Below are 57106 nucleotides of genomic sequence, written 5' to 3'. Positions count from 1 at the left end.
TCGTGGCGTTCTCCGAACGCGAAGCCGTCGAAGCCCAGTTCCTCGGCCACGACCGCGCTCCGCACGATCTCGCGGAAGCGCTGGTCGACCGGGATGCCGGGGTCGGTGTGGAAGCCCAGCGTGAGGGCGAGGAACTTCACGACACCCTCGCATACCGGCTGGCCGGACGGCCGAGCCCGAGACGTCCACGCAGGTCGGGGGTCTCGTACGCGGTCCGGAACGCCCCCCGCGACTGGAGTTCGGGCACCAGGCCACGGGTGATGGCGGTCAGGTCGTGCGGCAGGACCCCCGGGCGGAGCCGGTAGCCCGGGAAGCCCCAGTCCTGGAGCAGGTCGGCGAGTTCGGCGGGGGTGCCCTCGAAGATGTGAGCGTCCGACTCCAGCGGCGCGCCGTCGAGGTCGTCGAGGCGGGCCTTGTGGTCGCCGAGGAAGACGACCAGGTCGGCGAACACCTTCAGGTCGGGGTTGAGCTCCCTGACCTCCTCGACGATCCGGCGCGCGTCGTCGCGGTCGGTCGGGGTCACGTACAGGACGTCGGCGTTCTTGGCGGCGAACTCGTAGGGGGCGGTGGCGTGGCCCAGCGCGGTGATGAGCGGCTGGCCCTGCGGCGGGCGCGGGGTGATCGACGGGCCCTTGACCGAGAAGAACTCGCCCTGGAAGTCGATGTAGTGCAGCCGGTCGCGGTCGATGAACCGGCCGGTCGTGGCGTCGCGGATCTCGGCGTCGTCCTCCCAGCTGTCCCAGAGGCGGCGCACCACCTCGACGGCGTCGGACGCCTCGCGGAACAGCGCGTCCACGAACTCCTCATTGCCGGGGTCGAACGGCGGGAACTCGCGGCGGCCGAAGTGGGCGGCCTCGTCGGGACGCCCCGAGACCCGCGGCCGCCAGCCCGCGCGGCCCTTGCTGGCGTAGTCGAGCGAGGCGATGCCGATCGCCACGTGGAACGGCTCGGTGTGGGTGACGCTGGTCGTCGGGATCAGGCCGATCTTCGAGGTCAGCGGGGCGACCGCGGCGGCCAGCAGGACGGCGTCGAGCTTGCCGCGCACCTGGTCGAGGCGGTCGTCGGGGCCGTCGTACCGCGACGACTGGAGGCTGAGGGAGTCTTCGAAGGTGACCCAGTCGAGCAGGCCGCGTTCGGCCTCGATGACCAGGTCGGCCCAGTATCCGGCGGTGAACAGCCGGTCGGGCCGGGCGCCTTCGGCCCGCCAGGCGGCCGGATGCCAACCGGCTCCGTCGAGGGCGACGGCGAGATGCAGGCTCATGGGAGCTCCTTCAGTCCGAGGTGGTGGCGCAGGGTCGGGCCGGTGTAGTCGGCCCGGAAGACGCCCTTCTCCTGGAGCAGCGGCACGACCTTGTCCACGAGGTCGTCGAGGCCACCCGGGGTGAGGTGGGGCACGAAGATGAAGCCGTCGGCGGCGTCGGTCTGCACGAACAGGTCGATCTCCTCGGCGACCGAGCGGGCGGTGCCGACGAAGGTCTGCGGCGCGGCCGTCTCGATGACGAGTTCGCGGATGGAGAGGTTCTTCTCCTCCGCCAGCGCCCGCCACTTGGCCGCCGTCTCGGCGCGGTCGCGGCGGAACTGGGCCCGGCCCTTCGAGACGTCGGTCTCCAGATCGGGCTCGATGTCGGGGAGGGGCCCGTCGGGGTCGTAGCCGGACAGGTCGCGGCCCCAGATCGCCTCCAGGAACAGGATCGCGGTCTGCGGGCCGACCTGGGCGCGGCGGATCTCGGCCGCGCGCTCCTCGGCCTCCTCCTGGGTGTCGCCCAGGACGTAGGTGACGGCCGGGAGGATCTTCAGGTCGTCGGCGGTGCGGCCGTACTTCTCCAGGCGGCGCTTGACGTCGCGGTAGAACGTGCGGCCCTCCTCCAGCTTGCTGTGCCGGCTGAAGATGACGTCGGCGGAGGAGGCGGCGAACTCGCGGCCCTCCTCGGAGTCGCCGGCCTGGATGATCACCGGGTTGCCCTGCGGCGGCCGGGGCACGTCGAAGCGTCCCCGGATGTCGAAGTGCTGCCCCGTGTGCTCGAAGAAGCCGATGCCCCCGGGCCGGACGAACCGCCCCTCCGACCTCGGCAGCGCGTCGGAGGCCCAGGAGTCCCACAGTTCGCGGGCGGTCTGGAGGAACTCCCTGGCGCGGGTGTAGCGGTCGGCCTCGGCCAGGTAGCCGCCGCGCCGGAAGTTCTCGCCGGTGAAGGCGTCCCAGCTGGTCACGACGTTCCAGGCGGCCCGGCCGCCCGACAGGTGGTCGAGGGAGGCCAGCCTGCGGGCCACCTCGTAGGGCTCGTTGAAGGTGGAGTTGACGGTCGCGGCCAGGCCGAGGTGGGTGGTCACGGCCGACAGGGCCGACAGCACGGTCAGCGACTCGGGCCGCCCGACGACGTCGAGGTCGTGGATGCGGCCCTTCATCTCGCGGAGCCGCAGCCCCTCGGCGAGGAAGAAGAAGTCGAACTTGCCACGCTCGGCGGTCTGCGCGAGGTGCTTGAAGGAGTCGAAGTCGATCTGGCTACCCGACCTGGGGTCGGACCAGACGGTGGTGTTGTTCACGCCCGGGAAGTGCGCGGCGAGATGGATCTGCTTGGTCATAGTGCCCTCCTGGCACGGCTGCGAGCAGTTCTTGGGTGTACGGGTCGGCCGGCGCCGTGAAGATCTGGTGTGCGTCGCCCGACTCGACGGCCCGGCCGTCCTTCAGCACCAGCACGTGGTCGCTGACGTGGTGCACCACCCCCAGGTGGTGCGAGATGAACAGGTAGGCGACCCCGAGTTCGGCCTGCAGCCCGGTGAGCAGGTCGAGCACCTGCGCCTGGATCGACACGTCGAGCGCGGACACCGGCTCGTCGCAGACGATCACGCGCGGGCGCGGGGCCAGCGCGCGGGCGATCGCCACCCGCTGCCGCTGCCCGCCGGACAGCTTCAACGGCCGCCGGTCGAGGACGCCGTCGTCGAGCCCCACCTGTTCGAGCAGCTCGATCGAGCGCTTCACCCGCTCGCGACGGGGCGTCCCGCCGACCTCCAGGGCTTCGTCGAGGATGCGGCGTACCGAGAACCGGGGGTCGAAGGAGCTGAGCGGGTCCTGGTAGATGACCTGCGTCTGCCGCCGGTCGACCTCGACGGTCCCCCGGTCGGGCCGGAGCAGCCCGAGCACCAGCCGGGCCGTGGTCGTCTTGCCCGACCCCGACTCGCCGACGACGCCGAGCGTCTGCCCGGCCCGCAGCTCGAAGGAGACGCCGTCGACGGCGGTCCTTCCCTTGAACGTCTTGACCAGGCCCTCGGCCCGGATCACCACGTCACCGGGGACGGTGTTCCGGAAGCCAGGTCCCGGGATGGCGGCGAGCAGGCTTTTCGTGTACGGATGTTCGGGCGCCCCCAGCACCTGCACGGCCGTGCCGTCCTCGACGACGACGCCGTCCTTCATGACCAGGATCCGGTCGGCCAGCTCGGCCACCACCGCGAGGTCGTGGCTGATCAGCAGCAGCGCCTGACCGGCCCGTTTGCGTTCGGCCAGCAGCCGGAGGATCTGCGCCTGCACGGTGACGTCGAGCGCGGTGGTCGGCTCGTCGGCGATGAGCAGCCGGGGCCCGCAGGCGATGGCCGAGGCGATCAGGGCCCGCTGCCGCAGGCCGCCGGACAGCTCGTGCGGATACTGCTTCGCCCGGACCTCCGGTTCCGGCACGCCGACCTCGGTCAGCAGGTCGAGCACCTTGCCGGGGATCTCGTGCCGGGGCGCCGCGCGGTGCAGCTTCAGCGTCTCGGCGACCTCCTTGCCGACCGGTCGGAGCGAGTCGAGCGAGACCAGCGCGTCCTGGAGGACGTAGCCGATCTTCCGCCCCCGGATCGACCGCCACTGGCGTTCGCTGAAGCGGGACGCGTCCACCCCGTCGATCGCCAGCCGTCCCGCGGTGACGGTCGCCTCCTCCCCGGACAGCCCGAGGAGGGTGCGCGCGGTGACGCTCTTGCCCGACCCCGACTCGCCCACGATGGCCACGCACTCGCCCGGGTGGACGGCGAGCGAGACGCCCCGGACGGCGTCCACGGCCGGGAAGCTGACGTGCAGGTCGGTCACCTCGACGACGGGTGTGCTCACGCGATCCTCCGCTGCAGACGGCGTCCGACGACGGTGATGGACAGGACGGTCAGCGTGATCGCCACACCCGGGAAGACGGCGATCCACCAGGCGACCGAGAAGTAGTCGCGCCCGGCCGAGAGCATCGCCCCCCATTCGGGCGCCGGCGGTTGCGGCCCGAGCCCGAGGTAGCTGAGCGAGGCGGCGGCCACCAGGGCGGTGCCGACCTCGATGGTGGCCAGCACCACCAGCGGCTCGAACGCGTTGGGCAGCACGTGCCGGGTGACGATCCGGCCCCGGCTGAGCCCGAGCGAGACGGCCGCCTCGACGAAGCCCGCCTTGCGGATGACCATGGTCTGGGCCCGCACCAGCCGGGCGTAGCTGGGCGCGGTGTAGAGGGCGATCGCGAAGATCACGTTGACCGTGCCCGGCCCGGTGACCGTGATGACCAGCAGCGCCAGCAGCAGCGTGGGCAGCGACAGCACGATCTCGACCAGGCGCATCACGATCTCGTCGACCACCCGGCCGCCGAGCGCGGCCAGCAGGCCGAGCGCGGTGCCGACGACCACCGCCAGCGCCGTGGCGCCGAGACCGGCCAGCAGGGAGGGCGCGGCGCCGTACACGATGCGGGTGAAGACGTCGCGGCCGTTGGCGTCGGTGCCGAGCAGGTGGTCGGCGCTCGGCCCCTGGAGGGCGGCGAGCGCGTCGGCGGCGTCGGGGGTGCTGCCCGTGAGCAGGCCGGGCGCGATCGCGGCCAGCGTGATCAGGGCCAGGAACGCGACGGCGAAGATCCTCACGTGGCACCCCGCAGCCGGGGGTCGATGAGGAGGTAGAGCAGGTCGATGACGATGTTGACGACGACGTACAGGACCGCCGTGAGCAGCACCACGCCCATCACGACCGGCAGGTCCTTGCCGCCGACGGCGGTCAGGGTGAGCTGGCCGATGCCCTGGCGGGAGAAGATCTGCTCGACCGCGACCATCGCGCCGACCGTCAGGCCGACCAGCCAGCCGATCAGCGTGACCGTCGGGACCAGCACGTGCCGGAGCGCGTGCCGCAGGCGTACCCCCAGGTCGGACATGCCGCGGGTGCGGGCGGTCAGCACGAAGGGCTGCTCCAGGGTGAGCTCCAGGCCCTCGCGCATCATCTGGGTGAGCATGGTCGTGATCGGCAGCGCGACCGCGATGACCGGCAGCACCAGCGCGGCGAAGCCGTCGGCGCCGACCGCGGGGAACCAGCCGAGCTGGAACGAGAAGATCGTCAGCAGCAGGATCGCGGTCCAGAACGTCGGAATCGACACCCCGATGAGCTCCAGGCCCGACGACAGCCCCCTGATCCACGGCCTGCGCCGCGCGGTCAGGATCGCCAGCGTCGTCGACACCACGATGGCGACCAGCAGCGAGGCCCCCGCGAGCTGCAGCGACGGCCCGAGCTGCGCGCCGATCGCCGAGGCGACCGGCTCGTGCAGCTGGTACGACCGCCCGAGGTCGCCCCGCAGCACGCGCCCCAGGTAGGTGGCGTACTGGACGAACAGCGGCTCGTCGAGCCCGTAGTCGGCGATGATCTGGGCCCGCACCTCGGGGGTGACGATGTTGCTGCCGATCAGCACGTCGACCACGTTGCCGGGCGTCAGGTGGAGGGCGGTGAAGGAGACCGTCACCGCCCCCCAGAGCACCAGGATCGACGTGCTGAGCCGGGTGAGGATGCGGCGGATCATGCCTTCGACACCCAGGCGTCGTAGAAGGTCGGGAAGGCCTGCGGCTCGAAGGTGATGTCCTGGACGTTCTTCGACGCGCCCAGCAGGTAGGTGAAGACGTAGACCGGGACGATCGAGGCGTCGGCGTTGGCCTTCTGCTGGACCTTGGCGTAGAGCGCGGCCCGCTCGGCCAGGTCGGTGGTGCGCAGCGCGTCGGTCAGCCAGCCGTCGACCTCGGGGTCGTTCCAGCGGGCCAGGTTCTGCCCGAAGAAGTTCGGGTTGGGGATGTTGGAGATCGCGAACAGGTTGCGCAGCGCGTCACCGTCGGCCCGCTGCCAGCTGAAGTCGATCAGGTCGTAGTCGCCGGCCAGCGCCTTCGGGGTGAAGTCGTTGGGCGTGACGTCGACGAACTGGATGTCGAACCCGGCCTTCTTGGCCTCGGCCTGCACCTGCTCGGCCAGCGTGCCGCGCTGCTCCCGGGCCAGCGCCTTGAGGAACGGCCACCTGACCGTCAGCCGCTGACCGTCCTTGGTGCGGTAGCCCTCGGCGTCCTTGGCCGACCAGTCGGCCTCGTCGAGCAGGCGGGCGGCCCCTTCGGGGTCGTACTTCCACTGCGTCTCGGTGGCCTTGTCGTATCCGGCGGTCGCCGGGGAGATCGCGCTGAACGCCGGGTCGAAGGCGCCGAAGTAGAGCTTGTCGACGACGGTGGCGAAGTCGATCCCGTCGCGGAAGGCCTGCCGGACCTTCTGGTCGGTGAAGACCCCCTTCTCGTTGTTCGGGTAGTAGTTGTAGTTCCCGCCCGGGGCCTGCTTGCGGATGATGGTCAGCTTGGGGTTGGCCTCGACCTGCTTGACGTTGACCGGCGGCACGCCGGCGATGGCGTCGATCTGCCCGCTGGTCAGCGCCCCGAGCCTGACGGCGTCCTCGACGATGACCTTGAACTCCAGGCGTTCGAGGTAGGCCGGCCCGGTGTGCTTGGCGATCGCGGGCGCCCAGTCGTAGTCGGGGTTGCGGTGGTAGGTGATGCCCTGGTGCGGCACGAACGCGTCGATGACGAACGGCCCCGTCCCGACGACCTTCTTCGCCAGCGCCTCGGGCCCGAGCGCCAGCTGCTTGGGCGACTGGATGCCGAAGTAGGCGGTGGCCAGCGCCGCCAGGAAGGGCGAGTAGGCCTCCTTGAACTTCACCTCGATCGTCTGCGGGTCGACGACGGTGCTCTTCTCGTACGGCCCGAACGCCGCCGCCGCCAGCTGCGACTTGGTCGCCGGGTCGACGATGTGGTCGAGGTTGGTCTTCACGGCGGCGGCGTCGAAGGGCGTGCCGTCGCTGAACTTCACCCCGGTGCGGAGCTTGAAGGTGTAGGTGAGCCCGTCGTCGGAGATCTCCCACGAGCTGGCCAGCCACGGATGGATGTCGCCCTTGTCGTCGAGCGCGACCAGGGAGTCGAGGACGGGCCGGGTGAAGAGGCCGGTCACGTCCTGCGGGCTGGCGTGGGGGTCGAGGTTGAGCGGCTCGGTGTTGACGCCGAAGACGAGCGAGCCACCTTTGGCGGGCGAACCGGCGGGCTCTTCCTGGGGGGCGCTGGTGCCGCCACAGGCGGCGAGCAGCGGAAGTAGCAGTAATGCGGCAAGGGGGGCGCGGAACCGGCGCACGGAGATCACCTCTCAGTTTCCTACTTTTAATGTAGGAAATGGGGGAAACTCCGTCAAGCGGCTGTGGTCAGTGCCACCCTCCGTCGACCCGCAGCGTCGCGCCGGTGACGTAGCTCGCCCGGGGGCTGGCCAGGAAGGTCACCATGTCGGCGTACTCGGCCGGCGATCCGATCCGCCCGAGGTCGATCATCGTGGTCGACCGGCGGACGATCGTCTCGGCCATCTCCTCCCAGGTCTCCCCGAGGCCCGCCGCACGGCCGACGCCGACGAGACGCTCCTTCGCCGACGGCGTGAGGATGCCGCCCGCCGCCACCGCGTTCGAGGTGACCCCCGAGTCCTTCAGCTCACGGGAGAGCGAGGCGGCCAGGTTGTTGCGGGCGGCGTTGGTCGCGGCGTAGTGGGGCTGGGTGTCCATCGGATAGTCGGAGAGGGCGCTGCTGATCTGGATGACCCGCCCCCAGCCCCGCTTCCGCATGGCCGGGACGAACCGCTGGATCATGCGCACCGAGGCCACGACGTTGATGTTGTAGATCTCGTTCCAGGCGTCGGCCGACAGGTCGTCCCAGGTCAGGGTGGGGTCGAAGATCCCCATGTTGTTGACGAGGATGTCGATCTCCCCGGCGACCCGGGCCACGGCGTCGGCCCCCTCGTCGGTGGCGAGGTCGCCGATCGCGACGGCCCCGCCGATCTCCTTGGCCACCGCGTCGGCCCGGCCCCGGTCCCTTCCGTGGACGACGACCGTCGCCCCCTCGGCGGCGAGGGTGCGGGCGATCTCCTCGCCGAGGCCGCTGGTCGATCCGGTCACCAGGGCGCGCTTGCCCGTGAGCTGCAGGTCCATCTGAGGTCCCTTCATGGATTGGACTGTGCGGTCCAAACTGCCACCTCAAAAATGGACTGTCAAGTTCACTTTTTGCTAGAGTACCCAGGTGAGAGCACTGACTCCGAAGGGCGCGGCCACCCGGCAGCGAATCGTCGAGGGCGCCGCCAAGCTCATCCGCGACCACGGCCCCGCCAACGTGGGCCTCGACGACATCCGGGCCGCGACCGCCACGAGCAAGAGCCAGCTCTTCCACTACTTCCCCGACGGCAAAGCCGACATGCTGCTCGCCGTGGCCGCCCACGAGGCCGAACTCGTCCTCGACGAACAGCAGCCCTACCTGGGCGACCTGACCTCATGGGCCCAGTGGGAGGCCTGGCGCGACCGGGTGATCGCCCGCTACGCGGCCCAGCGACGCCGATGCCCGCTGTCGGCGCTGACGGCCCAGCTCGGGCTGGCCGACCCGGCGGTCGAAGGCATCATCACGGGCATGTACTCCCGCTGGCAGGCGCAGATCGCGGCCGGCGTGCGGGCGGTCCGCCCCGACGCCGACGCCGAACGGGTGGCGACCCAGCTCATCGGGGCGATCACGGGCGGGGCGACGATGCTGGTCGCCACCGACGACATCCGCTATCTGGAGATCGGCCTCACGGAGGCGATCGAGAACCTGCGCCGGGGAGCGCCCGGCGCAGGCTCATCACTCAGGTGATCAGGGGTTGTCGTAGCCGATCCAGTTGATCTGCCAGCCGTAGGCCTGCGCCGTGGCCGGAGTCAGCGCGGAGCCGTCGCGCCACTGCACGTAGACGCGGAAGCCGGTGGCGGTGGGCGAGTAGATCGCGCTCGGCCCGACCAGCGACCACTGGTTGCCGCCCGGCCCGGTGATGGAGGTGACGTAGGTGGGGGCGCCGGTGAAGCGGCCCGAGGTGGTGTCGACGTCGATGTAGATGCCGTTGGGTCCGTAGGCCTGCCAGCCCTGCCCGGAGACGGTGTTCCCTGCTGCGATGCGTGCGGTCGGCATGAAGGGGGGTCCTTTCGCCACGAGGCAATGTCACTCTAAGTATTCATCAATTACGGAGAGTGTCCAGGGGTGTTTTCTTGACAGAGAGTGATTCGTCGGAGACTTTGTGTACGAACTGAGGACCGCCAGTTCGCCAGGAAGGGATTTACCTTTGCGACGAATCGTTCCCGCGGTGGTTCTCACCCTCATCCCGCTGACCGCCGTCCTGTCTCCCCGGGCGGCCACCGCCGCGCCCGCCGATCCGCAGGTCGTTTTCAGCGAGGAGTTCGAGAACGGGATGGGCACGGCGCCTCTCATGGTGACCGACTACACCGGTCCCGCGCCCCACGCCATGACCTACACCGCCGACCCCGCCTGGCTGACCTCGTGCAACGGCCTCATCGCCAGCCGTCTCAACCCGGCCGTGGCGCCTCCGCTCGCGCAGCAGTGCGGCGGCTGGTGGCCGGTCGTCCGGGATCTCGCCGGCGCGCTCGGCCAGTGGGCGGGCGGCGACCCGGCCACGAACCACGCCGTCACGGCCTTCACGCACACGCCTCCCGGCGCCGGCAAGGTGCAACTGGAGACGGAACACCCGGTGTCCATCGGGAGCGGCAACCGGTTCGTCACGTTCTCGGTCGACGCGGCGGCGGTCAACTGCAACGTCGTCCATCCGCTGATCGCGTTCTACCTCCTCGACGGGAACACCGCGATCCCGACGTTCAGCCAGCCCATCGACACTTGCGCCGACCCCGGGGCGGTGATCGGCGGCATCTCGGTCGGCACCTACACCAGTGACGCGCCCGTCCTGTTCTCCGGCTCGCAGCTCGGCATCCGCCTGGTCAACACGCAGGGCGGCACCAACGGCAACGACGGGGCGATCGACAACGTGCGGGTGCTCGACGTGACCCCGACGCTCGGCGTCTCCTACTCGCCGGGCAGCCCCGCGATCGGGCAGACCGCCACGCTCAAGCTGACCGTGACCAACACCTCGGAGCTGCGGGAGAAGAACGGCTGGTCGTTCAAGGTCACGCTGCCCGACGGGCTGAGCCCGGCGGGGGCGGCGACGAGCGACTGCGCCCAGCCGGCGGTGTCGGTCGCGAACGGGGTCGTCTCCGCCGGCGGCGGCATCGGCGACGGCGTGACGAGCTGCACCATCAACGTTCCGGTGAAGGCCGGGGTCATCGGCGAATACTCGACCTGCCCGGCCGACGTCTCCGGCCGGGTCGGCATGAACAACGCGACCACGTGCGCGTCGGTGAGGTTCGTCGCGCCGGAGCACAAGTTCGACGCCCACGCCCACGCCGCCAAGGTCACCGCGCCGCTGATCGGCGGCCCGGCGCTGGTCCCCTCAGACGTCACCTGCACGGCCACGCCCGGCTCCGACCAGGACTCGCTGCTGACCGCGGTCATTCCGGCCGTCGCCTCGCTCGGGGTGCTGACCACGGAGGCCGCCGGGACGGTGGGGCCCGACGGGCTGCGTACCGCCAGGGCGAAGGCCACCACCGCGAAGCTGAACCTGCTCAACGGCCTGATCACGGCGGAGGAGATCACCGCTCAGGCGACGGCGACCGCCACCGAGACCGGGACGGTCACCACCTCCGGGACGACCACCTTCACCTCGCTCAAGGTCAACGGATCGACCATCACGAACCCGCCCGTCAACCACACCATCACCATCCCGCTGGTGGCGAAGATCGTCTTGAACGAACGGGTGCCCTACGGGAACGGCACCGGCATCAAGGTCAACGCCGTCCACGTGACGACGATCGCCGGAGTGGACGTCGTCATCAGCCACGCCCGCGCCTCCCTGACCCTCCCGGGCCAGTCCTGCCCCGCGTAGCCGCCGACCGATGAAAGGGCGGAAAGCCCAGGCACCGATCACCTGGGCTTTCCGTCGGTCGAACGGTCAGCCTGCCTGGCAGGAGACCGTCGGCCAGGTGCTGTTGCCGTTGCGCATGATGGTCACGCCCCAGTTGTTGCCGCTTCCGTTGGGCCGGGCCGTCAGGGTCTGCGCGTTCGGGTAGGACGCGGAGATGTTCCACGTCGAGCTGATCTTCGCGGGCGACGGTACGTTCATCGTCACCGTCCAGTTGCTCGAACCGCTCACCGAGACGTTCAGGTTGTAGCGGTCGGTCCACGACTGGCCCGCCGAGAGCGACGCCGTGCAGCCGCCGCCTCCGCCGCCGCCACCGTTGGTGGGGGTGGGCTGCGGGTTGGGGTTGCCGCCGCCGATCGTGATGTTCGAGCTGCCGCTGCTCTGGTAGCCCTCGGTCGCCATGATCATGTAGTCGTGGTTGCCGAGCTGCATGCCGGCCCGCGACCACGCGTCGAAGTGGTTGCCCGCGGTGATGGTGCCGCCGGTCTTCTTCTGCTGCCGCACGCTCCAGAACTGCTTGAACGTCCGGGTCCCCTCGATCGAGGGCGCGTTGGTGCGGGTCGTCTCGTAGATGTCGTAGGTGCCGCCGTCGCTGCTCACCGTGCCCTTGAAGGAGCCGGTCGGACGGTAGGTGCCCCAGTTGTCGACGATGTAGTACTCGATCAGCGGGTTACGAGTCCACCCGTAGAGGGTCAGGTATGCGTTTCCCGACGGGTTGAAGCTGCCCGAGTACGACACCGTCCGGCGGCCACCGGTCTGCCAGCCCTTGCCGGCGACGAAGTTGCCGGTGTTGCGCCATGAGGTGCTGTAGTTGCCGCCGGAGCCGAGTTCCATCGAGACCGTGCCCTGGGCGTCAGTCCAGAAGGAGTACCAGTAGCCGTTGTTGGTACCGGTCTGGTTGGTGGTCACGGCCGCCTGGGCGATGCCCGGCAACATCGTGATCATGGCCATCACCGTGGCCCAGACGCCAACGGCCGCTAAGCCTTTTTTCATGGATGTGCTTCCTCCCTGCCAAAGGGGCTCGGAACAACCGACGGGAGCGGATCGGTATCCCCGAAAGTGTCGGCGGGGACCTCCAGGCTGTCAACAACTTTCAGAAACATCTCCGAAACCTGAACCCGCAGCTCATGAGCGAATATGCAGGTCAGAGCAGATCGAACAGAAACAGCTTCTCGATGTAAGCAGATGAATGACGGCATCGAGCCGAGGATTGGGAAAGAAACTTTCGGGCGAGAAGCGAAAAGCCCGCTCCCCGGGCGAGGGGAAGCGGGCTCCGCGTGACGTCAGCGCTTGTGCTTCAGCGCCCACTCCAGGGCGTAGTCGGCGACGGCCTCCCAGCCGGGGGCGCCGCAGGTCCAGTGGTCGCGGCCCTCGAACTCGTGATACTCCGTCAGGGCGGGCGAGTTCTTGTAGTGCTTGGCGTTCGACCTGTTCACCGACGGCGGCATGATGTGGTCCTTCTCGCCGGCGATGAACAGCAGGGGCGCGCGGTCGGCGTCGAAGTCGACCCACGTGTCCTGGTGGCCGGGCTTGAAGTTGGCGAACAGGCCGTACTCCCAGACCCAGTAGCCGGGGGCGGCGATCGCGTACCGCTCCCAGACGGCGCGGGAGTCCTCCTCCGACAGGGTGTTGGTGAAGGCGTAGTGCCACTCCTCCGGCGTGAAGCCGACGGCGCGGTGCCGGTTGGCGGGGTTCTTCAGCGCCGGGAACAGCGAGCGGGCCTGCGAGATCGGGTTGACCCGCACGCCCTCGGTCGGGGCGGAGTCGATCACGACGCCGGCCGCGCCGAGGCCCTTGGCCAGCAGCAGCTGGGTCAGCGTCCCGCCGAACGAGTGGCCGATGATGATCGGCGGCTCGGGCTCGGCCTGGATCACCGAGGCCAGGTGGGCGACCGTGTCGTTGACGGTCAGGTTGGCGATGACGTCGGGGTTCTCCCGCAGCGCCTCGACTTCGATCTCGAAGCCGGGGTAGGCCGGGGTGAGCACCTTCACGCCCTTGGACTCCAGGTGGGGAACCCACTGCTCCCAGCTCCGCGGGGTGACCCACAGGCCGTGGACGAGGACGACGGTCGTCATGAGATGAACCCGAGGATGTCGGCGTGGAGGCGGTCGCGGTCGGTGTCGGGCAGGGCGTGGCCGCTGCCCTCGTACACCTTGAGAACAGCGCCGTCGATCAGCGCGGCAGAGCGCTTGCCACCCACTTCGAACGGCACGATCTGGTCGTCGTCCCCGTGGATGACCAGCGTCGGGACGTCGATCTTGGCCAGGTCGGGGCGGAAGTCGGTGGCCGAGAAGGCGGCGATGCACTCGTAGGCCGCCCGGTGCCCGCAGGCCATGCTCTGCAGCCAGAACGCGTCGCGGAAGCCCTGCGCCACGTCGCCCCGGCGGTTGTGGCCGAAGAACGGGCCGTCGGCCAGGTCGCGGTAGAGCTGCGAACGGTTCGCCAGCTCCCCCGCGCGGATCCCGTCGAACACCTCGATCGGCAGGCCCTCGGGGTTGTCGTCGGTCTTGAGCATGAGCGGCGGGACCGCGCCGACGAGCACGACGCGGGAGACGCGCGCGGTGCCGTGCCGGCCGATGTAGTGGACGATCTCGCCGCCGCCGGTCGAGTGGCCGACGAGGGTGAGGTCGCGCAGGTCGAGGTGCTCGATCAGGCAGGCCAGGTCGTCGGCGTAGGTGTCCATCTCGTTGCCGTGCCAGGTCTGCGACGAGCGGCCGTGACCGCGCCGGTCGTGCGCGATCGCGCGGTGGCCGTTGCTCGCCATGAAGAGGGCCGCGGCCTCCCAGGCGTCGGCGTTCAGCGGCCAGCCGTGGCTGAACAGGACCGGGGAACCCTCGGTCCCCCAGTCCTTGTAGAAGATCCGCGCACCGTCATCCGCGGTGACAAAGGGCACTGTGGCCTCCTTGGCTCGAGTGGGGTGACTCGAGCGTCGCGCGGATGCGGGTGTCTGCGTACCACGCGATTCACGTAGTTTGTCGGCGAGTTGCCGGCGGGAGACAGGTCGGGGAGCCGGTCGTCATGGCCGCCGATGCCGAACTCGGTGGCCGCGATGGGGTTCAGGCGTGCGTAGTCGTCGACGTAGGTCTTGCAACATAAGAGGGCCGATCCTGCGACGGGAGGACAAAGAGGGGCCGGTCGCGGGAGGCGCCCCAACCTCTCGGGGAACGACGCTGGCGGCATGACAGAAGAGCAGGACAAGCAGCCGCGTCCCGCCCGCCGGGCCGTGCTCGGGCTCGCCGCCGCGACCGCCGGCGCCGCCGCCTTGGCCGGGGCAGTCGTCGTCCCGCCGTTCCTCCACGACCCGCCGACCAGCCCGGCGGCCGCCGCTCCGCCGACCGGGCGGTTCGCCGGGAAGGTGGTGCTCATCACGGGTGGCACCTCCGGCATCGGGGAGGCGGCCGTGAGGGCGTTCGCCGCCGAGGGGGCCCGGGTGGGGTTCTGCGGGCGGCGGGAGGCCGAGGGGGCCCGGGTCGCGGCGGAGACCGGCGCCCGTTATGTGCGGGCCGACGTGCGCGACCCCGTCCAGCTGCAGGGGTTCGTGGACGACACCGTCAAGGCGTTCGGCCGGCTCGACGTCGCGTTCAACAACGCCGGGATCACCAAGACCGGCCCGCTGCACGAGCTGTCGGTGGCCGACTGGGACGACGTGCAGAACACCAATGCCAGGGGCGTGTTCCTGGCCATCAAGTACGAGGTTCCGCACCTGCTGGCGGACGGCGGCGTCATCATCTGCACCACGTCGGAGTCGCGCCGCCCGGGAGGGGCCGCGTACACGGCCAGCAAGCAGGCCATGAAGGGGATCGTCGAGACCGCCGCGATGGACTACGGGCCGCGCGGGATCAGGATCAACGCCATCGCGCCCGGCACCACCGACACCGCGCTGGTCCGCCCGGGGTTGCCCGGCCCGATCTGGGCAGGATTCAAGAAGGCGTGGGGGCCGCTCAACGTCCCGGCGCTGCAGCGGATGGCCACGCCCGAGGAGATCGCGCGGGCGGTGGTCGCGCTGGCCACCGACGAGTTCGGCTACATGGCCGGGTCGACCGTCCTGGTCGGGGGCGGGCCCTTCGGGGGCGGGCCCATGCGGATGCCCGCCGGTTTCCCTTCATCGGGATGAGGCCTGACGTTCAATATCGGTCATTACGGTGGTCAGCTGGCAATCTTGTGACATAACGGAAGGTACGCCGATGCTCCGTCCCGCCCTCGCCGGCCTGGCCCTGGCCGCCGCGACGCTCGCCCTCCCCGGCACGGCCACGGCGAAGCCCGCCCCCGCCCCGGTCGTCGTCGCGGACGTGACCATCCCCTCGGTCCCGCTGAAGGAGCTGCAGCCGTCGATCGCCGACGACCGCGGCGTGAAGCTCGGCGGCATCGGTTCCGGGTTGTTCCCCGCCTCCCGGAGCGGCGAGTTCTGGATGGTCACCGACCGCGGCCCGAACGGGCAGCCGACGGTGGCGGGCGAGAAGCGGCGTACCTTCCCCATCCCCGAGTTCGCCCCCGCCATCGCCCGGGTGTCGACCCGGCACGGCGTCGAGGTCAAGCAGTGGATCCCGATCACCGGCCGGTCGGGCCGGCCAGTCACGGGCATGTCGAACCAGGCCGGGCACGACGAGCTGCCCTACACCTGGGACGGCCTGACCAAGCTCGACTACGACCCGAGCGGCGTCGACACCGAAGACGTCGTCGTCGACCGGCACGGCGACTTCTGGCTGGTCGACGAGTACGGCCCGTCGCTGATCCACGTGTCGTCGAAGGGCCGGGTCATCGCCCGGTACGTGCCCGAGGGCCTGAACCTGACCGGCGCCGACTACCCGGTGAAGGACGTGCTGCCCGCGATCCTGTCGCTCCGGCCGCAGAACCGCGGCTTCGAGGGCCTGGCCATCAACGGGAACACCCTCTACCTGGCCGTGCAGAGCCCGCTGCAGAACCCGACGAAGGCCGTCGGCGACGTGTCGCGGACCGCGCGCATCCTCACCTTCGACCTCCGGCGCGGCCGGGTCACCGGCGAGTACGCCTACCAGTTCGAGGACATCAAGACGTTCGACCCGTCGTACAACGGCGACCAGAGCCAGATGAAGATCTCCGGCCTGGCCCACGTCGCGGGCGACCGGATCCTGGTCGACGAGCGCACCGACAAGGTCGCGCACGTCTACGAGATCAACCTGGCCAAGGCGAAGAACCTCCTCGGCGGCAGGTACGACCGCACCTCGACCACCCCGTCGCTGGAGGCGCTGACCGACCTCTCCCCGGTCCGGCCCGCACCGAAGAAGCTGGTCGCCGACCTGTCGAAGGTGGCCCCGACGCTGCCCGGCAAGGTCGAAGGGCTGGCGATCCTCGACCCGCGGACCATCGTGGTGGCCAACGACAACGACTTCGGGCTCGGCGAGTTCGGCACGGACGGACGCCTGATCGACTCCGGGGTGAAGAGCCGCATCGTGACGATCCGGCTGCCCAAGCCGCTCCGGTGATCGCAATCGTTACCTGATCACCCCTGTGCCCAGCGGAAACATCCGTGTTACAAACCTCTTGAATCACTCGGGGAGTGGCATCTCCGGCTAACTGAATATGTGGCAGCGTGATCGGCGCACGCGCTTTGCCTGACTGTCTCCCTCCTGTCAGGAAAGGTCTCTTCATGCCTTTTCGAAGGCTGGCCAGGATTCTCCTCCTGTCCGCTGCCCTCGTGCTGCCTCTGACCCCGCCGGTGGCCGCGCACGCCCAAGCGCAGGCCGCCGCAGCGGCGGCTGATCCCGAGTTCAAGGTCCTCGTCTTCTCCAAGACGACCGGTTTCCGGCACGACTCGATCCCCGACGGCATCGCCGCGATCCAGAAGCTCGGCACGGAGAACAACTTCGCCGTCGACGCCACGGAGAACAGCGCCGCTTTCACCGACGCGAACCTCGCGCAGTACGCGGCGGTCATCTTCCTGTCGACCACCGGCGACCCGCTGAGCAACGCCTCCGAGCGGGAGGCCCTGGAGAAGTACATCCAGGGCGGCGGCGGTTTCGCGGGCATCCACTCGGCCTCCGACACCCACTACAACTGGGAGTGGTACGGCAAGCTGGTCGGCGGATACTTCAAGTCCCACCCGGCCACCCAGCAGGCCACCCTCCGGACCGAAGACCCCGCCCACCCGTCGACGGCGCACCTGCCGACGACCTGGACCCGGGTCGACGAGTGGTACGACTACCAGACCAACCCGCGCAGCACCGTGCACGTGCTGCAGTCGCTAGACGAGCGGACCTACACCGGCGGCACGATGGGGATCGACCACCCCATCTCCTGGTGTCAGGACTACGACGGCGGCCGCTCCTGGTACACCGGCCTCGGCCACACCAAGGAGAGCTTCGTCGAGGCGAACTTCACCAAGATGCTGCTCGGCGGCATCCGCACGGCGGCGGGCGTCGAGAAGGCCGACTGCGCGGCCTCGCAGAGCGCGAGCTTCGAGAAGGTCACCCTCGACGACAACACCTCGAACCCGATGATGCTGGACGTCGCCAAGGACGGCCGCGTCTTCTACATCGACCGCCTCGGTGACTTCCGGATCATCAAGCCCAGCGGCGCGACCGTCACCGCCGCCCGGTTCAACGTCTACACCGCCAACGAGGCCGGCCTCATGGGCCTGGTGCTGGACACCAACTTCGACACCAACGGCTGGGTGTACGTCTACTACTCCCCCGCCGGCGTCAACGTCGACCGCCTGAGCCGCTTCACGGTCACCGGCGACACCCTCGACCTGTCGAGCGAGGTCCAGGTCCTCAACATCCCGGTCCAGCGCGCCGAGTGCTGCCATCACGGCGGCGGCCTGGCGATCGACCACAAGACCGGCGACCTCTGGCTGACCACGGGCGACAACACCAACCCGTTCGCCTCCGACGGCTACACGCCGATCGACGAGCAGGCCGGCCGCGCCGCCTGGGACGCCCAGCGCACCGCGGGCAACACCAACGACCTGAGCGGCAAGATCCTGAGGATCCGCCCGCAGGCCGACGGCACCTACACGATCCCCGAGGGCAACCTGTTCCCCCCGGGTACCGCACAGACCCGTCCCGAGATCTACGCGATGGGCTTCCGCAACCCGTTCCGCGTAGGCCTGGACGCCAAGACCGGCCTGCTCATGGTGGCCGACTACGGCCCCGACGCGGGCGCGCCCAACCCCAACCGGGGTCCGCAGGGCACCGTGGAGTGGAACCTCGTCAGCAAGCCGGGCAACTACGGCTGGCCGTACTGCGTGGGCAACAACACGCCGTACATCGACTACAACTTCCAGACCCGGGTGTCGGGGCAGGCGTTCAACTGCACGAACCTGGTCAACAACTCGCCGAACAACACGGGCCTGACCAACATCCCGCCCGCGATCCCGGCGAACATCCACTACGTCAGCCAGACCAACCCGAACAGCTTTCCCGAGCTGAACGGCGGCGCCCCCATGGCGGGCCCGGTCTACCGCTTCGACGCCGACCTCCAGTCGGACCGCAAGTGGCCGGCCTACTGGGACGGCAAGGCGATCATGGGTGAGTGGAACACGAACGAGATGTTCTCGTTCCTCCTCGACGAGCCCGGCACCAGCCAGGTCAAGATCAACCAGATCCTGACCTCGATGTCCTTCCGGCGGCCGATGGACATCAAGTTCGGCCCCGACGGCGCGCTCTACCTGATCGAGTGGGGCTCCGGCTTCGGCGGCGACAACGCCGACTCCGGCATCTACCGCATCGACTACGTGAAGGGCACCCGCCCGCCGATCGCCCGGATCGCGGCCGACAAGACCGACGGCCCGGCCCCGCTGGCCGTGCAGTTCTCCAGCCAGGGCTCCAGCGACCCCGAGGGCAAGCCGCTGACCTACGCCTGGGACTTCGACGGGAACGGCACGACCGACTCGACCGAGCAGCACCCGAGCCACACCTACACCCAGGCCGGCCAGTACAGCGCCGTGCTCACGGTGACCAACCCCGACGGCCTGAGCGGCACCGCCAACCTGCCGATCAACGCCGGCAACACCCGCCCGACCGTCACCCTGAACCTGCCCCCGAACGGCGGCTTCTTCGAGTTCGGCGACCAGGTGAACTACAAGATCACCGTCACCGACCCCGAGGACGGGGCGATCGACTGCGACGACGTCAAGATCCAGGCCTACCTGGGTCACGACAGCCACGGTCACCCGCTCGACCAGCACGAAGGCTGTGAGGGCACCATCCAGACCCTGACCGACAGCGGTCACGGGATCGACGACAACCTCTTCTACATCCTTGAGGCGACGTACGCCGACAAGGGCGGCCAGGGCGGTTCGCAGTCGCTGACCGGCCGGGCCGAGGTCATCCTCCAGCCCAAGCGCAAGCAGGCCGAGCACTTCTCCGGCACCGGCCGCGTCGCCGACGGCGTCGGCACCGACGCCGCGGGCGTGCAGATCGAGACCACCGGCGACACCCAGGGCGGCAACCAGAACATCGGGTTCACCCAGGACGGCGACTGGTTCTCCTTCACCCCGATCAACCTGGGCGGCATCTCCCAGATCCGGTTCCGCACGGCCTCGGCCGGCGTGGGCGGCACCGTGCTCGTGAAGACCGGCAACCCGGACAACGGCCCGGTGGTCGGCCAGATCGACATCACCCCGACGGGGGCGTGGCAGACGTACAAGGACGTCACGCTGAACCTGGCCAGTGCTCCGGCGACGACCGGGCCGCTGTTCTTCGTGCTGCGCAAGCCCGCGAGCGCGGCGGCGGGCGACTCGCTGCTCAACTTCAACTGGATCGACTTCATCGGCAAGGGCGTCACCGAGAACCAGCGCCCGGCCGTGACCGTGGCGGCCACCCCGCTGTCGGGCACCGCGCCGCTCAAGGTCGACTTCACCGCCACGGCGACCGACCCCGACGGGAACACGCCGCTGACGTACAAGTGGAACTTCGGCGTGAACGGCTCGCCCGAGCCGACCACGGCGGCGGCCGGCCACACCTACACCGCGCCCGGCAGCTACACCGCCTCGGTGACCGTGACCGACGCCAGGGGCGCGGCCACCACCGCGTCGGTGGCCGTGCGGGTGGACGCGGTGACCAGCACCTGCTTCTCGGGTCGTTCCGACGACTTCCTGGGCACGTCGCTGAACCGCGACCGCTGGTCGGTCATCCGCGAGGACCAGAACCTCCGGGTCCAGGACGGCAAGGTCATCCTGCCGACCTCGCTGACCGACATCTACGGCACCAACAACACGGGCACCCCGAACATCGTGCTCCAGCCCGCGCCCTCGGGCGCGTGGACGGCCACCGCGAAGCTCACCATGGACGCCCGCAACCAGTACCAGCAGGCGGGCCTGCTCATCTACGGCGACGACGACAACTACGCCAAGATGGTTCTGCAGGCGCGCGGCACCAACGACCACGCCAACCGCGTGTTCCAGTTCATCCGCGAGGAGAACGGCGTCCCGAACGAGGTCGCCGCCAGCAACTCGCCCAACCTCGGCGACGCCTACTCCGACACCGTCTACGTGCGGTTCGTCAGCGACGGCGCCAACATCACCGCGCACTACTCGCAGGACGGCGCGACGTTCACCGCGATGACGCAGACCAAGGCGCTGGCCGGGATCACCAACCCGCGCATCGGCCTGGTCTCGCTGGCCGGTTCGGGCACCCGCCCGATCGTCGACGCCGCCTTCGACTGGTTCCACATCACCCCCGACGACAAGGCCGGCTCGCCGGGCGCCAACGACGAGTTCGACGGCACCGCCCTCGACGTCTGCCGCTGGAACGCGGTCGTCCGCCCGGACGCCGCCACCCACCGGGTCGCCGGCGGCAACCTGGAGATCGACACCGCGCAGGGTGACATCTACGGCACGGCCAACACCGCGCCGAAGAACTTCATCCTCCAGACCGCGCCCTCGGGCGACTGGACCCTGGAGACCAAGCTCGACGGCTCGGCGTTCAACGAGCAGTACCACCAGGGTGGTCTGATCGTGTACGTCGACGACGACAACTACGTGAAGTTCGACTTCCTCACCGACAACACAGCCGGCTCGGCGGTCACCCGCCGCATCGAGCTGCGCAGCGAGGTCGGCGGTTCGGTGCAGAACCCGCAGCCCGGGGCGAACAACCTCACCCAGGGCGTCTGGTACCTGCGCCTGCAGAAGACCGGCACCACCTTCCGCGGTTCCTACTCGGCCGACGGCAACACCTGGACGTCCATCGCCGAGGCCGTGACCAACACGGCGGTCGGCGCGGGCAAGATCGGCCTGTTCGCCCTGGGCGCCAACCAGACGGCGGCCAAGCCGGCCAAGTTCGACTACTTCAAGGTGACCCAGCCGAGCAGCGACACGACCCCGCCGGCCACGACCGCGACGCCGAACCCGGCGCTCCCGGCCAGTGGCTGGTTCACCAGCCTGGTCCAGGTCGCCCTGGCCGCGACCGACTCCGGGTCGGGCGTGGACAAGACCGAATACCAGCTCGACGGCGGAGCGTGGACGACGTACGTCGAACCGGTCGTGGTGACCGGCGACGGCCCGCACACGCTGAACTACCGCTCGGTCGACAAGGCCGGCAACGTCGAGCCGGCCAAGTCGCTGGCCCTGAAGGTCGACGCGACCGCCCCCCTGACCACGGCCGACTTCCAGCCGGGGAACCAGGTGGCACTGGCCGCGTCCGACACCACGTCGGGCGTGGAGAAGATCGAGTACAGCCTCGACGGCGGCGCCTGGACGACCTACACCGCCGCGGTCGCCGTGACCGGTGTGGGCGACCACGAGCTCCGCTACCGGGCGATCGACAAGGCCGGGAACGTCGAGGAGACCAAGGCCGCGACGATCACGATCGAGGACACCGAGCCGACCATCGTGATCACCGGGATCGAGGGCGGCGGCACCTACGGTGACGGCGCCGACGTGACGATCGCCTGGGGGGTGGCGGGCCCCGGCGTCAAGACGGTGACCGGCACGCTCGACGGCCAGCCGTACGTCTCGGGCTCGATCCAGCCGCTCTACAAGCTCGCCCTGGGCGAGCACATCCTCCTGGTGACCGTGACGACCGAAGCGGGCGGGACGTACACCAAGGAGGTCAGGTTCACGACCACGACCTCGACCGACGACATCTCGCTCCTGATCGAGCGGTTCCAGGCAGCCGGGAAGCTCTCGGCGACCGGGGCCGCCAAGCTCCAGGACGACATCGCGAAGGTCATGGTGTCGGAGGACAAGGGCCGCGACCGCGACAAGCCGAAGATCATCAAGAAGCTTGAGCGGTTCGTCGAGGCGGTGCACGATCCCAAGATCGTCAACAACGCCGAAGCGAAGGCGACCTTCCTCCGGGACGCCGAGGCGCTGATCGAGTACTACAGCTAGTCCCAGAGAGCCGGGGCGCCTCTTCGGAGGCGCCCCGGTTTTTCATGCCGAGTACACGTGGTCGCTGATGAGCCGGGCCGCGCCCACCACGCCCGCGACGTCCTCCAGCTCCGACAGCACGATCGGCAGGTTGCCGGTCGCCAGCGGCAGCGAGCGCCGGTAGACGACGCTGCGGATCTCGGCCAGCAGGATGTGGCCCAGCCGGGCCACTCCGCCCGCGATGATCACCAGGCCGGGGTTGAAGAAGCTGACCAGACCGGCGAGCACCTGACCGACGCGGCGCCCGCCGTCTCTTATCAACTGGATCGCCACCGGGTCGCCCTGGGCGGCGGCGACGGCGACGTCTTCCGCGGTCAGCGAGCCCGTGGCGGCCAACCGTGCGGCCAGGTGGGGAGAGGCCCCGCTGCGGGCGGCCGACTCGGCCTGGGCGGCCAGGGCGGAGCCGCCGAAGTAGGCCTCCAGGCAGCCGATGTTGCCGCACGGGCAGACCGGGCCGTCTTCGTCGACCATCATGTGGCCGATGTCTCCGGCGCTGCCGGACACGCCACGGTAGATCCGGCCGTCGACCACGATGCCGCAGCCGACCCCGGTGCCGATCTTGACCAGGAGGAAGTCGTCGACCTGGCGGGCGACCCCGGAGTGCAGCTCGCCGAGCGCCATCAGGTTCACGTCGTTGTCGAGCATCGCGGGGCAGCCGAGTTCCTGGCTGACGGTCTCGCGCAGCGGGTGGCGGTTCCAGCCGGGCATGATCGGCGGCACCACCGGCACCCCCTCGGCGAAGCTCACCGGCCCCGGCACGCCGATGCCGGCCCCGTTGAGCTGCGTGTAGAGCCCCTGTTCCCGGAGTTTGCCGACGAGGTCGAAGACCCGGTCGAGCACCTGGGCCGGGCCGCTCCGTATGTCGATCGGCTCGCTCACGTGGCCGAGCACGTTCAGCTCGCCGTCGGTGACGGCGACGTCGACCGACGTGGCGCCGATGTCGATGCCCGCGAAGCGGGTGGTGGCCGACAGCCTGACCAGGCCGGACCGCCGGCCGCCGCGCGACTCGGCGAAGCCGTCGGGTTCGGCGAGGCCGAGCTCGATCAGGCGGTCGAGCTCGGCGTTGAGCTTGGACCGTGACATCCCGTCGGAGGTGAGGTCGTTGAGCTGGGCTCGCGACCTGGGCCCGTCGCGGAGGAGGCGCAGCAGCGCGGCCTGGTGCGGGTTCTCCGGGCGGTTGGTCTTCACGGTGAAAAACTACCTCACAAGCTACTTTCGTCTGAAAAATCAAAAGATTTGTTGGACCGTACGTAACTTCTAGACCATGTGCCCGAAACAATTTACGCTTCGATCGAGTCAAGTCCGCCTTAAGGATGTCCATGAAACACCGCCGCAGATGGCTCATCGCCACCGCCACACTGCTCGTCCTGTCGGGCGTCACCGCCGTCCCCGCGCAGGCCCACACCATCAACGCCACCGACTTCCAGCAGGTCACCCTGGCCAAGGGTGAGCCCGAGATGGGCGAGCCGATGTCGCTCGCCGTGTTACCCGACCGCTCGGTCCTGCACACGGCACGCAACGGCACCCTGCGGCGGACCGACGCCGCGGGAAACACCTCCGTCATCGGCACGCTGCCGGTCTACACCCACGACGAAGAAGGCCTGCAGGGCGTCGCGGTCGACCCCGGCTTCGCCACCAACCGGCACGTCTACCTCTACTACGCCCCGCCGCTGACCACCCCGTCGGGCGACGCCCCCGCCTCCGGAACCGCCGCCACCTGGACGACGTGGACCGGCGTGAACCGCCTGTCCCGGTTCACGCTCAACGCCAACTTCACGCTGAACATGGGCAGCCAGGTCAACGTCCTGGACGTGCCCGCCAACCGCGGCATGTGCTGCCACGTCGGCGGCGACATGGACTTCGACGCGGCCGGCAACCTCTACCTGTCGACGGGTGACGACACCAACCCGTTCGAGTCGGCCGGCTACTCGCCGATCGACGAGCGGACCGAGCGCAACCCCGCCTACGACGCCCAGCGCAGCGCCGGCAACACCAACGACCTGCGCGGCAAGATCCTGCGCATCAAGGTGAACGCCGACGGGACCTACTCGATCCCCTCGGGCAACCTGTTCGCCCCGGGCACCGCGGGCACCCGTCCCGAGATCTACGCGATGGGCTTCCGCAACCCGTTCCGGATCAGCGTCGACAAGGCCACGGGCATCGTCTACGTCGGCGACTACGGCCCCGACGCGGGTTCCACCAGCTCGACCCGGGGTCCCTCCGGCCAGGTCGAGTTCAACCGGGTCACGAGCCCCGGCAACTACGGGTGGCCCTACTGCACCGGCACGAACACCACGACCGAGACGTACAACGAGTGGAACTTCGCCACCAACGCGACCGGGGCGAAGTTCAACTGCGCGGGTCAGCCGACCAACAACTCCTTCCGCAACACCGGCCTGCAGACGCTGCCGCAGCCACGCCCGGCCTGGATCCGCTACGGCGGCGACGCCGGCACCCCGTCGGCGTTCGGCGGCGGCAGTGAGTCGCCGATGGGCGGCCCGGTCTACCGTTACAGCGCCTCGAACACCTCGACCACGAAGTTCCCGCAGGCGTTCGACGGCCAGTTCTTCGCCACCGAGTTCGGCCGGGGCTGGGTCAAGCCCATCCACGTGAACACCGACGGCTCGGTCGGCACGATCGACACCTTCCCGTGGAACGGCAAGCAGGTCATGGACTCGGCGTTCGGCCCCGACGGCGCCTACTACGTCCTCGACTACGGCACCGGCTACTTCAACGGCGACGCCAACAGCGCCCTCTACCGGTACGACTACGTCGGCGGCGGCAACCGCGCCCCGAACGCCGTGGCGGCCGCCAACCGGACCTCGGGCGCGGCCCCGCTGGCCGTGACGTTCTCCTCGGCGGGCAGCAGCGACCCCGAGGGCGGCGCGCTGACCTACTCGTGGGCGTTCGGCGACGGCACCACGTCGACGGCGGCCAACCCGACCAAGACCTACTCGACCAACGGCACCTACACGGCGACGCTGACCGTGCGCGACCCGCAGGGCGCGACCGGCACCGCGAGCGTCGTGATCAGCGTCGGCAACACCGCCCCGACCGTGACGATCAACCTGCCGGCCTCGGGCCAGCTGGCCTCCTTCGGCGACAGCGTGCCGTGGAGCGTCACCGTCACCGACCCCGAGGACGGCACGGTCGCCTGCTCGCGGGTGACCATGACCTACCTGCTCGGTCACGACCAGCACGCCCACCAGATCACCGCGCAGAACGGCTGCTCCGGCACGATCACCATCCCGGTCGACGGTGAGCACGACGACGCGGCGAACATCTTCCCGATCTTCGACGCGTCCTACACCGACAACGGCGGCCTGACCACGCACACCCAGAACCTCCTCCAGCCGCGCAAGCGCCAGGCCGAGCACTACAAGACGTCGTCGGGCGTCGCGCCGATGACCAAGACCACCGCCGACGGCGGACGCACGGTCGGCGACATCCACAACGGCGACTGGATCCAGTTCGACCCGTACAAGCTGAACAACGTGACGTCGTTCACGGCCCGGGTCTCCTCGGCCGGCATCGGCGGCACCCTCCAGTTCCGCACCGGCTCGGCGACCGGCCCGATCATCGGGCAGGCGGCCGTCGCGCCGACCGGCGGCTGGGAGACGTTCGTGAACGTCACCGGCACGATCTCAGGCGCCCCGGCGACCGCGACCTCGCTCTACGTGACCTTCGCCGGCACGGGCACCGGAGCCCTGTTCGACCTCGACAGCTTCACCTTCACGACCGGCACCCCGCCGGCCGGCGGGCGCGTCACCGGGCTCGGCGGCAAGTGCCTCGACGTCCGGGGCGGCACCGCCACCGACGGCACCCAGGTCCAGATCTACACGTGCAACAGCTCGGCGGCGCAGACGTGGACCCGTACCGGACAGACCTTCCGGGCCCTCGGCAAGTGCCTCGACGTCTCGGGCGCCAGCACCGCCAACGGCGCGAAGATCCAGATCTACACGTGCAACGGCACCAACGCCCAGAACTGGACCGTCGGGAGCGACGGCACGATCCGCAACGTCGGATCGGCCAAGTGCCTCGACGTGACGGGTAGCAGTACCGCCGACAGCACCGTCGTGTCCCAGCAGACCTGCACCGCGGCCGCGAACCAGAAGTGGACGGTTTCCTGATGCGGAAAGCCCTGATCGCGGCCGGGGCGATAGCCCTGGCCGCCACCACCCTGACGGCGTTACCGGCCCAGGCCGCCGACGCCCCCTATGACGTGCTCGTCTTCTCCAAGACGGCCGGTTTCCGGCATGACTCGATCGCGGTCGGCACCCAGGCGATCCGCGACCTCGGCGCGGCCAACAGCTTCTCGGTCACCGCCACCGAGGACGCCGCCGCCTTCACGACGTCCAACCTGGCCCAGTACGAGGCGGTGGTGTTCCTCAACACGACCGGCGACGTGCTGAACGCCACCCAGCAGACGGCGTTCGAGAGCTACATCCGCGGGGGCGGCGGCTACGTCGGCGTCCACGCGGCGGCCGACACCGAATACGGCTGGTCGTTCTACAACACTCTGGCCGGGGCCTACTTCGCCAGCCACCCGGCGATCCAGCAGGTCACCTCGCGGACCGAGAACCGGGCCCACCCGGCGACCGCCCACCTGCCGCAGGCCTGGACCCGCACCGACGAGCTGTACAACTACCAGACCAACCCGCGCTCGACCGCCCGGGTCCTGGCGACGCTCGACGAGTCGACCTACTCGGGCGGCTCGATGGGCGCCGACCACCCGATCACCTGGTGCAAGGGCATCGACAGCGGCCGCTCGTTCTACACGGGCTTCGGCCACACCCAGTCGACGTACGCCGAGGCGGGCTTCCGCAGCCAGCTCCTCGGCGGCATCCGGTACGCCGCCAAGCGCGCCGACGCCGACTGCCGCCCCGAGACGGGCTACACGACCCTCTACAACGGCTCGACCACGGGCTGGTCGCAGTCGGGGCCGGGCAGCTTCTCCAACTCCGACGCGACCCTGTCGTCCGTCGGCGGGATGGGCCTGTTCTGGTACAACGCCAAGCAGTACACCAGCTACTCGCTCAAGGCCGACTGGCGGCTGACCGGCGACAGCAACTCGGGGATCTTCATCGGCTTCCCGAACCCCGGCGGCGACCCCAACATCGCGGTCAACCAGGGCTACGAGATCCAGATCGACGCCACCGACACGGCCGACCGGACGACGGGCTCGATCTACGGCTTCAAGTCGGCCGACATCGCCGCCCGCGACGCCAACCTGAACCCGCCGGGCGAGTGGAACACCTATGAGCTGCTGGTGGAGGGCCAGCGCGTCCGGGTCTACCTGAACGGCGCGCTGATCAACGACTTCACCAACACCAACTCCGCGCGCAACCTCGACGGCTACATCGGCCTCCAGAACCACGGTTCCGGCGACCAGGCGGCGTTCCGCAACGTCCGGATCAAGGAGCTGGGCGGGCAGCCGACCTGCGACGTGCGCGTCCACGCCGAGTCGTTCACCTCGGTGAACGGCGCCCAGGCCTTCACCAAGGCGGGCGCCAACAACGGCCAGACCCTCGGCTACATCGAGCCGGGCGACTGGGCGGGCTACAACAACATCACCGTCGGCGGCGCGACCGCGATCCGGGCCCGCGTCGTCTCCGGCGGCAACGGCGGCCAGATCCAGGTCCGCACCGGCTCCCAGACGGGCCCGATCCTGGGCACTCTGACGGTCCCGAACACCGGAAGCTGGGACACCTACGCCGACGTGCTCGCCCCCCTGAGCGGCGTCCCGTCGGGCAACGCCAACATCTTCCTCACCTTCACCGGCACCGGTACCGGCCTGTTCGACGTCGACGACTTCACCTTCCTCAGGCCCTGTACGCCGACCGTCACCAACCTCGCCCTGAACAAGCCGGCCACGGCGTCGAGCGTGGAGGCGGCCCAGTACCCGGCCTCGGCCGCCGTCGACTCCTCGGCCACGACCAGGTGGGCCAGCGCCTTCGCCGACCCGCAGTGGATCCAGGTCGACCTGGGCCAGACGTACACGATCAACCGGGTCCGCCTGCTCTGGGAGGCGGCCTACGGGTCGGCGTACCAGATCCAGACCTCCACCAACGGCTCGACCTGGACCACGGCCAGATCGGTGACCGGCGGCAACGGCGGCGAGGACGACAACACGGGCCTGAACAACCAGGCCAGGTACGTGCGGATCCACGGCACGACCCGAGGCACCGCCTGGGGCTACTCGCTCTTCCAGTTCGAGGTCTACGGCAGCTAGCCGAGCTCGACCACAGGGGGCGCCGGGCGACCGGCGCCCCCTTTCCCTTGCGACCATCTCCCCACGAACCCAGCGACCAAATCACCACGCTAGAGGCGACCATCTCACCATGGGGTGTCATCATGAGAGGCATGGTCGCCACGCCACTGGGCCGTCTCATCCGCCGGCACGCCGAGCGGGCCGTCGCCGACGCGCTCGCCGACACGCGGGTCGTCCTGATCAACGGCGCGCGCCAGTCGGGCAAGAGCACCCTGGTCCGGCAGCTGGCCAAGACGGGTGAATGGCGTGATCTCGACGATCCGCTGACCCTGCAGGCCGCGCTCTCCGACCCTTCCGGATTCGTCGACTTCCCGACGCGAATGGTCATCGACGAGATCCAGCGCGCCCCCGAACTCCTGCTGGCCATCAAGTCCCAGGTGGACGCCGACCCGAGGCCCGGCCGATTCCTGCTGACCGGGTCGTCCCGGCTGCTGGCCCTGCGCTCACTCCCCGACACCCTGCCCGGCCGCATGGAGACGATCGAGCTCTGGCCGTTCTCCCAAGGGGAGATCGACGACCGTCCCGACGGGTTCATCGACGCGATCTTCACCCATGGGCCGGGGTTCCGGCACACATCGGAGCTCACCAGGGCCGACTACGCGAACCGCCTGATCCGCGGCGGCTATCCCGAGGCCGTCGCCCGCGACAGCCCGAGGCGCAGACAGCGGTTCTTCGACTCCTATGTCGGCGACCTGATCAACCGCGACGTGATGCTGTTGTCGGAGATCGAGCGCATGGCCGAACTCCGGGCCATGGTCAGGGCGCTCGCGGCCAGGTCGGGGCAGTTGCTCGTCGTCCAGGCGCTCGGCCGGGATCTCGGCCTGCCCGGCACGACCACCGCCCGGTTCCTCGCGCTCTTGGAAGAGGTATTCCTGATCAAGCGGGTGCCCGCATGGTCGAGGAACATCGGCAACCGGGCCGTGCACACCCCCAAAGTCGCCTTCGTCGACTCGGGCGTGGCGGCCAACCTCCTCGGCGTCGACGCCCACAGCCTCCTGCGGCCCGGCGGCCCGTTCGGGGCGCTGCTCGAAGGCTTCGTCCTGATGGAGCTCGCCCGCCAGACGACCTGGTCTGAGACGCTCGTCGAGCTCTACCACTACCGGACCAAGGACAAGGTCGAGGTGGACGCCGTCCTGGAGAGCCGTCAAGGCCAGGTGGTCGGCATCGAGGTCAAGGCGGCCTCGACCGTACGGCCCGACGACTTCACCGGGCTCCGTCATCTCGCCGGGCGGGTCGGGAGTGATTTCGTGGCCGGGATCGTCCTGCACACGGGCACGCAGACGTTCTCCTTCGGCGAGCGGATGCTCGCGGTTCCGGTCGGCGCCCTGTGGGAGGCGTCTGTCATATAAACCCAGGTCGCTGGGTATCTGAAAAGAAGTTCGCGGCTTTTGTCACAACTTCTGGCTCTCCCCTGTCTTAGCTGGCGTCCGGCAACGAGAGAAGGGGAAGGCATGAAGATCGTCGTCATCGGGGGAACTGGGCTGATCGGGTCCAGGATGATCGAGAAGCTCAGGGAGAACGGCCACGAAGGGGTCGCCGCCGCGCCCAGCACGGGGGTGAACACCCTCACCGGTGAGGGGCTGGCCGAGGTGATGGCGGGCGCCGACGCCGTGGTCGACGTGTCGAACTCGCCCTCCTGGAAGCGGGAGGACGTCTGGAACTTCTTCACCACGTCCACCACGAACCTCCTGGAGGCCGAGAAGGCCGCCGGGGTCGGGCATCACGTCGCCCTGTCGATCGTCGGGAGCGAGCGGCTGCCGGAGAACGACTACTTCCGGGCCAAGATCGCCCAGGAGAAGCTGATCGAGGAGTCGGGGGTGCCCTACTCGCTCGTCCACGCCACCCAGTTCTACGAGTTCGTCAAGGGCATCGCCGACGAGGCGACCCGGGACGACGGGGTGCACATCGCGCCGGTCCGGTTCCAGCCCATCGCGGCGGCCGAGGTGTCGCTGAACGTCGCCAAGGTCGCCGTCGACGCGCCGCTGAACGGGCGGCTGGAGATCGCCGGGCCCGATCAGTACCAGATGGACGAGTTCATCGGCGAGGCGCTCAAGGCCCTCGGCGACCCGCGCACGGTCGTGACCGACGTCCACGCCCGCTACTTCGGCAGTGAGCTGGAGCAGCGCTCGCTCGTGCCCGGCGACGGGGCGACCCTCGGCCGGATCGGCTATTTCGACTGGCTCAAGGACAACCAGGGGAAGTGATCACATGTCGGAAGCATGGAAGACCGCGCTGACGGTGCTCCAGGAGGTCGACCCTCCGTTCGTTCCGGAGGGGGCGCACGCGGCGACCATCGTCATCGAGTATCCGCCCGGCGACCCCGGCACCCCGCCCCACCGGCACTCGGGGCCGGCCTTCGGCTACGTCATCGAGGGGGAGATGCGGTTCGAGCTGCAGGGGCAGCCGGTCAGGATCGTCAAGGCCGGCGAGGTCTTCTGGGAGCCGGGCGGGGACGTCATCCACTTCCAGGACGGCAACGCCCGCGACGACATGCGGGTGAAGTTCACCGTCACGATGTTCTGCGCCCCGGGCACGCCGATGCTCACCTTCGTCGAACAGGACGAACTCGACCGCCTGGGATGGTCGCGATGAACGAGGAGTTCCTGGAGGCCGAACTGGCCATGGCCGAGGACAGCCACCCGGAGGAGCTCGCCGAAGAGCCGATCACCGAGTGGCTCTACGACCCCGTCGACGCCGAACGCGAGGAGATCGGCCTGCGCGGCCTCATCGGCGCCGTGGAGGTGCTCGAAGAGGACGTCATCTGGGAAAGGCCATGAATCCCACCGTCGTCCTGGTCCACGGCGCCTTCACCGGGTCGGGGAGCTGGAAGCGCGTCATCCGGCGGCTGCGCGCCGAAGGGCTGTCCGTCGTCGCGGTGGCGAACCCGCTGCGCGACCTGGAGGGCGACGCCGCCTACGTGCGCGACGTGGTCGACGGCATCGGGGGGCCGGTCGTCCTGGTCGGCCACTCCTACGGCGGCATGGTGATCAGTGAGGCCGTCCATCCGGCGGTGAAGGCGCTCGTGTACGTCTCGGCCTTCGCCCCGGAGACGGGCGAGAGCGCCCTGACTCTGGCCCAGAAGTTCGAGGGCGGCACCCTGGCCGACACCCTGATCGCCTACCCGGTCGCCACCGGCGGGCGGGAGTTCCGCATCGACCCCGACCGGTTCCAGCAGCAGTTCTGCCACGACGTCGACCCCGAGTCGGCGGCGGTGATGGCGGTGCTGCAGCGCCCGGTCACCGAGCGGGCGCTGACCGACATGGCCACCAAGGCGGCCTGGCGGAACACGCCGTCGTGGTTCGTGTACGGGGAACGCGACGCGAACATCCCGGTCGAGGCGATGCGCCACATGGCGGAACGGGCCGGTTCCCGAGGCACCCGGGAGATCTCCGGCGCCTCGCACGCGATCCCGGTCTCGTGGCCGGACACCGTGACGCGGTCCATCCTCGACGCCGTCACCCACGTGCGGTGAAGTGACCCTCGTGGATTCGCTGGAGAACGCCGCATCGGTCTTCACCGAGCTTCGGCCGCGCCTGTTCGGCATCGCCTACCGGATGCTGGGCAGCGCGGCCGAGGCCGAAGACGTCGTTCAGGACGTCTGGCTGCGCTGGCAGGCCACCGACCGGGCGGCCGTGCAGAGCCCGCCGGCGTTCCTGGCCACGATCGCCACCCGGCTGTCGATCAACGTGGCGCGGTCGGCGCGGGCGCGGCGGGAGTCGTACATCGGGCCGTGGCTGCCCGAGCCGGTCGACACCAGCGCCGATCCCACGTTGGGGGCCGAGCGCGGGGAGGCGCTGGAGTTCGCCTTCCTGCTGCTGCTCGATCGGCTCACCCCGACCGAGCGGGCGGCCTATGTGCTGCGGGAGGCGTTCGTCTATCCGTACGAGCAGATCGCCGACATCATTCAGGTGACCGCGGCCAAGGCGCGCCAGCTCGTGAGCCGGGCCCGCAAGCGCCTGGCGGCCGGGCGCCACGAGCCGATCGACAAGAGCGAGCACCGGCGGCTGCTGGAGGCCTTTCTCGACGCCGCCCAATCGGGTGACGTCGTGGCCCTGGAGCACCTGTTCGCCGAAGACGTCGTGAGCGTGACCGACGGGAACGGCGTGCGGGGCGCGGCCCGCCTGGTGATGCACGGCATCCCCCGCGTGACCAAGTTCATCGCCGCCTTCGCGCCCCGTTTCTGGCCCGGCGCGACGGTCACCTTCGTCGACGTGAACGGCACCCCGGCCGTGTTCGTCCCCGCCCGGGAGAAGGTCGGCGGGGCCCTGCTCGTCCTGGACGCCTCCTCCGACGGCATCCACCAATTGCTGTGGCTCATGAACCCCGACAAACTCTCCGGTTACGCGAAATGACCGATTCCCTGGCGGAACTGCTCGACGAACGCCGTCACCTGATCGACGTCGCCACCTGGCTGTTCGGCTCCGAGACGGCCGCCGACCAGGTCGTCCAGGAGACCTACCGCCGTTGGTACGCCCTCACCGACCCCGAGCGCGCCGCGATCACGCGGCCACGGGCGTGGCTGACCCGCGTGGCCGGCGGCATCTGCCTGGAGCTCCTGTCCTCCGGCACGCCCCACCCCGCGCCCCTGACGCGGAAGACGCCACCGCCCCGGTCCGGCCACGTGCCGCCGCTCCGCCACGACCACGTCTCCCTGCGCTTCGCCGCCGCCTGCTCCGCCGGTGACGCGCCCGCGCTGCGGGCGGTGCTGGCGCCGGACGTCCTGGTCGTCAGCGACGGCGGCGGCAAGATCCGCGCCCCGCTCGGGCCCACGCACGGCCCGGACGCGGTCGCCCGGTACCTGTCCCGGCTGGTGGCCGGGATCGAGGTCTGCGCCGAACCGGTGAACGGCCGGACCGGCCTGGTGCTCCGCCAGGACGGACGGGCGGTCGCGGTGGTGAGCGTCAGCGTGGCCGCGACCGACGTGACGGCGGTGTGGATCGTCCTCAACCCCGACAAACTGGAGGGCTGGCACCGCCCATGACTCTGTACGTCACCAGCGTCACCGTGACCGGCGGGAGTTCGGCCCACGGCCGGGTGACCGGCCGGGCGGTCTCGTCCGACGGCGCGCTCGACCTGGAGCTGCGGCTGCCCGGGGAACTGGGCGGCGACTCGGGCGGACCCAACCCCGAACAGCTCTTCGCCGCCGCCTACGCCGCCTGCTTCCAGGCGGCGCTGAGCCTGGCGGCCCGGCGGCACCACCTCGACCCCTCGCCGATCAGCGTGGCGGTGACGGTGACCTTCGGCCGCGACCCCGCCGACGACGGCTACCAGGTCGACGTGGACCTGGTCGTGACCTGGCCGGACGCCGACCCCGAGATGGCGGCCACGCTCGTGGCGCGGGCGGAGAGGCTCTGTCCGTACACGAAGATGACCAGGCGGGGCACCCCGGCGACGGTCAGGCTCTCGGTCGACGGGCCCGGCTGACGGCCTCCGCCGGATCGGCCAGCAGCCCCGCGAAGCCCAATTCCGCCCCGCCCACCAGCGTCGTGTCGTCGCCGAGGGCGGCGATGCGCAGTTCCACGCGCTCGCGTGACACCGGCAGGACGTTGGCCTCGATGCGGGTGCGGACCTGCTCGGCCGAGCCTCGGTAGACGTCGCGCAGCATGCCGCCGAAGACCACCACGCCCGGGTTGAACAGGTTGATCAGGTTGGCCACCCCGACGCCGAGCCAGTCGCCGACCCGGTTGAGCGCTTCGCGGGCGGTCTGGTCGCCGCGTTCGGCGGCGTGCACGACGGAGGCGACGGCGTCGCGGCCGACGCTGCCGTGGGGCCAGCCGGCCAGGTCGAGCAGGGCGCTCTCGCCGACCTCCGCCTCCAGGCAGCCCCGAGAACCGCACAGGCACGGCCGCCCGTCGAAGGGGTTCACCACCATGTGCCCGGCCTCGGCCGCGTAGCCGTCGTCGCCGCCCAGCCGCTTGCCGTCGACGATCACCCCGCCGCCCACGCCGACGTCGCCGTGCAGGTAGATGAGGTTGCGGAAGCCGATCCCGGCGCCACGCTCGTTCTCGGCGACCGCGCCGAGATGCGCCTCGTTGCCCACCCTGACGGGCAGGCCGAGCGGGAGCCGGCGTTCCAGCTCGGGCCCGAAGGCCTGGTCGACCCAGCCCGTCTTGGGGCCGTAGCGGACCGTGCCGTCGTGGGGCCGGATCATCCCGCAGAACGAGGCGCCGACCCCCACGCAGACGGCGTCGCCGGGCACGTCGCGGAGGAGCTGGCGGGCGAACTCGGCCAGTGTCCCGACGACGTCGTCGAGGTCGGGGAAGCGCCGCTGCCGCACGGCCGCCCGCCGGTCGAGGATGACGCCCCCGAGCCCGACCCGCGCCGCCACCAGCCAGTCGACGGCGACGTCGAAGGCGAGCACGAACACCTTCTCGCTCTCGGGGCTGACCACCAGCGACGGCCGCCCGGCCTTCTGGACGTCGTCGGGGAGCTCCTCCCTGACCAGGCCCAGGGCGGCGAGCTCGGCGGTCAGCGCCATGATCGTGCTGCGGTTCAGCCCGAACTCCTCCGTCAGCGCGGCCCGCGACGTCGGCCCGTTGAGGTGGATGTGCCGGAGCAGCGCCCCCAGGTTCTTCATGACCTGAGTTCAGCAGATGACGTAGTCATCCCGCGATGAGTTGTAGCTGCACGAGTCGACCAGTTTGCCGGCGGCGTTGCGCAGGTAGCCGGTGTCGGAGGTCTGGTTCCAGATGTAGGTGAAGGTCCCCTGGCCGCTGCGCTGCCAATAACGGGTCGTGGCGGTGTTCTTGCCCTTGCCGGACCGCAGCGTGACCGTCTTGCCGGGCTTGAGGGTGAACGCGGTGAACGTGTAGACGTGGTCGGAACGCTTGGTCTCGTCCTGGACGGTCCAGCCCGTCAGGCTGACCGCCTTCTTGGAGACGTTCTTGAGCTGGATGTACTCGCCGTTCACGCTGCTGTTCGCGCCGTTGTCGGGCGACCCGGGCGAGTCATAGAAGATCTTGGTGATCTGTACGGCCGGAGCCTTCGCCTGGGCGGGCTGGGACAGGACGGCGGTCGATAACAGCGCGACCGCGAGCACACGCTTCATGGAACGCTCCAAGAGGCAGGGGAACTTGCCGGGTTTCGAATGATATGGACAAGAGGCCCGTGCGCCTAGAGTGGCACTATGAAGATCGCCACGAACGACCCGGTGAGCAGGGAAGAGCTGCTCGAGTTCCTCCGCCCGCGCCACCACGCGATCGTCATCACGGCGAGACGCGACGGCCGCCCTCAGGCGTCCCCGGTGGCCTGCGGCGTCGACGCCGAGGGCCGGATCGTGATCTCGACCTATCCCGAGCGCGCCAAGACCGCCAACGCCCGCCGCAACGAGCAGGTCAGCGTGGTCGTCCTGTCGGACGACTGGAACGGCCCGTGGGTCCAGGTCGACGGCGACGCGGAGGTCCTCGACCTGCCCGAGGCGCTCGAACCCCTCGTGGAGTACTTCCGCTGCATCTCGGGCGAACACCCCGACTGGGACGAATATCGCGCCGCGATGGTCCGCCAGGGCAAGTCTCTGCTCCGCGTCACCCCGACCCGCTGGGGCCCGGTCGCGACCGGTGGTTTCCCGGCCCGCCTGGCCTAACCGACGGCCTTCTCCAACTGGGCCTTGGTCATCGTGGAGCGGCCTTTGACGTTGCGCTTCTTCGCCTCGGCGTAGAGCTGGGCCTTCGTGCGGCCGCCCGCGCCGGAGTGGGAGCGCAGCCCGCCCCGCCGGGACGACGAGATGTCGTCGAGCGAGGTCCGGCTGGCCGTCTTGGACTCCCCGGCCCTGGCCCGCTCCTTGTTGACCGTCCGCGCCGCGATCTCGGTGGCGCGGCGGTCGCTCTCGCCGCGCTCCTTGGCGCTCTCCTTGATGTGCTCGTACTGACGTTCCCTCTTGGGACTGGCTCCTCTGGGCATTCCTCCGCCCTCCGATCGGCATCCCGGATGTGTCGGTCCGAACCGACACCATTCCCGCATGCGCGACGCCTGAACGTCCGGGAGCCCGCCCCGCGGGGAGCGGGCCGCCGGGACGCGTCAGTGGTGGGCGGGCCGGGGGCCGTCGCCGTGGTTGGCGGCCCGGGCCGGGAGGATCACCGCGGTGATGATCACCGCGATCGAGATCACCGCGCTGATGACGAACGACAGGCGCATGCCGCCGAGGAGGGCGGCGTCGGCCGCCACGCCCGTGGCATGGAGGGTCTCGGCGCGGGCGCTCATGACCGTGATCACGAGGGCGGTGCCGATGGCCGCCGCCACCTGCTGCAGCGTGCTCAGGATCGAGCTCGCGTGGCTGTAGAGCGACGACGGGACGGCGCCCAGGCCCAGGGTGAAGACGGGGGTGAAGGTGCCGGCCAGGCCGATCATCAGCAGGGCGTGGAGACCCAGGATCTGCCAGTAGGGCATCGTCATGGTGATCTGGGTGAACCCGGCCAGCGACAGGGCGATCGCGACCGCTCCCGGGATCACGAGCACCCGGCCGCCGAAGCGGTCGAAGAGGCGGCCGACGGTCGGGCCGAGCAGGCCCATCGCGAGGCCGCCGGGCATCACGAGCAGGCCGGTCTCCAAGGTGTTGAGGCCGCGGATGTCCTGCAGGTAGAGCGGGAGCAGCACCATCGAGCCCAGCATCGCCATGAAGGCGACCGACATGAGGATCAGCGAGATCGTGTAGGTGCGGTGGGTCAGCGTGCGCAGGTCGAGCAGCGGGCCGCCGCGCTTCTGCAGCCGCAGCTGCCGGAACACGAACACGGCGATCAGCACCACGCCCCCGCCGACCATCGAGCCGGCCACGGTGGCGTCGCCGCCCTCGAAGCGGCTCAGGCCGAAGACCAGGCCGCCGAACCCGGCGGCGGCGGTCACCACGCTGAACCAGTCGATCGTGCCGATCTTGGTCTCGCCGACGTTCTTGAGCTGCTTCAGGCCGAAGTAGGTGATCAGCGCGGCGATCGGGAACACCACGGCGAACAGCAGCCGCCACGGCCCGAACTGGAGGATCACGCCGGAGACCGTCGGGCCCATGGCGGGGGCGACCGAGATGGCCAGCGACACGTTGCCCATCACCCGGCCCCGCTCGGACTCGGGCACGACCTGCATCAACGTGGTCATCAGCAGCGGCATCATGACCGCCGTGCCGGACGCCTGGACGATCCGCCCGGCGAGCAGCACCTCGAAGACGGGGGCCACCGCCGCCAGGGCCGTGCCGAACAGGAAGAGCCCCATTGCGGTCGTGTAGGCCGTGCGGGTGGTCACCCGCTGCAGGAACCAGCCGGTGATCGGGATGACGGCCGCCATGGTCAGCATGAAGGCGGTCGACAGCCACTGGGCGGTCTGCGCGGTGATCTGGAGAGCCTTCATCAACTCCGGAATGGCGTTGATCATGATGGTCTCGTTGAGGATGACCACGAACGTGGCCAGCACCAGCAGCCTGATCACGGGCGGGGTGCGACGAGGGGGATCGGTCGCGGCTTTGGCGGGTGAGTCGAGCTGGTCTAGCTGTGGGCTGGACACGGTACCTCAATCAGGGGAATGGAAAGCTGAGTTGCGGCCATGGCCAGGATGACGCGCACCACCGACAAAACTCGTCTCGTCCACTCAGAATTCCGGAACCAGCCTCCGGATGTCACCTCATTTTCAGGCGTCGCGGCGGCGATGGAACACTGCGGCCACGATGAGCAGGACCGGGGTCGAGACGACGAGGGTGACCATGTCGTCCGGCAGGTACTCGTGCAGGAACGGGGCCGCGACGAACAGGCAGCCCAAAAGGAGGCCGACGCCCGCCAGTGTGTGCCGGAGCAGCACCCCCACCGCCGCGCTGACCAGGGTCAGCAGGGTCAGGTACGCCGTCACCTCCGCCACCTGCCAGAAGTCGACCGGCGTGCCGAGCACGGCCAGCGTGATCGACGGGCCCGACAGGGCCACGGCCAGGGCGGCCGGGAGGGTCACCACGGCCAGCGCGGCGTGCTTGGCCGCGAGCTGGCGCACCCGGCGCGGCATCACGGTCAGGGTGGTCCTGATCTGCCCGCCGGTGTATTCGGAGCAGGTCGCCAGGACGCCGAAGACGATGAACCCGGCCCGCGAGTAGGCCACCGGCGTGTCGCCCACGGCGATCACGAAGGTCAGCAGCACGTTCGCCGCCAGCGTCCAGGCGAGGGTCGTCCAGGTCGCCGGGAGCGAGGCCAGCTTCGACAGTTCCGCCCTGATCACGCGTCCCTCCGGGTGAACACGGCCGCGGCGAGGACCAGCAGGCCGGCCACCCAGGCCGACATGACCAGCAGGCCGAGCAGCGGAGGGATCACCACGCCGTCGTCGCCGATCCTGCCGACGAACATCCGCATCCCGGCCATGTCGGGGAAGTAGTAGGCCAGCGGGGTGAACTTGGTGAGCAGGAAGGTCACGCTCACCACCGACGTGTTGACCAGCAGCACCGTCAGCGGGACGACCCCGTGCCGGAGCAGCACCGTGATCGCGAACGCCAGCAGCGCCGTGTACGTCCAGTAGCAGACCACCCCCGCGAGCCGCCCGGCGTCCAGGGCGGCGGCCCGTTCGGCGAGGGTGACGTGCACGATCGCCATCGTGGCCGCCGTGGCGGCGAACGCGAGCGGCACGGCGACCAGCACGACCGCGCCGGCCTTGGCCGCCAGGAAGCGCACCCGCGACGGCACCGCCGTGAGGCTGGTCGTGAGCTGCCGCCCGCCGCCCGCGTCGGCCCCTTCGGTCAGGTACTCGCTGCTGACGGCCACGACCCCGAGCACGATCACCCCCATTACGCCGAACGCCAGCTCCTGGTAGCCCCGGTCGGGGCCGGGGACGCCGCGGTTGAGCAGCGCGATCCCCGTCGGCACGACCAGCGCCAGCGCAGCGGCCAGCCAGACCGACGGCAGCGTGCCCAGCTTGGCCAGCTCCGCCCGGACCGCCCTCATCGCCCGCTCCCCGAGGTGAGCGCGAAGAACGCGTCCTCCAGGTTCCGGTGCGTCCCCGTGACCTCGGCCAGCGTGCCCCGGGCGACGATCCGCCCGTGGTCGATCACCACGACGTCGTCGACGGTCTCGGCGAGCTCCCCCATGAGGTGGCTCGACAGCAAAACGGTCCGCCCTGACCGGGCGCGCTCGCGGAGGAAGGTCCGGACGAACCGGATGCCCTCCGGGTCGAGCCCGTTGAGCGGCTCGTCGAGGATCAGCACGGACGGGTCCCCGAGCAGCGCCGTCGCCAGGGCGAGCCGCCGTCCCATGCCCAGCGAGTAGCGGCCCACCCGCCTGCCCGCCGCGTCGGTCAGCCCGACGAGCGCCAGCACCTCGTCGATCCGCGACGGTGGCAGCCCGGCCGACCGGGCCACCCACCGCAGGTGCGCGCGGCCAGTCCGGGACCGGTGCGCCCCCGATCCGTCGAGCACCGCCCCGACCGTGCGGACCGGGTCGGCCAGTCTCCCGTAGGGAACCCCGTCGACCAGCGCCGTCCCCGAATGAGCCCGGTCGAGGCCGAGCAGGATCCGCAACGTGGAGCTCTTGCCCGCGCCGTTGGGCCCGAGGAACCCCGTCACCCGTCCCGGCCGGGCCTCGAAGCCCACCCCGGCCAGGATCTCCTTGCCGCCCCGCCGCTTGACGAGGCCGTCGATGGTAATCACGCCGCCCAGTGAAGCCACGGGCCGGGAAGAGCACATCGGACCGGGGTCCGGACCCGCGTCTCGGACCCTGGTCCGATGCGTCGCACCGAAAACGGTTCCTAGACTTCGGGCGTGGTGGCGATTCCGAAACGCGAGCGGCGGGTCTGGCCTCCGATCACGGCCGTGTACGTCCTCCTGCTGCTGGTCCTGCTGTCCGCCGGGGGTGACGGGCCCGGCGTGGTCATCGTGCCCGCCGTCATCGCGGCGCTGGCGCTGGCCACCACGGTCTGGGCGCTGATCCGCGGCCGCCGCCAGCGCGCCGCCTACGAAGCCCAGCTCACCGCGTGGGCGGGCGAGCGCGCGGCCCAGGCCGAACGGCTGCGCATCGCCCGCGATCTGCACGACCTCGTCTCCCACGGCCTCGGTCTGATCACCGTCAGGGCGACCACCGCCCGCTACGTCCACGACGATCCCGAAGCGGCGCTGGAGGACATCGAGCGCATCGGCCGCGAGACCACCACGGAACTGCGCCGCATGCTCGGGGTGCTGCGCGAGAAGAGCGCGGCGGCGCCGCTGCGCCCGGCCGACAAGCTCAGCGACCTGCCCGGCATCGTCGCCGAGGCGGAGCGGGCGGGCCTGCGGGTCACCCTCGACCTGGCCGAACTCGGCGAGGTCAGCCCGGGGGCGCAGCTGGCGGTCTGCGCGGTCGTCCGCGAGGCCCTCAACAACACGGCCCGCCACGCCGGCCCGACCGGGGTGGCGGTCCGGGTCCGCCGCGACGGCGGCTGGATCGTCACGACCGTCCACGACGCCGGGCCGGTCGACGGCTGGGTCGCCCACCCGGGCGCCGGCCACGGGCTCGAAGGCCTCAGGGAACGGGTGACCGCCCTCGACGCCGGGCCGGTCGACAACGGCTTCCGGGTCAGCGCCCGCATCCCCGAGGCGTCATGACGATCCGCGTCGTCATCGCCGACGACCAGCCGCTGCTGCGCCACAGCCTGGCCGCCGTGATCGACGCCCAGGCCGACATGGCCATGGCGGGCGAGGCCGGCACCGGCGACGAGGCCATCGCCGTCTGCGCGGAGACCCGCCCCGACGTGGTGCTCATGGACATCCGGATGCCCGGCATGGACGGCATCGAGGCCACCCGCCGCATCCTGGCGGGCGACACGAACGCCAGGGTCATCGTCCTGACGATGTTCGAGCTCGACGAGTACGTCAGGTCCGCGCTGCTGGCGGGGGCGAGCGGCTTCCTGCTCAAGGACGCCCACCCCGACCGCCTGCTCGACGCGGTCCGCCGCGTCCACCAGGGGGAGTCGCTGCTGGCCCCGAGCGTGCTGGAGCGCCTGATCGAGTCCTACGTCAGCCGCCCGGCCCCCGCCAAGTCGGTGAAGACCCTGACCGAGCGGGAGACCGAGGTGCTCACCCTGGTCGGGCACGGCCTGTCGAACGACGAGATCGCCGCCCGCCTGACCATCTCGATCAAGACCGTGAAGACGCACATCGGCCATCTGCTGAGCAAACTGCACGCCCGCGACCGGGCGCATCTCGTCATCGCCGCCTACGAGAGCGATCTCGTGGGTTAGCCGTCAAGAATTCCGGCACCCACATATGGAAGCCATCAAGATCTGCTGAACCGCCCGAAAGTGCCGTTTTCCTGGACGTTGTACCGCCCGGAAAACGGAACTGAGGAGCAGTGAACAGAGATGGGTGACCTCATCTTCGTCGCCCTGACGATCGCGATCTTCGTGGTCTTCGGGTTCGTGGTGAAGGCGGTGGAGCGCCTGTGAGCGCGATCAATGCCGCCGGCCTCGTCGTGGCCATCGGCTTGGTGATCTTCATGGTCGCCGCCCTGCTGTTCCCGGAGCGGTTCTGACATGGGCTGGCTCTTCATCCTGTCGCTGATCGTCGCCCTGGCGCTGGTCTACAAGCCGCTCGGCGACTACATGCACCGCGTCTACGCCGGCACGAAGCACAACGGCGTCGAGCGGGTCACCTACCGCCTGCTCGGCGTCCGGCCCGACACCGAGCAGCGCTGGGGCGCCTACGCCCGCAGCCTGCTCGCCTTCTCGATCATCTCGATCTTCTTCGTGTACGCCCTCCAGCGCGTCCAGGACGAACTCTGGCTGTCGCTGGGCTTCGCCCCGGTGCCCGACCACATCGCGTGGAACACCGCCGTCAGCTTCGTCACCAACACGAACTGGCAGGCGTACTCGGGTGAGAACACGATGGGCCATCTGACCCAGATGGCCGCCCTCGCCGTGCAGAACTTCGTGTCGGCGGCGGTCGGCATGGCGGTGGCGATCGCGCTGGTGCGCGGGTTCGCCCGGCGCGGCAGCGACACCATCGGCAACTTCTGGGTCGACCTGGTGCGCGGCACGCTGCGCATCCTGCTGCCGATCGCCTTCGTGGGCGCGCTCGTCCTGGTGGCGGGCGGGGTGGTGCAGAACTTCGTCGGCCCCCACGAGATCACCACCCTGACCGGCAACGTGCAGAACGTGACCGGCGGGCCGGTGGCCAGCCAGGAGGTCATCAAGGAGCTGGGCACCAACGGCGGCGGTTTCTACAACACGAACTCCGCGCATCCGTACGAGAACCCGACCGCCTGGACCAACTGGTTCGAGATCTTCCTGATCCTGCTCATCCCGGTCACGCTGACCCGGACCTTCGGCCGGATGGTCGGCCAGCTGCGCCAGGGCTACGCGATCCTCGCCGTGATGGGCGTGATCGCGGTCGCGAGCATCGTGCTCACCAACGTCTTCGAGCTGGCCGGGAACGCGACCGTGCCGCAGGCGGTCGGCGCGGCGATGGAGGGCAAGGACGTCAGGTTCGGGGTCGCCAACTCGGCCACGTTCGCGGCGGCGACGACGCTGACCTCGACCGGCGCGGTCAACTCCTTCCACGACTCCTACACGCCGTTCGGCGGCATGATGACGCTGTTCAACATGATGCTGGGCGAGGTCGCGCCCGGCGGGGTCGGCGCGGGCCTCTACGGCATGCTGGTCCTGGCCGTCATCACCGTGTTCGTGGCCGGCCTGATGGTCGGCCGGACCCCCGAATACCTGGGCAAGAAGATCGGCGCTCGCGAGATCAAGCTCGCCTCGCTGTACTTCCTGGTCACCCCGGTGCTCGTCCTGATCGGCACGGCCGTGGCCATGGGCAACGAGGCGGGCCTGGCCGCGATGCTCAACTCGGGCCCGCACGGCTTCTCCGAGATCCTGTACGCCTTCACCAGCGCCTCCAACAACAACGGCTCGGCGTTCGGCGGCGTCACGGTGAACACGCCCTGGTATGACGTGGCGCTCGGCATGTGCATGGTCCTGGGCCGGTTCCTGCCGATCATCTTCGTGCTCGCCCTGGCCGGTTCGCTCGCGAAGCAGACGCCGGTGCCGGAGTCGGCCGGCACGCTGCCCACGCACCGGCCGCAGTTCGTCGGCCTGGTCGTCGGCGTGACGATCGTCCTGGTCGCGCTGACCTTCCTCCCCGCCCTGGCTCTCGGCCCCATCGCAGAAGGACTGTTCTGATGGCCGCGTTCGATCCCCAGCAGATGATCAAATCGCTGCCCGACGCCTTCAAGAAGCTCAACCCCGCGACGCTGTGGCGCAACCCCGTCATGCTGATCGTCGAGATCGGCGCGGTGTTCACCACCGTCCTGGCCGTGCTGGAGCCGAACTTCTTCTCCTGGGCGATCGTGGTCTGGCTCTGGCTGACCGTGCTGTTCGCCAACCTGGCCGAGGCGGTCGCCGAGGGCCGGGGCAAGGCCCAGGCCGCGACGCTGCGCGCCACCAAGCGCGACACCACCGCGGTGAAGGTGTCCGGTGAGGTCGTCTCCGCGACGGAACTGAAGCAGGGCGACGAGGTCGTGGTCGTGGCCGGGGAGATCATCCCGGGCGACGGCGACGTCATCGAGGGCATCGCCTCGGTCGACGAGTCGGCCATCACCGGCGAGTCCGCGCCGGTCATCCGTGAATCGGGCGGCGACCGGAGCGCGGTCACCGGCGGCACCAAGGTGCTGTCCGACCGGATCGTCGTGCGGATCACCCAGAAGCCCGGCGAGAGCTTCATCGACCGCATGATCGCCCTGGTCGAGGGCGCCAACCGGCAGAAGACCCCCAACGAGATCGCGCTGAACATCCTGCTGGCCGCGTTGACGATCATCTTCCTGGTCGCCACGGTGACCATGCAGCCGATGGCCATCTGGGCCAAGGGCGCCAACCCCGGCATCCCCGACTCGCTCGCGCTGACCGGCGACGGCGTCAGCGGCATCGTGCTCGTCTCACTCCTGGTCTGCCTCATCCCCACGACGATCGGCGCGCTGCTGTCGGCCATCGGCATCGCCGGGATGGACCGGCTGGTGCAGCGCAACGTCCTGGCGATGTCGGGCCGCGCCGTCGAGGCGGCCGGCGACGTGTCGACGCTGCTGCTCGACAAGACCGGCACCATCACGCTCGGCAACCGGCAGGCCGCCGAGTTCCTCCCGGTCGCCGGGGTCGGCGAGCAGGAGCTGGCCGAGGCGGCCCAGCTCTCGTCGCTGGCCGACGAGACCCCCGAGGGCCGCTCGATCGTGGTCTTCGCCAAGGAGCGCTACGGCCTGCGGGAGCGCGACGTCCACGACGCCGAATGGGTGCCGTTCACCGCGCAGACCCGCATGTCGGGCGTGAACGTCGGCGGGCGCGAGGTCCGCAAGGGCGCCGCGACCGCCGTCATGAAGTGGGTCCGCGACAACGGCGGCCACCCGACCGAGCAGGTCGGGGCCATCGTGGACGCCATCTCCGGCAGCGGCGGCACCCCGCTGGTGGTGGCCCAGAAGGACCAGGTCCTCGGCGTCGTCCACCTGAAGGACACCGTCAAGCCCGGCATGCGGGAGCGCTTCGACGAGATGCGCCGCATGGGCATCCGGACCGTCATGATCACCGGCGACAACCCCCTCACGGCCAAGGCCATCGCCGACGAGGCGGGCGTGGACGACTTCCTCGCCGAAGCCACCCCGGAGGACAAGCTCGCCCTGATCAAGCGGGAGCAGGAGGGCGGCCGGCTGGTCGCCATGACCGGCGACGGCACCAACGACGCCCCCGCACTGGCCCAGTCGGACGTCGGCGTCGCCATGAACACCGGCACGAGCGCCGCCAAAGAGGCCGGGAACATGGTCGACCTCGACTCCAACCCGACCAAGCTCATCGAGATCGTGGAGATCGGCAAGCAGCTCCTCATCACCCGGGGCGCGCTCACGACCTTCTCCATCGCCAACGACATCGCCAAGTACTTCGCCATCATCCCGGCGATGTTCGCGGCGGTGTATCCCGGCCTCGACGCGCTGAACGTCATGCGCCTGGACTCGCCCCAGTCGGCGATCCTGTCGGCGGTCGTCTTCAACGCGATCGTCATCGTCGCGCTGATCCCGCTGGCGCTGCGCGGCGTCAAGTACCGCCCGTCGAGCGCCTCGAAGCTCCTGAGCCGCAACCTGCTGGTCTACGGCCTGGGCGGCATCGTGGCCCCCTTCATCGGCATCAAACTGATCGACCTTCTGATCTCGGGGATCGTGTGATGAATCGTCTGCCCAGCTGGATCAGGCAGCACCTGGCGGCCCTGCGGGCCGTGGCCGTGCTGACGGTGATCCTCGGCGTGGTCTATCCCCTGGTGACCACCGGCGTGGCCCAGGCCCTCTTCAACGAGAAGACCGACCTGATCGGCCAGTCGTTCACCGACGCCGAGGGGAACCCGGTCGGGAAGTACTTCCAGTCCCGCCCGTCGGCGGCCGGCTACGACATGCTCGCCACGGCGGCCAGCAACCTCGGGCCGGAGGACGTCGTCGACGCTCCCGGCAAGCCGAGCCTGCTCACCCAGGTGTGCGCGCGCTCAGTCGCCGTGGGCCGGCTCGAAGGCGTCAGCGGGGCCCGTCCCTACTGCATCCCCGAGGGGGTCGGCGCGGTCCTGAAGGTCTTCCCCGACCGCGCGGTCAGCGTGAACCAGGCTTGCCCGGCGCAGCCGTTCGTCTCCGCCTACGAGGGCGTGAAGGTCGAGTGCGCCAAGCCCGGCGAGGACTACGCCGCCGGGCGCACCGTCCCGATCAGGGGGAACGCGACGGCGGTCGTGCCGCCCGACGCGGTGACGGCGAGCGGCTCGGGACTCGATCCGCACATCTCGGTCGCCTACGCCGAACTCCAGGCACCCCGCGTGGCCAAGGAGCGCGGGCTTCCCGTGGAGCGGGTGAACGCCCTCATCGAGCAGTACACGACCGGCCGTTCGCTCGGGTTCATGGGGGAGCCGGCGGTGAACGTACTGGCGCTGAACACGGCCCTCGACAAGGGGTGAGGACGTGCCGCGCGGCCGACTGAGGGTTTACCTGGGCGCGGCACCCGGGGTCGGCAAGACCTTCGCGATGCTGGGCGAGGGCCGCCGGGCGAAGGAGCGCGGCCGGGACGTGGTCGTGGGTCTCGTGGAGACCCACGGCCGCGTCCACACCGCCGCCCAACTGGGCGACCTGGAGATCCTCCCCCGCCGGGTGATGGAGTACCGGGGCGGCGAGTTCACCGAGCTCGACGTGGACGCCGTCATCGAACGCGCGCCGAAGGCGGTGCTGGTCGACGAGCTGGCCCACACGAACGTGCCGGGCTCCCGCAACGCCAAGCGCTGGCAGGACGTCGAGGAGATCCTGGACGCCGGCATCCACGTCGTCACCACGGTCAACGTGCAGCACCTGGAGTCGCTGAACGACGTCGTCCACGAGATCACCGGCGTTCCCCAGCTGGAGACGGTGCCCGACGAGATGGTGCGGCAGGCCGACCAGATCGAGCTGGTCGACATGTCGCCCGACGCGCTGCGGCGGCGGATGGCGCACGGCAACATCTACGCGCCGGAGAAGGTCGACGCGGCGCTGTCGAACTACTTCCGCGTCGGCAACCTGACCGCCCTCCGGGAGCTGGCGCTGCTGTGGGTGGCCGGGAAGGTCGACGAGCAGCTCGACCGCTACCGCGCCGAACACGGCATCGCCACCACCTGGGAGGCGCGCGAACGCGTCGTCGTGGCGCTGACCGGCGGCCCCGAGGGCGACACGCTGATCCGCCGCGCGGCCCGGATCGCCGACCGCAGCAAGGGCGCCGACCTGCTGGCCCTGCACGTGATCAGCGCCGACGGCCTGACCGGCGGCGACCCGGCCAGCCTGGCCCGGCAGCGGACGCTGGCCGAGTCGCTGGGCGGGACCTATCACCAGGTCGTCGGCGACGACATCCCCACGGCGCTGCTCGACTTCGCGAGCGGCGTGAACGCGACCCAGCTGGTCTTGGGGGCGTCGCGGCGAGGCCGGTTCGCCCAGATCCTCTCGCGCGGCGTGGGGGTCGAGACGACGGCGCAGTCGGGCTCGATCGACGTCCACATGATCACCCACGCGGAGGCGAAGCAGGGCCGCGCGCGCCGCCAGCGCTCCCGGGCCGCCCTGACGAGACGGCGGCGGATCACCGGCTGGATCCTGGCGCTGGCCGGCATGCCCGCCCTGGCGGGGATGCTGCTGCCGTTCCGGGCCGAGCTGTCGCTGCCGAGCGAGATCCTCTTCTTCCTGATGCTCACGGTGGGCGTGGCCCTGGCGGGCGGCACCTGGCCGGCCATCACCGCCGCCGTCGGCGGCTCCCTGCTGCTGAACTACTTCTTCACCCCGCCCCTGTACGAGTTCACGATCAACGACCCCGAGAACCTGTTCGCCCTGGTCGTCTTCGTGCTCGTGGCCGCCGCCGTGGCGGCGATAGTCGACCTGGCCGCCCGGCGCACGAGGCAGGCGGCCCAGGCGAGCGCGAACGCCGAGATCCTGTCGGCCCTGGCCGGGCACGTGCTGCGCGGCGAGTCGGCGCTGCCGTCGCTGCTGGCCCGGCTGCGCGAGACCTTCGGCCTGACGTCGGTGACGCTGCTGGAGCGGGCGGCCGAGACGAAGTCGTGGAACATCATCGCGACCACGGGCGGCCCGCCGTGCGTGAAACCGTCGAGCGGCGACACCGACGTGATCATCGACGACGACCTGGTGCTCGCCGCGCGAGGCGCGCCGCTCGACGCCTCCGACCGCCGCGTCCTGGAGGCCTTCGCGGCCGAGATCGCGGTCGCGCTGCGCCAGCAGCGCCTGGCGGAGGCCGCCGAGAAGGCCAAGCCGCTGGCGGCGGCCGACAAGATGCGCACCGCGCTGCTGGCGGCGGTCAGCCACGACCTGCGCACGCCCCTGGCCTCGGCCAGGGCGGCGGTCGAGTCGCTGCGCAGCGCGGAGATCGTCTGGTCTCCGGGCGACCGCGCCGAACTGCTGGCCACCGCCGACGAGTCGCTGGTGAAGCTCGACCGCCTGGTGGCCAACCTGCTCGACATGAGCCGCCTCCAGGCCGGCGTGCTGGGCGTGACCCTGGAGCCGCTGGCCCTCTACGAGATCGTCCCCCGCGCGGTCGACGACCTCGGCGCCCGCATCGACACGACCGTCCCCTACGACCTGCCGGAGGTCGTCGCCGACGCGGCCCTGCTGGAGCGGGTGCTGGTCAACGTGATGGGCAACGCCGTCCGCTACAGCCCGAGCGTGCTGGTCGCGGCGAGCTCCGTGGGCGACCAGGTGGAGATCCGGGTGATCGACCGAGGGCCCGGCATACCGCCCGACGCCCATGAGCGCGTCTTCCAGCCGTTCCAGCGCCTCGGCGACCGCGACAACCACACGGGGGTGGGCCTGGGCCTGGCCCTGTCACGCGGGCTGACCGAGGCGATGGGCGGGACGCTCACCCCGGAGGAGACCCCGGGCGGCGGCCTCACCATGGTCCTGCGCCTGCCGGCCCGTCAGGGCAGGTGGCCGCAGTCGGGCTCGCCGACGTAGACGTTCACGCCCCACCGGCCGGAGACCTCGTTGGTCTTCACGTAGTAGAGCCGGGCGTCGGGGGTGCGCAGGCGGGCCTCGACGTAGATCTCGTCGCCCGAGAGGTCCTCGTTGAGGAGCTGGGAGTCGATCACGCGGGTCCAGAGAAGCGACTGGGCGGGGCAGACCTTCTGGGTGTCGTCGCCGTCGGGCCAGTCGGCGCCCTTGACGGTGACGTAGTCGATGCGGTCGCCCGCGGCGCGCGGGGTGCACTGGACGGTGATCGTGGTGTCGTGCTCGGTGTCCTTCGGGGTGATGCTGAGCGTGCACTTGGCCGTCTCGGCCGCCTCGGCGTGCGGGACGACGACCAGGCACAGGACCAGCGTGCCCAGCAGGGCGATGATGCGTTTCATGTTCGGGACTCCATCGGTTGGAACGGTCCCTCAATGGGAGCAACCGCACCGCCGTCACGGCGAGCGCCACTGCGGCGGGGGAACGGGCGGCCAGCGGCCCGGTGAACGGTACATCCCTGACCTAGTCCTTTTCTCGCCGTGGTTGACGATGTCAGCCCGCTGATAGAAAGTTTCCAGCCCACGGCGAAATTTTCGAAGGAGCGAAGGAGCCACCCCATGCTCTTACGAACCCTGCTGGCCGCCACCCTCGTCTTCACGACGCTGGTGGCGCCCGCGCAGGCCCATGACGTCTCGTCGGGCTCGTACATCAAGAGCAGTCCAGGCCACGGCCGGTTCCCGCTGGTCGCGGGCGGCAAGGCCGCGGCGATCCACGTCAGCCAGGCCGACTTCCCGGGGGTGACCCGGGCCGTCGGCGACCTCCAGACCGACGTCGAGAAGGTCACCGGCGTCAAGCCGGCCGTCTCCACCGACGCCCCCACCCGGGGCGAGGTCGTCATCGTCGGGACGCTCGGGCGCAGCCCGCTGATCGACCAGCTGGTCGCGCGGGGCAAGCTCGACGTGTCGGCGATCCGGGGCAAGTGGGAGACCACGATCGAGCAGGTCGTACGCGACCCGCTGCCCGGGGTGCGGAGCGCGTTCGTGATCGCGGGCAGCGACCAGCGCGGCACCATCTTCGGGGTCTACGACGTCTCCAAGGAGATCGGGGTCTCGCCCTGGTACTGGTGGGACGACGTGCCCGTGCCGAAGAGGAACGCCCTCTACGTCGAACCGGGGCGGCACACCCAGGGCACCCCGGCGGTCAAGTACCGGGGCATCTTCATCAACGACGAGAACCCGGCGCTCGGCACCTGGGGCCCGGAGTTCTTCGGATCGGGCCTGGCGCCCGGATACCCGGGCGGGTTCAACCGGCACCTCTACGCCAAGGTCTTCGAGACCATGCTCCGGCTGAAGGCCAACTACCTGTGGCCCGCCGTCTGGGGGCGCGCGTTCGCCGAGGACGACCCGGCCAACCACGCGACGGCGAAGGCGTACGGGATCGTCATGGGCACCTCCCACGAGGCCCCGATGATGCGCGGCATCGAAGAGTGGAACCGGCACGCCGTCGCGGGCACGAGCGACCCCTACGGGGGCAACGGCGACTGGAGCTTCCGCCGCAACCGGAACGCCATCACGGAGTACTGGCGCGACGGCGTCCAGCGCATGAAGACCGAGGACTTCGAGGGCGTGGTCACCCTGGGCATGCGCGGCAACGGCGACGTCAGCCTGCCCGACGGCGACGGCATCGACCTGATGACCGACATCGTGAACACGCAGCGCGAGATCCTGGCGACCGAGGGCATGACCGACGTGCCGCAGGTGTGGACGCTCTACAAGGAGGTCCAGCGCTACTGGGACCGGGGCATGCGGGTCCCCGACGACGTGACGGTCGTCTTCACCGACGACAACTGGGGCAACATGCGCAAGCTGCCCGACCGGAGCGCGCCCCCCCGGGCCGGCGGTTACGGGCTCTACTACCACTACGACTACGTGGGCGGCGGCCGCAACTACAAGTGGGTCGACACCAACCAGCTGCCGAACATCTGGGAGCAGCTCAACCTGTCGTACACCTATGGAGTCGACCGGCTCTGGGTGGTGAACGTCGGCGACTTCAAGAACGAGGAGCTGCCGACGCAGTTCTTCCTCGACTACGCCTGGAAGCCCATGCCGCTGGAGAAGGTCACGGACTGGGAGCGCGGGTACGCCGCCCAGAACTTCGGCACGGGCCAGTCACGCGAGATCGCCGAGGTCCTGCACGACTACGCGGCCCTGCAGTCGCGCCGCAAGCCGGAGCTGCTCAACCGGCTGATCAGCCTCGACCCGTCGAAGGACCTGTCGACCGACTCGGCGGCCGTGGTCTACGACGACCAGGCGAGCCCCTACAGCCTGACCAACTACCGGGAGGCCGAACGGGTGACGGCCGAGTGGGCCGCGCTGTCGGCCCGCGCCGAGAAGATCGCCGGGAGGCTGCCGCAGAACGCCCAGGACGCCTACTTCCAGCTCGTCCTCTACCAGGTGAAGGCGACCGCGAACCTCTACGCGCTGCGCCTGGCCCAGTTCACCAACATCCGCTACGCCGAACAGGGCCGGGCCGCCACCAACGACCTCGCCGACGTCGCCGAGGCCCGCTTCGCCGACGACCAGGCCATGTCCGACCACTACAACACCGGCCTCGCGGGCGGGAAGTGGAAGAACTGGCAGCTCCAGCCCAAGATTGGCTATGGCGACATCGCCCGCTACGGCCCCAACGCGCCCTGGCAGCAGCCCGAACTGAACCATGTGGCGCTGCCCGACGCCTTCTACCCCGCGCTCCGGCGGATCACCGTCCCGGCCGTCGCCGAGATGGGCGTGGAGCCCGCGACGCTGCCGGAGTTCAGCCCCTACCAGAGCGCGCCCGAGCAGCACATCGAGGTCTACAACAAGGGCACCGTGCCGTTCGACTACCAGATCAGGCCGTCGGTGCCGTGGCTGCGCGCCGAACCGTCGCGGGGCCGGCTCGACAAGCAGGTCCGCAGCACGCTGAAGGTCGACTGGTCGCGCGCCCCGCGCGGCACGACCGAGGTGCCGATCACCGTGACCGGCCCGAACGGCTCCACCTCCGTGGTGCGGGCCGTCGTCAAGAACCCGTCGGGCCCGGTGAGGGGCTTCGTCGAGGCGGGCGGGTACGTCTCCCTCGAAGCCGCCCGCCCGTCGAAGACGGTCGGCTCGTGGAAGAAGATCCCCGGCATCGGCCGCACCGGTGACGGCCTCACCCCGTGGCCGGTCACCGCGCCCCGCCAGACCCCCGGGGGGAACAGCCCCCGCCTGGAATACGACCTGCACCTGTTCACGACCGGCCCGGTCAAGGTGTGGGCCTACCTGTCGCCGCGCAACAACGTGCTCCCGACCGAGGGCCTCAAGTACGCCGTCTCCGTCGACGACGCGACCCCCCAGGTCGTCGACGTCATCTCGGCCACGGGTTCCGACGACACCCGGATGAACAAGCAGTGGGAGCGCAACACCTCCGACAACGTCAACCGGACCGTCACCACCCACACCATCACGGGCGCCGGGTCGCACACCCTCAAGTTCTGGATGGTCGACCCGACGGTCGTCGTCCAGAAGATCGTCGTGGACACCGGCGGCCTGCTGACCAGCTACCTCGGCCCTCCGCCGAGCCGTCACCTCTGAGCGGCGACCAGCTCACGGACCGCCGGGGCGACCTCGGCCGCGAACAGCTCGGTCTTGGCCAGATCGTCGGACATCAGCAGGAAACCGCTGATGCCGTAGTCGACGGTCAGCCCGGCGAGCTCTTCGACCCACTGCTTCGGCGGTCCCTGGAGAAGGCCGCGGCCGGCGGCCGTGAACTCGCCGGTGATGTTGAGCAGCCGCCGGACCGCACGCGGTTCGCGCCCGGCCGCGAGGGCGGCCTCGTCGATGTGCCGGTTCATCTCGGCCAGGTCGGCGGGGCCGCCCGGCAGGTAGGGCAGCGACGGGAGCCACCCGTCGCCCACCCGTCCCGTGAGGGCCAGCATCTTGGGCTTGTACGCCCCCACCCAGATCCCCACGTCATGCGCCGGGGCGGGGCCGCGCTTCGCGCCCTTCACCGGGTAGTAGGGCCCGTCCGACCGGACCCCGCCGCGCTCGTCGGCGGCCCAGATCTGGCGGATGATCCCGATGCCCTCCTCCAGCGCCTCGATGCTCTGGGCGGGGGTGAGCCGCCGCCCGCCCATGGCCGCGATGGCGTCCCAGAACCCGCCCGCGCCGATGCCGAGCTCGATCCGCCCGCCGCTGAGCTGGTCGAGGCTGGCCACGCTGCGCGCCAGCACGGCGGGCTGGCGCAGCGGCAGGTTGGTCACGTTGCCGCTGAGCCTGATCCGCTCGGTCTGCGCCGCGATGTACGACATCAGCGTCCAGGTGTCGTGGAAGCGGGGCTGGTAGGGGTGGTCTTGGAAGGTGACCAGGTCGAGCCCGGCCCGGTCGGCGGCCCTGGCGTGGTCGACGGCGTGCCTGACCGGCTGGATCGCCGGGCTGACGAAGGTGCCGAACAGCAGGTCGTGCCCGTAGTCGCTCATTTCTCATCCCTGATGTTGAAGTTGTCGCGGAAGACGTTCGACGGGTCGTAGCGGCGCTTCAGCGCCCGCAGCCGGTCGAGGGTCCGGGGCGGGAACGCGTCGGCGACCTTGCCGAGGCCGGTCTCGAAGCTGAGGTAGAGGCCGTCGAAGTGCTCGCGGCTCGCCTCCCACAGCGCGTCCATCCGCTTGTCGTCGATCCCCATCGCGGTGACCTGGAAACCGGCGTCGCGGTGGGCGTAGGCGGTGGCGTCGGCCGGGACGTCGGCGACCGCCCCGCCGACGGTGCGGATCTGGAAGAAGAACACCACCCCGCTGGCCAGCATCTTCGCCGCCGCAGCCGCGAAGGCCGGAGTGATCTCCCGGACGAACGCCGACCGCGCCACCGGCTCGCCCTGCCCCTGGTGGTCGCCGTCGTGGGCGTTGTCCATGACGTCGGCGTAGGCCGCGACGACGACCTGCTGCTGGTAGAGGGCGGAGATGCCGGCGAAGGGCTGGAGCTGGTCGACGATGACCTCGGGGTCGCCCGAGTCGACCATGGCCATGATCTGCGCGACGGCCGGCTGGCCGCGCCGGGGCGGTCCCATGATCAGGAACGCCGTCGTGTCGCGCGGGGCCGCCGACGCCACCTCGCCGAAGCGCCGCAGGAACCCGGCCTGGTCGGCGGCGTCCATGACGAGCTGGGCCCAGCCGACGTCGGTGACCTCGTCGGCCTCGAACTCGAAGGAGGTGACGATCCCGAAGTTGGCGCCGGCGCCGCGTACCGCCCAGAAGAGGTCGGCGTTCTCGTGGTCGTCGGCCCTGACGACCGAACCGTCGGCCAGCACGATCTCGACGGCCCGCAGGCGGTCGACGGTGAGCCCGTGCTTGCGCGACAGGAACCCGATGCCGCCCGCGGTGGCCAGCCCGCCGACCCCGACGCCGCCGTAGTCGCCCGACCCGATCGCCCATCCGTAGGGGCGCAGGGCGGCGGCGACCTCCTTCCAGCGGGCGCCCGGACCGATCCTGACCCGGCGCGTGGTCTCGTCGAGCACCTCGATCGCGTTGAGGTGACGCAGGTCGACGACGATCCCGCCGTCGTTGGTCGACCGGCCGCTGACGCCGTGCCCGCCGCTGCGCACGCCCAGCGGCAGCCGGGGGTGGCGGCGGGCGAAGGCCAGCGCGTCGGCGACCCCGGCGGTGTCGCGCGGGAACAGCAGCAGCCCCGGAGAGCCGCCGCGCAGGTAGTTCGACCTGACCCGCCCGTAGGTGCGGTCGCCCGGTTCGACGGCGGTGGCGGCCAGCGATTCGGGCACCCCGTCGTAGTCGATGCCCGCACGGCGCCGGGCGAGCACGGCGGCGGGCCTGACCGGCCGGTCGGAGAGGTCGTCGGGGGCGGCGGCGCGCAGGGCGGGGATCGTCTCGCGGGCGAACCGCGTCAGCACGGCCTCGTCGTCGGTCCGCAGGACGATCGTGCCGAACCCGTCGTCGAGCACGCTCGCCGGGACGTCGCCGGTGACGACGAGGATCCGCCGGATCTCCCGGGGGTCGCGCCCGGCGGCCAGGGCGGCCTCGTCGACGAGCTTGTTCCCGGTACGCGGGCATTCGGGCCGCTCCGGATCGTGGGCGAAGACCCACCCGTCGGCCTGGCGTCCGGCCAGCTCCAGCACGGCGGGGTCGTCGCCGGTGACCCAGATGGGCAGGGCGTGCGCCGGTTCGGGACCGGACTCCGCCCCGTCGAGCCGGTGGTGGGCGCCGTCGTAGGTCACCCGGGGCGCCGAGGTGTCCCAGATCGCCCTGATCACGTCGATCGCCTCGGCCAGCGCCGCGACGTCGCCCGACGTGCCGAGCGTGAGCGCCACCCGGCCGCCCGACAGCAGGTCGAGCCCGGCGGCCGAGCGGCCGAGCACGGCGGCGTTCCATTCGGTGAGGTCGGCCCGGCCCACCAGGCCGACCCGGTCGGTCCGCCCGGCCAGCCAGGCCAGTCCGGTCCACTCGGGGACCATCGCGAGGTCGTAGCCGAGCTCCTCTATCAGCTCCGTGCGGCGGGTGAGGGCGCCGAACCGCAATGCGTGGCCATAGTTCATGGGGGACTCCCTTAGGTTGATACGTCAACCAATATACGTCAAGGTTGACGCATCAACTAATCTGGATCTCATGGCCGATCTCACCGACCCCCAGGCCGTCGCCTGGGCCAGCTACCAACGCATGCGCGCCCGGCTCAGCGGCGTCCTCGGCCGCGAGCTCGCCGCCGCCACCGGCCTGTCCGAGGCCGACTTCGAGGTCCTGGTCGCCGTGCACGAACGCCCCGACGACACCGTGCGGTCGCTGGCGCTGCGATGCGGGCTGGAATGGGAGAAGAGCCGCCTGTCCCACCAGCTCCGCCGCATGGAGCAGCGCGGCCTGATCATCCGCGAGGCCTGCGAGGAGGACAGCCGGGGCTCGGCCGTCCGGCTCACCGCGCGCGGGCGCGAGCTGGCCTGCGAGGCCAGGAAGCACTACGACGCGGCGGTCAAGCGCTACGTCATGGACTCGCTCACGCCCGAGCAGATCGCCGCACTGGCCGAGATCTCCGGCATCCTGCTCGACCGCATCGAGGTCACCCACAAGTGAGCCACCAGCCGACCGAACCGGTCCGCGCCGCCGTCACGGTCGCCGGACGCCGTCTCTCCTACCTCGACTTCGGTGGCGAAGGACGGGTGCTCTTCGCCCTCCACGGCCACTTCGGCGAGGCCCGCGCCTTCACCCGCCTCGCCCGCGACCTCGGCCCCGAATGGCGCGTGATCGCGCTCGACCAGCGCGGTCACGGCTTCTCCGACCGGCCGCCCGACTTCTCCCGCGCGGGTTACGTCACCGACGCCGCGTCCGTCCTGGCCCGCCTCGACCTCGGCCCGGTCGTCGTGCTCGGGCACTCCCTGGGCGGCGTCACCGCCTTCCAGGTCGCCGCCCGCCATCCCCACCTGGTCAGCGCGCTCGTCATCGAGGACATCGGGCCGGTCGTCGACGACGACCTGTCGTACGCCCTCACGTGGCCGAAGCGGTCCCCCACCCGCGCGGCGCTGCTGGCGGCCCTGGGCCCGTCGGCCCCGCACGTGGACGACGCGATCCGCGAATTCCCCGACGGCTGGGGGCTGGCCTTCCACACCGAAGACATGGTCGCCTCGCAGCGCGAGCTCAACGGCGACCACTGGGACGACTGGCTCGCCGGCACGTGCCCGGCCCTGGTCGTCCACGGAACCAAGAGCACCGTGCTGAGCCACGACCTCGCCGCCGAGATGACCGCCCGCCGGCCGGACACCCGCCTGGCGCGACTGGACACCGGTCACGCCGTCCGCCAGACCGACCCCGTCGGCTTCGCGGCCATCGTTTCCGATCTGTGACCAACCCGCCACCCTCTGCCCGCATCCAAGGATGTGACGGGGAACACAACCAGGGGGTAAAGATGAAGATCAGGGTTCTGGTCGCGCTGGTGACGACGGCCGCCGCCGTCATGGCCGCGCCGGCCGCAGCACAGACCACCGCACAG

At 70.3% G+C, this 57106-nt stretch carries 50 protein-coding genes (2 of these 50 cut by a window edge); 27 read left to right on the top strand and 23 right to left on the bottom strand.

Annotated features, from left to right (window positions below; genetic code table 11):
- The 8 genes in view from FDA94_RS05745 to FDA94_RS05710 are tightly spaced (at most 58 nt apart) and all read right to left on the bottom strand, a layout consistent with a single transcriptional unit that may run on beyond the window.
- On the bottom strand, window positions 1-140 hold the 5' portion of the coding sequence (locus FDA94_RS05745) for an LLM class flavin-dependent oxidoreductase (RefSeq protein WP_137245968.1). The gene continues 895 nt to the left of window position 1, outside the view; 140 of the gene's 1035 nt are visible here — the first part of the coding sequence; its start codon is at window positions 138-140; the stop codon falls past the left edge of the window.
- Complete coding sequence (locus FDA94_RS05740) at window positions 137-1261, bottom strand: LLM class flavin-dependent oxidoreductase (RefSeq protein WP_137245967.1); 1125 nt, start codon at window positions 1259-1261, stop codon at window positions 137-139. Before FDA94_RS05740 ends, FDA94_RS05745 begins: the two co-directional genes overlap by 4 nt.
- The gene (locus FDA94_RS05735; RefSeq protein WP_137245966.1) at window positions 1258-2580 is read right to left on the bottom strand and encodes an NtaA/DmoA family FMN-dependent monooxygenase; all 1323 of its coding nucleotides are present in this window, start codon (window positions 2578-2580) and stop codon (window positions 1258-1260) included. The genes FDA94_RS05740 and FDA94_RS05735 overlap by 4 nt, the downstream gene beginning before the upstream one ends.
- Window positions 2501-4078 carry a dipeptide ABC transporter ATP-binding protein gene (locus FDA94_RS05730; protein WP_246059556.1) on the bottom strand — a complete coding sequence of 526 codons (1578 nt, stop codon included), beginning with the start codon at window positions 4076-4078 and terminating at the stop codon, window positions 2501-2503. Before FDA94_RS05730 ends, FDA94_RS05735 begins: the two co-directional genes overlap by 80 nt.
- Window positions 4075-4854 carry an ABC transporter permease gene (locus FDA94_RS40320; protein WP_137245964.1) on the bottom strand — a complete coding sequence of 260 codons (780 nt, stop codon included), beginning with the start codon at window positions 4852-4854 and terminating at the stop codon, window positions 4075-4077. The genes FDA94_RS05730 and FDA94_RS40320 overlap by 4 nt, the downstream gene beginning before the upstream one ends.
- A complete protein-coding gene (locus tag FDA94_RS05720) occupies window positions 4851-5774 on the bottom strand; it encodes an ABC transporter permease (RefSeq protein WP_137245963.1) in 924 nt (307 codons plus the stop codon). Before FDA94_RS05720 ends, FDA94_RS40320 begins: the two co-directional genes overlap by 4 nt.
- Window positions 5771-7414, bottom strand: coding sequence for an ABC transporter substrate-binding protein (locus tag FDA94_RS05715; RefSeq protein WP_246059554.1), 1644 nt, complete (start codon window positions 7412-7414; stop codon window positions 5771-5773). The genes FDA94_RS05720 and FDA94_RS05715 overlap by 4 nt, the downstream gene beginning before the upstream one ends.
- Window positions 7415-7472: 58 nt before the next feature.
- Window positions 7473-8258, bottom strand: a complete 786-nt coding sequence (locus FDA94_RS05710) for an SDR family NAD(P)-dependent oxidoreductase (RefSeq protein ID WP_212735197.1) — start codon at window positions 8256-8258, stop codon at window positions 7473-7475.
- 73 nt (window positions 8259-8331) lie between these two features.
- Between FDA94_RS05710 and FDA94_RS05705 the strand changes: the two genes are divergently transcribed.
- Complete coding sequence (locus tag FDA94_RS05705; protein WP_137245962.1) at window positions 8332-8931, top strand: TetR/AcrR family transcriptional regulator; 600 nt, start codon at window positions 8332-8334, stop codon at window positions 8929-8931.
- On the opposite strand, the gene FDA94_RS05700 is transcribed toward FDA94_RS05705, so the two are convergent.
- Complete coding sequence (locus FDA94_RS05700) at window positions 8932-9240, bottom strand: hypothetical protein (protein ID WP_137245961.1); 309 nt, start codon at window positions 9238-9240, stop codon at window positions 8932-8934. It lies immediately after the preceding gene.
- A gap of 172 nt (window positions 9241-9412) precedes the next feature.
- Here FDA94_RS05700 and FDA94_RS05695 point away from each other — a divergent pair, with 172 nt between their 5' ends.
- Complete coding sequence (locus tag FDA94_RS05695; protein ID WP_137245960.1) at window positions 9413-11059, top strand: choice-of-anchor P family protein; 1647 nt, start codon at window positions 9413-9415, stop codon at window positions 11057-11059.
- A 66-nt stretch (window positions 11060-11125) separates the two neighbouring features.
- On the opposite strand, the gene FDA94_RS05690 is transcribed toward FDA94_RS05695, so the two are convergent.
- The 3 genes from FDA94_RS05690 to FDA94_RS05680 all read right to left on the bottom strand — a co-directional run bounded on the left by FDA94_RS05690 (window position 11126) and on the right by FDA94_RS05680 (window position 13988).
- Complete coding sequence (locus tag FDA94_RS05690; protein WP_137245959.1) at window positions 11126-12088, bottom strand: glycoside hydrolase family 11 protein; 963 nt, start codon at window positions 12086-12088, stop codon at window positions 11126-11128.
- A 290-nt stretch (window positions 12089-12378) separates the two neighbouring features.
- Window positions 12379-13170 carry an alpha/beta hydrolase gene (locus FDA94_RS05685; RefSeq protein WP_137245958.1) on the bottom strand — a complete coding sequence of 264 codons (792 nt, stop codon included), beginning with the start codon at window positions 13168-13170 and terminating at the stop codon, window positions 12379-12381.
- A complete protein-coding gene (locus FDA94_RS05680; protein ID WP_137245957.1) occupies window positions 13167-13988 on the bottom strand; it encodes an alpha/beta fold hydrolase in 822 nt (273 codons plus the stop codon). The genes FDA94_RS05685 and FDA94_RS05680 overlap by 4 nt, the downstream gene beginning before the upstream one ends.
- Before the next feature lie 285 nt (window positions 13989-14273).
- Here FDA94_RS05680 and FDA94_RS05670 point away from each other — a divergent pair, with 285 nt between their 5' ends.
- The 3 genes from FDA94_RS05670 to FDA94_RS05660 all read left to right on the top strand — a co-directional run bounded on the left by FDA94_RS05670 (window position 14274) and on the right by FDA94_RS05660 (window position 22403).
- Window positions 14274-15209 (top strand): SDR family NAD(P)-dependent oxidoreductase, encoded by a 936-nt coding sequence (locus FDA94_RS05670; protein ID WP_137245956.1) that lies wholly within the window; start codon window positions 14274-14276, stop codon window positions 15207-15209.
- Window positions 15210-15279: 70 nt separating this feature from the next.
- Complete coding sequence (locus FDA94_RS05665; protein WP_137245955.1) at window positions 15280-16557, top strand: esterase-like activity of phytase family protein; 1278 nt, start codon at window positions 15280-15282, stop codon at window positions 16555-16557.
- Window positions 16558-16721: 164 nt separating this feature from the next.
- Complete coding sequence (locus tag FDA94_RS05660; RefSeq protein ID WP_137245954.1) at window positions 16722-22403, top strand: ThuA domain-containing protein; 5682 nt, start codon at window positions 16722-16724, stop codon at window positions 22401-22403.
- Between the two features lie 42 nt (window positions 22404-22445).
- Here the strand turns inward: FDA94_RS05660 and FDA94_RS05655 are convergent, their stop codons facing one another.
- Complete coding sequence (locus FDA94_RS05655) at window positions 22446-23630, bottom strand: ROK family transcriptional regulator (protein WP_137245953.1); 1185 nt, start codon at window positions 23628-23630, stop codon at window positions 22446-22448.
- A 131-nt stretch (window positions 23631-23761) separates the two neighbouring features.
- Between FDA94_RS05655 and FDA94_RS05650 the strand changes: the two genes are divergently transcribed.
- From FDA94_RS05650 to FDA94_RS05605, 10 genes are all read left to right on the top strand, one after another.
- Window positions 23762-26572, top strand: a complete 2811-nt coding sequence (locus tag FDA94_RS05650; protein WP_212735196.1) for a PQQ-dependent sugar dehydrogenase — start codon at window positions 23762-23764, stop codon at window positions 26570-26572.
- Window positions 26572-28674: a ThuA domain-containing protein gene (locus tag FDA94_RS05645; RefSeq protein WP_137245951.1), complete on the top strand. Its 2103-nt coding sequence runs from the start codon at window positions 26572-26574 to the stop codon at window positions 28672-28674. The genes FDA94_RS05650 and FDA94_RS05645 overlap by 1 nt, the downstream gene beginning before the upstream one ends.
- Window positions 28675-28805: 131 nt before the next feature.
- Window positions 28806-30062, top strand: coding sequence for an ATP-binding protein (locus tag FDA94_RS05640; RefSeq protein ID WP_246059553.1), 1257 nt, complete (start codon window positions 28806-28808; stop codon window positions 30060-30062).
- A 102-nt stretch (window positions 30063-30164) separates the two neighbouring features.
- Window positions 30165-30917, top strand: a complete 753-nt coding sequence (locus FDA94_RS05635; protein ID WP_137245949.1) for an SDR family oxidoreductase — start codon at window positions 30165-30167, stop codon at window positions 30915-30917.
- Window positions 30918-30921: 4 nt separating this feature from the next.
- Window positions 30922-31305 (top strand): cupin domain-containing protein, encoded by a 384-nt coding sequence (locus tag FDA94_RS05630; RefSeq protein ID WP_137245948.1) that lies wholly within the window; start codon window positions 30922-30924, stop codon window positions 31303-31305.
- Window positions 31302-31490, top strand: a complete 189-nt coding sequence (locus FDA94_RS05625) for a hypothetical protein (RefSeq protein WP_137245947.1) — start codon at window positions 31302-31304, stop codon at window positions 31488-31490. The genes FDA94_RS05630 and FDA94_RS05625 overlap by 4 nt, the downstream gene beginning before the upstream one ends.
- Window positions 31487-32185, top strand: coding sequence for an alpha/beta fold hydrolase (locus FDA94_RS05620; protein ID WP_137245946.1), 699 nt, complete (start codon window positions 31487-31489; stop codon window positions 32183-32185). Before FDA94_RS05625 ends, FDA94_RS05620 begins: the two co-directional genes overlap by 4 nt.
- Before the next feature lies 1 nt (window position 32186).
- The gene (locus FDA94_RS05615; RefSeq protein WP_137245945.1) at window positions 32187-33065 is read left to right on the top strand and encodes an RNA polymerase sigma-70 factor; all 879 of its coding nucleotides are present in this window, start codon (window positions 32187-32189) and stop codon (window positions 33063-33065) included.
- A complete protein-coding gene (locus FDA94_RS05610) occupies window positions 33062-33694 on the top strand; it encodes a sigma factor (RefSeq protein ID WP_137245944.1) in 633 nt (210 codons plus the stop codon). Before FDA94_RS05615 ends, FDA94_RS05610 begins: the two co-directional genes overlap by 4 nt.
- A complete protein-coding gene (locus FDA94_RS05605) occupies window positions 33691-34137 on the top strand; it encodes an Ohr family peroxiredoxin (protein WP_137245943.1) in 447 nt (148 codons plus the stop codon). The genes FDA94_RS05610 and FDA94_RS05605 overlap by 4 nt, the downstream gene beginning before the upstream one ends.
- Here the strand turns inward: FDA94_RS05605 and FDA94_RS05600 are convergent.
- Both FDA94_RS05600 and FDA94_RS05595 read right to left on the bottom strand, forming a co-directional pair.
- Window positions 34109-35290, bottom strand: a complete 1182-nt coding sequence (locus FDA94_RS05600) for an ROK family protein (RefSeq protein ID WP_137245942.1) — start codon at window positions 35288-35290, stop codon at window positions 34109-34111. The two genes, FDA94_RS05605 and FDA94_RS05600, sit on opposite strands and share 29 nt — an antisense overlap.
- A 9-nt stretch (window positions 35291-35299) precedes the next feature.
- On the bottom strand, window positions 35300-35761 hold the full coding sequence (locus FDA94_RS05595; RefSeq protein WP_137245941.1) for a lamin tail domain-containing protein: 462 nt from the start codon (window positions 35759-35761) through the stop codon (window positions 35300-35302).
- Between the two features lie 78 nt (window positions 35762-35839).
- On the opposite strand from FDA94_RS05595, the gene FDA94_RS05590 reads away from it, so the two are divergent.
- Window positions 35840-36295: a PPOX class F420-dependent oxidoreductase gene (locus FDA94_RS05590; RefSeq protein ID WP_137245940.1), complete on the top strand. Its 456-nt coding sequence runs from the start codon at window positions 35840-35842 to the stop codon at window positions 36293-36295.
- On the opposite strand, the gene FDA94_RS05585 is transcribed toward FDA94_RS05590, so the two are convergent.
- The 5 genes from FDA94_RS05585 to FDA94_RS05565 form a co-directional block, all read right to left on the bottom strand.
- The gene (locus FDA94_RS05585) at window positions 36292-36612 is read right to left on the bottom strand and encodes a plasmid stabilization protein (protein WP_137245939.1); all 321 of its coding nucleotides are present in this window, start codon (window positions 36610-36612) and stop codon (window positions 36292-36294) included. The genes FDA94_RS05590 and FDA94_RS05585 overlap by 4 nt on opposite strands.
- 117 nt (window positions 36613-36729) lie before the next feature.
- Complete coding sequence (locus FDA94_RS05580) at window positions 36730-38199, bottom strand: MDR family MFS transporter (protein ID WP_246059551.1); 1470 nt, start codon at window positions 38197-38199, stop codon at window positions 36730-36732.
- Between the two features lie 123 nt (window positions 38200-38322).
- A complete protein-coding gene (locus FDA94_RS05575) occupies window positions 38323-38895 on the bottom strand; it encodes a hypothetical protein (protein ID WP_137245938.1) in 573 nt (190 codons plus the stop codon).
- Window positions 38892-39611, bottom strand: coding sequence for an ABC transporter permease (locus FDA94_RS05570; RefSeq protein ID WP_137245937.1), 720 nt, complete (start codon window positions 39609-39611; stop codon window positions 38892-38894). The genes FDA94_RS05575 and FDA94_RS05570 overlap by 4 nt, the downstream gene beginning before the upstream one ends.
- Entirely contained in the window at window positions 39608-40312 is a 705-nt protein-coding gene (locus tag FDA94_RS05565; protein WP_137245936.1) for an ABC transporter ATP-binding protein, read from the bottom strand. The genes FDA94_RS05570 and FDA94_RS05565 overlap by 4 nt, the downstream gene beginning before the upstream one ends.
- 111 nt (window positions 40313-40423) lie before the next feature.
- Between FDA94_RS05565 and FDA94_RS05560 the strand changes: the two genes are divergently transcribed.
- The 7 genes from FDA94_RS05560 to FDA94_RS05525 all read left to right on the top strand — a co-directional run bounded on the left by FDA94_RS05560 (window position 40424) and on the right by FDA94_RS05525 (window position 49121).
- Window positions 40424-41242, top strand: coding sequence for a sensor histidine kinase (locus FDA94_RS05560; protein WP_137245935.1), 819 nt, complete (start codon window positions 40424-40426; stop codon window positions 41240-41242).
- Window positions 41239-41877 (top strand): response regulator, encoded by a 639-nt coding sequence (locus tag FDA94_RS05555; RefSeq protein WP_137245934.1) that lies wholly within the window; start codon window positions 41239-41241, stop codon window positions 41875-41877. The genes FDA94_RS05560 and FDA94_RS05555 overlap by 4 nt, the downstream gene beginning before the upstream one ends.
- Before the next feature lie 200 nt (window positions 41878-42077).
- Window positions 42078-42167 carry a K(+)-transporting ATPase subunit F gene (gene kdpF / locus FDA94_RS05545; protein ID WP_034385538.1) on the top strand — a complete coding sequence of 30 codons (90 nt, stop codon included), beginning with the start codon at window positions 42078-42080 and terminating at the stop codon, window positions 42165-42167.
- Between the two features lies 1 nt (window position 42168).
- Window positions 42169-43815, top strand: a complete 1647-nt coding sequence (gene kdpA / locus FDA94_RS05540; protein WP_137245933.1) for a potassium-transporting ATPase subunit KdpA — start codon at window positions 42169-42171, stop codon at window positions 43813-43815.
- On the top strand, window positions 43815-45836 hold the full coding sequence (kdpB, locus tag FDA94_RS05535; RefSeq protein ID WP_137245932.1) for a potassium-transporting ATPase subunit KdpB: 2022 nt from the start codon (window positions 43815-43817) through the stop codon (window positions 45834-45836). The genes kdpA and kdpB overlap by 1 nt, the downstream gene beginning before the upstream one ends.
- Window positions 45836-46603 (top strand): potassium-transporting ATPase subunit C, encoded by a 768-nt coding sequence (locus FDA94_RS05530; RefSeq protein WP_137245931.1) that lies wholly within the window; start codon window positions 45836-45838, stop codon window positions 46601-46603. The genes kdpB and FDA94_RS05530 overlap by 1 nt, the downstream gene beginning before the upstream one ends.
- A gap of 4 nt (window positions 46604-46607) precedes the next feature.
- Entirely contained in the window at window positions 46608-49121 is a 2514-nt protein-coding gene (locus FDA94_RS05525) for a sensor histidine kinase (RefSeq protein WP_137245930.1), read from the top strand.
- Here the strand turns inward: FDA94_RS05525 and FDA94_RS05520 are convergent.
- Window positions 49085-49513 (bottom strand): hypothetical protein, encoded by a 429-nt coding sequence (locus FDA94_RS05520; RefSeq protein ID WP_137245929.1) that lies wholly within the window; start codon window positions 49511-49513, stop codon window positions 49085-49087. The two genes, FDA94_RS05525 and FDA94_RS05520, sit on opposite strands and share 37 nt — an antisense overlap.
- Before the next feature lie 216 nt (window positions 49514-49729).
- On the opposite strand from FDA94_RS05520, the gene FDA94_RS05515 reads away from it, so the two are divergent.
- On the top strand, window positions 49730-52720 hold the full coding sequence (locus tag FDA94_RS05515) for a glycosyl hydrolase 115 family protein (RefSeq protein WP_137245928.1): 2991 nt from the start codon (window positions 49730-49732) through the stop codon (window positions 52718-52720).
- Here FDA94_RS05515 and FDA94_RS05510 read toward each other — a convergent pair.
- Both FDA94_RS05510 and FDA94_RS05505 read right to left on the bottom strand, forming a co-directional pair.
- Window positions 52711-53604, bottom strand: coding sequence for an LLM class flavin-dependent oxidoreductase (locus FDA94_RS05510; protein WP_137245927.1), 894 nt, complete (start codon window positions 53602-53604; stop codon window positions 52711-52713). The two genes, FDA94_RS05515 and FDA94_RS05510, sit on opposite strands and share 10 nt — an antisense overlap.
- On the bottom strand, window positions 53601-55667 hold the full coding sequence (locus FDA94_RS05505) for an LLM class flavin-dependent oxidoreductase (protein ID WP_137245926.1): 2067 nt from the start codon (window positions 55665-55667) through the stop codon (window positions 53601-53603). Before FDA94_RS05505 ends, FDA94_RS05510 begins: the two co-directional genes overlap by 4 nt.
- A gap of 70 nt (window positions 55668-55737) precedes the next feature.
- On the opposite strand from FDA94_RS05505, the gene FDA94_RS40315 reads away from it, so the two are divergent.
- The 3 genes from FDA94_RS40315 to FDA94_RS05490 form a co-directional block, all read left to right on the top strand.
- Entirely contained in the window at window positions 55738-56193 is a 456-nt protein-coding gene (locus tag FDA94_RS40315) for a MarR family winged helix-turn-helix transcriptional regulator (RefSeq protein ID WP_137245925.1), read from the top strand.
- On the top strand, window positions 56190-56960 hold the full coding sequence (locus FDA94_RS05495) for an alpha/beta fold hydrolase (protein ID WP_137245924.1): 771 nt from the start codon (window positions 56190-56192) through the stop codon (window positions 56958-56960). Before FDA94_RS40315 ends, FDA94_RS05495 begins: the two co-directional genes overlap by 4 nt.
- A 62-nt stretch (window positions 56961-57022) precedes the next feature.
- Window positions 57023-57106 carry the beginning of a WD40 repeat domain-containing protein gene (locus tag FDA94_RS05490; RefSeq protein ID WP_137245923.1) on the top strand. It continues 879 nt past the right edge of the window, so the window shows 84 of its 963 coding nt (coding positions 1-84); it begins with the start codon at window positions 57023-57025; its stop codon lies beyond the right edge, outside the window.

Source organism: Herbidospora galbida, assembly GCF_005233835.1.
GTDB classification, from domain to species: domain Bacteria; phylum Actinomycetota; class Actinomycetes; order Streptosporangiales; family Streptosporangiaceae; genus Herbidospora; species Herbidospora galbida.
The sequence above is the reverse complement of the archived record's forward strand: the minus strand, read 5'-3'. Positions and strand labels throughout refer to the sequence as shown.

What these genes read in the sequence shown, in the direction of transcription:
- FDA94_RS05640 (WP_246059553.1), top strand. Translation starts at nt 28,806, where the DNA reads ATGGTCGCCACGCCACTGGGCCGTCTCATCCGCCGGCACGCCGAGCGG.
- FDA94_RS05570 (WP_137245937.1), bottom strand. Translation starts at nt 39,611, where the DNA reads ATGAGGGCGGTCCGGGCGGAGCTGGCCAAGCTGGGCACGCTGCCGTCG.
- FDA94_RS05735 (WP_137245966.1), bottom strand. Translation starts at nt 2,580, where the DNA reads ATGACCAAGCAGATCCATCTCGCCGCGCACTTCCCGGGCGTGAACAAC.
- FDA94_RS05630 (WP_137245948.1), top strand. Translation starts at nt 30,922, where the DNA reads ATGTCGGAAGCATGGAAGACCGCGCTGACGGTGCTCCAGGAGGTCGAC.
- FDA94_RS05720 (WP_137245963.1), bottom strand. Translation starts at nt 5,774, where the DNA reads ATGATCCGCCGCATCCTCACCCGGCTCAGCACGTCGATCCTGGTGCTC.
- FDA94_RS05645 (WP_137245951.1), top strand. Translation starts at nt 26,572, where the DNA reads ATGCGGAAAGCCCTGATCGCGGCCGGGGCGATAGCCCTGGCCGCCACC.
- kdpB (WP_137245932.1), top strand. Translation starts at nt 43,815, where the DNA reads ATGGCCGCGTTCGATCCCCAGCAGATGATCAAATCGCTGCCCGACGCC.
- FDA94_RS05620 (WP_137245946.1), top strand. Translation starts at nt 31,487, where the DNA reads ATGAATCCCACCGTCGTCCTGGTCCACGGCGCCTTCACCGGGTCGGGG.
- FDA94_RS05635 (WP_137245949.1), top strand. Translation starts at nt 30,165, where the DNA reads ATGAAGATCGTCGTCATCGGGGGAACTGGGCTGATCGGGTCCAGGATG.
- FDA94_RS40315 (WP_137245925.1), top strand. Translation starts at nt 55,738, where the DNA reads ATGGCCGATCTCACCGACCCCCAGGCCGTCGCCTGGGCCAGCTACCAA.
- FDA94_RS05505 (WP_137245926.1), bottom strand. Translation starts at nt 55,667, where the DNA reads ATGAACTATGGCCACGCATTGCGGTTCGGCGCCCTCACCCGCCGCACG.
- FDA94_RS05690 (WP_137245959.1), bottom strand. Translation starts at nt 12,088, where the DNA reads ATGAAAAAAGGCTTAGCGGCCGTTGGCGTCTGGGCCACGGTGATGGCC.
- FDA94_RS05710 (WP_212735197.1), bottom strand. Translation starts at nt 8,258, where the DNA reads ATGAAGGGACCTCAGATGGACCTGCAGCTCACGGGCAAGCGCGCCCTG.
- FDA94_RS05590 (WP_137245940.1), top strand. Translation starts at nt 35,840, where the DNA reads ATGAAGATCGCCACGAACGACCCGGTGAGCAGGGAAGAGCTGCTCGAG.
- FDA94_RS05555 (WP_137245934.1), top strand. Translation starts at nt 41,239, where the DNA reads ATGACGATCCGCGTCGTCATCGCCGACGACCAGCCGCTGCTGCGCCAC.
- FDA94_RS05520 (WP_137245929.1), bottom strand. Translation starts at nt 49,513, where the DNA reads ATGAAACGCATCATCGCCCTGCTGGGCACGCTGGTCCTGTGCCTGGTC.
- FDA94_RS05670 (WP_137245956.1), top strand. Translation starts at nt 14,274, where the DNA reads ATGACAGAAGAGCAGGACAAGCAGCCGCGTCCCGCCCGCCGGGCCGTG.
- FDA94_RS05595 (WP_137245941.1), bottom strand. Translation starts at nt 35,761, where the DNA reads ATGAAGCGTGTGCTCGCGGTCGCGCTGTTATCGACCGCCGTCCTGTCC.
- FDA94_RS05625 (WP_137245947.1), top strand. Translation starts at nt 31,302, where the DNA reads ATGAACGAGGAGTTCCTGGAGGCCGAACTGGCCATGGCCGAGGACAGC.
- FDA94_RS05530 (WP_137245931.1), top strand. Translation starts at nt 45,836, where the DNA reads ATGAATCGTCTGCCCAGCTGGATCAGGCAGCACCTGGCGGCCCTGCGG.
- FDA94_RS05700 (WP_137245961.1), bottom strand. Translation starts at nt 9,240, where the DNA reads ATGCCGACCGCACGCATCGCAGCAGGGAACACCGTCTCCGGGCAGGGC.
- FDA94_RS05515 (WP_137245928.1), top strand. Translation starts at nt 49,730, where the DNA reads ATGCTCTTACGAACCCTGCTGGCCGCCACCCTCGTCTTCACGACGCTG.
- kdpA (WP_137245933.1), top strand. Translation starts at nt 42,169, where the DNA reads ATGGGCTGGCTCTTCATCCTGTCGCTGATCGTCGCCCTGGCGCTGGTC.
- FDA94_RS05610 (WP_137245944.1), top strand. Translation starts at nt 33,062, where the DNA reads ATGACCGATTCCCTGGCGGAACTGCTCGACGAACGCCGTCACCTGATC.
- FDA94_RS05600 (WP_137245942.1), bottom strand. Translation starts at nt 35,290, where the DNA reads ATGAAGAACCTGGGGGCGCTGCTCCGGCACATCCACCTCAACGGGCCG.
- FDA94_RS05740 (WP_137245967.1), bottom strand. Translation starts at nt 1,261, where the DNA reads ATGAGCCTGCATCTCGCCGTCGCCCTCGACGGAGCCGGTTGGCATCCG.
- FDA94_RS05585 (WP_137245939.1), bottom strand. Translation starts at nt 36,612, where the DNA reads ATGCCCAGAGGAGCCAGTCCCAAGAGGGAACGTCAGTACGAGCACATC.
- FDA94_RS05685 (WP_137245958.1), bottom strand. Translation starts at nt 13,170, where the DNA reads ATGACGACCGTCGTCCTCGTCCACGGCCTGTGGGTCACCCCGCGGAGC.
- FDA94_RS05660 (WP_137245954.1), top strand. Translation starts at nt 16,722, where the DNA reads ATGCCTTTTCGAAGGCTGGCCAGGATTCTCCTCCTGTCCGCTGCCCTC.
- FDA94_RS05665 (WP_137245955.1), top strand. Translation starts at nt 15,280, where the DNA reads ATGCTCCGTCCCGCCCTCGCCGGCCTGGCCCTGGCCGCCGCGACGCTC.
- FDA94_RS05510 (WP_137245927.1), bottom strand. Translation starts at nt 53,604, where the DNA reads ATGAGCGACTACGGGCACGACCTGCTGTTCGGCACCTTCGTCAGCCCG.
- FDA94_RS05605 (WP_137245943.1), top strand. Translation starts at nt 33,691, where the DNA reads ATGACTCTGTACGTCACCAGCGTCACCGTGACCGGCGGGAGTTCGGCC.
- FDA94_RS05650 (WP_212735196.1), top strand. Translation starts at nt 23,762, where the DNA reads ATGAAACACCGCCGCAGATGGCTCATCGCCACCGCCACACTGCTCGTC.